General features: G+C 30.8%; 39 protein-coding genes, 2 tRNA genes and 2 rRNA genes (2 of these 43 only partly in view). 14 read left to right on the top strand and 29 right to left on the bottom strand.

Translation table 11 applies throughout. The annotated features are described in order from the left end of the window. Window positions 1-178, bottom strand: partial view of a TlpA disulfide reductase family protein gene (locus BLT70_RS12470; protein ID WP_091894886.1) — the start only. Its footprint begins 317 nt before the window's first position; only the first 178 of its 495 coding nucleotides appear in the window; the start codon lies at window positions 176-178; the stop codon falls past the left edge of the window. An 84-nt stretch (window positions 179-262) separates the two neighbouring features. Between BLT70_RS12470 and pyrF the strand changes: the two genes are divergently transcribed. Further along, window positions 263-1,078 carry an orotidine-5'-phosphate decarboxylase gene (pyrF, locus tag BLT70_RS12465; protein ID WP_091894884.1) on the top strand — a complete coding sequence of 272 codons (816 nt, stop codon included), beginning with the start codon at window positions 263-265 and terminating at the stop codon, window positions 1,076-1,078. A gap of 4 nt (window positions 1,079-1,082) precedes the next feature. Next, window positions 1,083-1,865, top strand: a complete 783-nt coding sequence (locus BLT70_RS12460; RefSeq protein ID WP_091894883.1) for an ABC transporter substrate-binding protein — start codon at window positions 1,083-1,085, stop codon at window positions 1,863-1,865. A 551-nt stretch (window positions 1,866-2,416) separates the two neighbouring features. Here BLT70_RS12460 and BLT70_RS12455 read toward each other — a convergent pair. From BLT70_RS12455 to BLT70_RS12430, 7 genes are all read right to left on the bottom strand, one after another. Continuing rightward, window positions 2,417-4,042: a family 16 glycosylhydrolase gene (locus BLT70_RS12455; RefSeq protein ID WP_091894881.1), complete on the bottom strand. Its 1,626-nt coding sequence runs from the start codon at window positions 4,040-4,042 to the stop codon at window positions 2,417-2,419. A 152-nt stretch (window positions 4,043-4,194) separates the two neighbouring features. Further along, window positions 4,195-4,899, bottom strand: coding sequence for a DUF4197 domain-containing protein (locus BLT70_RS12450; protein WP_091894879.1), 705 nt, complete (start codon window positions 4,897-4,899; stop codon window positions 4,195-4,197). Between the two features lie 55 nt (window positions 4,900-4,954). Further along, window positions 4,955-5,119 (bottom strand): DUF5522 domain-containing protein, encoded by a 165-nt coding sequence (locus BLT70_RS17250; RefSeq protein ID WP_172824415.1) that lies wholly within the window; start codon window positions 5,117-5,119, stop codon window positions 4,955-4,957. A 38-nt stretch (window positions 5,120-5,157) separates the two neighbouring features. Then, a complete protein-coding gene (locus BLT70_RS12445) occupies window positions 5,158-7,005 on the bottom strand; it encodes a Xaa-Pro dipeptidyl-peptidase (RefSeq protein WP_091894877.1) in 1,848 nt (615 codons plus the stop codon). A 16-nt stretch (window positions 7,006-7,021) separates the two neighbouring features. Continuing rightward, window positions 7,022-8,944: a CocE/NonD family hydrolase gene (locus BLT70_RS12440; RefSeq protein WP_091894875.1), complete on the bottom strand. Its 1,923-nt coding sequence runs from the start codon at window positions 8,942-8,944 to the stop codon at window positions 7,022-7,024. A gap of 137 nt (window positions 8,945-9,081) precedes the next feature. Beyond that, window positions 9,082-11,643 (bottom strand): chondroitinase-B domain-containing protein, encoded by a 2,562-nt coding sequence (locus BLT70_RS12435; protein ID WP_091894873.1) that lies wholly within the window; start codon window positions 11,641-11,643, stop codon window positions 9,082-9,084. 375 nt (window positions 11,644-12,018) lie between these two features. Next, the gene (locus tag BLT70_RS12430; protein ID WP_091894871.1) at window positions 12,019-13,233 is read right to left on the bottom strand and encodes a porin family protein; all 1,215 of its coding nucleotides are present in this window, start codon (window positions 13,231-13,233) and stop codon (window positions 12,019-12,021) included. A gap of 133 nt (window positions 13,234-13,366) precedes the next feature. On the opposite strand from BLT70_RS12430, the gene BLT70_RS12425 reads away from it, so the two are divergent. Beyond that, window positions 13,367-15,328, top strand: a complete 1,962-nt coding sequence (locus BLT70_RS12425; protein ID WP_091894869.1) for a YgiQ family radical SAM protein — start codon at window positions 13,367-13,369, stop codon at window positions 15,326-15,328. Between the two features lie 42 nt (window positions 15,329-15,370). On the opposite strand, the gene BLT70_RS12420 is transcribed toward BLT70_RS12425, so the two are convergent. The 8 genes from BLT70_RS12420 to BLT70_RS12385 form a co-directional block, all read right to left on the bottom strand. After that, window positions 15,371-16,558 (bottom strand): NAD(P)-dependent oxidoreductase, encoded by a 1,188-nt coding sequence (locus tag BLT70_RS12420; RefSeq protein ID WP_091894866.1) that lies wholly within the window; start codon window positions 16,556-16,558, stop codon window positions 15,371-15,373. 130 nt (window positions 16,559-16,688) lie between these two features. Beyond that, window positions 16,689-18,134: an NAD(P)/FAD-dependent oxidoreductase gene (locus tag BLT70_RS12415; RefSeq protein WP_091894864.1), complete on the bottom strand. Its 1,446-nt coding sequence runs from the start codon at window positions 18,132-18,134 to the stop codon at window positions 16,689-16,691. Then, complete coding sequence (locus BLT70_RS12410; protein ID WP_091894862.1) at window positions 18,134-18,955, bottom strand: class I SAM-dependent methyltransferase; 822 nt, start codon at window positions 18,953-18,955, stop codon at window positions 18,134-18,136. Before BLT70_RS12410 ends, BLT70_RS12415 begins: the two co-directional genes overlap by 1 nt. Window positions 18,956-18,988: 33 nt before the next feature. Next, complete coding sequence (locus tag BLT70_RS12405) at window positions 18,989-19,879, bottom strand: dienelactone hydrolase family protein (RefSeq protein WP_091894860.1); 891 nt, start codon at window positions 19,877-19,879, stop codon at window positions 18,989-18,991. 66 nt (window positions 19,880-19,945) lie between these two features. Continuing rightward, window positions 19,946-20,491, bottom strand: coding sequence for a sigma-70 family RNA polymerase sigma factor (locus tag BLT70_RS12400; protein ID WP_091894858.1), 546 nt, complete (start codon window positions 20,489-20,491; stop codon window positions 19,946-19,948). 270 nt (window positions 20,492-20,761) lie between these two features. Further along, complete coding sequence (locus BLT70_RS12395) at window positions 20,762-21,097, bottom strand: DUF3703 domain-containing protein (RefSeq protein WP_091894857.1); 336 nt, start codon at window positions 21,095-21,097, stop codon at window positions 20,762-20,764. Between the two features lie 42 nt (window positions 21,098-21,139). Next, on the bottom strand, window positions 21,140-21,667 hold the full coding sequence (locus BLT70_RS12390) for a hypothetical protein (protein ID WP_091894855.1): 528 nt from the start codon (window positions 21,665-21,667) through the stop codon (window positions 21,140-21,142). Between the two features lie 84 nt (window positions 21,668-21,751). Then, complete coding sequence (locus BLT70_RS12385; RefSeq protein WP_091894853.1) at window positions 21,752-25,261, bottom strand: methylmalonyl-CoA mutase family protein; 3,510 nt, start codon at window positions 25,259-25,261, stop codon at window positions 21,752-21,754. A 134-nt stretch (window positions 25,262-25,395) separates the two neighbouring features. Here BLT70_RS12385 and BLT70_RS12380 point away from each other — a divergent pair, with 134 nt between their 5' ends. Beyond that, window positions 25,396-27,384, top strand: a complete 1,989-nt coding sequence (locus tag BLT70_RS12380; RefSeq protein WP_091894851.1) for a urocanate hydratase — start codon at window positions 25,396-25,398, stop codon at window positions 27,382-27,384. A gap of 12 nt (window positions 27,385-27,396) precedes the next feature. Further along, window positions 27,397-27,939: a DUF4136 domain-containing protein gene (locus BLT70_RS12375; RefSeq protein ID WP_091894849.1), complete on the top strand. Its 543-nt coding sequence runs from the start codon at window positions 27,397-27,399 to the stop codon at window positions 27,937-27,939. A 77-nt stretch (window positions 27,940-28,016) separates the two neighbouring features. On the opposite strand, the gene BLT70_RS12370 is transcribed toward BLT70_RS12375, so the two are convergent. Continuing rightward, on the bottom strand, window positions 28,017-29,039 hold the full coding sequence (locus tag BLT70_RS12370; RefSeq protein ID WP_091894847.1) for a glutamine synthetase beta-grasp domain-containing protein: 1,023 nt from the start codon (window positions 29,037-29,039) through the stop codon (window positions 28,017-28,019). A 169-nt stretch (window positions 29,040-29,208) separates the two neighbouring features. Between BLT70_RS12370 and BLT70_RS12365 the strand changes: the two genes are divergently transcribed. The 4 genes from BLT70_RS12365 to BLT70_RS12350 all read left to right on the top strand — a co-directional run bounded on the left by BLT70_RS12365 (window position 29,209) and on the right by BLT70_RS12350 (window position 37,159). Then, the gene (locus tag BLT70_RS12365; protein WP_091894845.1) at window positions 29,209-31,392 is read left to right on the top strand and encodes a glutamine synthetase III; all 2,184 of its coding nucleotides are present in this window, start codon (window positions 29,209-29,211) and stop codon (window positions 31,390-31,392) included. Between the two features lie 308 nt (window positions 31,393-31,700). Continuing rightward, window positions 31,701-32,894 carry an AIR synthase related protein gene (locus tag BLT70_RS12360; protein WP_091894843.1) on the top strand — a complete coding sequence of 398 codons (1,194 nt, stop codon included), beginning with the start codon at window positions 31,701-31,703 and terminating at the stop codon, window positions 32,892-32,894. Between the two features lie 185 nt (window positions 32,895-33,079). Next, window positions 33,080-35,629: an adenosylcobalamin-dependent ribonucleoside-diphosphate reductase gene (locus BLT70_RS12355; RefSeq protein WP_091894841.1), complete on the top strand. Its 2,550-nt coding sequence runs from the start codon at window positions 33,080-33,082 to the stop codon at window positions 35,627-35,629. A gap of 219 nt (window positions 35,630-35,848) precedes the next feature. Next, a complete protein-coding gene (locus BLT70_RS12350) occupies window positions 35,849-37,159 on the top strand; it encodes an ATP-binding protein (protein ID WP_091894839.1) in 1,311 nt (436 codons plus the stop codon). A 359-nt stretch (window positions 37,160-37,518) separates the two neighbouring features. Here the strand turns inward: BLT70_RS12350 and BLT70_RS12345 are convergent, their stop codons facing one another. Further along, window positions 37,519-37,953 carry a DUF6265 family protein gene (locus BLT70_RS12345; protein ID WP_157691905.1) on the bottom strand — a complete coding sequence of 145 codons (435 nt, stop codon included), beginning with the start codon at window positions 37,951-37,953 and terminating at the stop codon, window positions 37,519-37,521. 71 nt (window positions 37,954-38,024) lie between these two features. Between BLT70_RS12345 and prfA the strand changes: the two genes are divergently transcribed. After that, window positions 38,025-39,101 (top strand): peptide chain release factor 1, encoded by a 1,077-nt coding sequence (gene prfA / locus BLT70_RS12340; RefSeq protein ID WP_091894835.1) that lies wholly within the window; start codon window positions 38,025-38,027, stop codon window positions 39,099-39,101. 305 nt (window positions 39,102-39,406) lie between these two features. Here the strand turns inward: prfA and BLT70_RS12335 are convergent, their stop codons facing one another. From BLT70_RS12335 to thrS, 11 genes are all read right to left on the bottom strand, one after another. After that, complete coding sequence (locus BLT70_RS12335) at window positions 39,407-41,812, bottom strand: glycoside hydrolase family 31 protein (protein ID WP_091894833.1); 2,406 nt, start codon at window positions 41,810-41,812, stop codon at window positions 39,407-39,409. Between the two features lie 241 nt (window positions 41,813-42,053). Beyond that, window positions 42,054-43,961 (bottom strand): 1,4-alpha-glucan branching protein GlgB, encoded by a 1,908-nt coding sequence (glgB, locus tag BLT70_RS12330; RefSeq protein ID WP_091894831.1) that lies wholly within the window; start codon window positions 43,959-43,961, stop codon window positions 42,054-42,056. A gap of 4 nt (window positions 43,962-43,965) precedes the next feature. Beyond that, complete coding sequence (locus BLT70_RS12325; protein ID WP_091894829.1) at window positions 43,966-45,594, bottom strand: trehalose synthase; 1,629 nt, start codon at window positions 45,592-45,594, stop codon at window positions 43,966-43,968. A gap of 3 nt (window positions 45,595-45,597) precedes the next feature. Beyond that, complete coding sequence (locus BLT70_RS12320; protein ID WP_091894827.1) at window positions 45,598-47,535, bottom strand: alpha-1,4-glucan--maltose-1-phosphate maltosyltransferase; 1,938 nt, start codon at window positions 47,533-47,535, stop codon at window positions 45,598-45,600. A 40-nt stretch (window positions 47,536-47,575) separates the two neighbouring features. Beyond that, a complete protein-coding gene (locus tag BLT70_RS12315; protein ID WP_091894825.1) occupies window positions 47,576-48,844 on the bottom strand; it encodes a glucose-1-phosphate adenylyltransferase in 1,269 nt (422 codons plus the stop codon). A gap of 4 nt (window positions 48,845-48,848) precedes the next feature. Beyond that, complete coding sequence (gene glgA, locus BLT70_RS12310; protein ID WP_091894823.1) at window positions 48,849-50,054, bottom strand: glycogen synthase; 1,206 nt, start codon at window positions 50,052-50,054, stop codon at window positions 48,849-48,851. Window positions 50,055-50,263: 209 nt separating this feature from the next. Beyond that, window positions 50,264-50,845 (bottom strand): hypothetical protein, encoded by a 582-nt coding sequence (locus BLT70_RS12305; RefSeq protein ID WP_091894822.1) that lies wholly within the window; start codon window positions 50,843-50,845, stop codon window positions 50,264-50,266. Window positions 50,846-50,931: 86 nt separating this feature from the next. Beyond that, window positions 50,932-51,276, bottom strand: coding sequence for a 50S ribosomal protein L20 (gene rplT / locus BLT70_RS12300; protein WP_068450935.1), 345 nt, complete (start codon window positions 51,274-51,276; stop codon window positions 50,932-50,934). A gap of 93 nt (window positions 51,277-51,369) precedes the next feature. Further along, the gene (gene rpmI, locus BLT70_RS12295; RefSeq protein WP_091894820.1) at window positions 51,370-51,564 is read right to left on the bottom strand and encodes a 50S ribosomal protein L35; all 195 of its coding nucleotides are present in this window, start codon (window positions 51,562-51,564) and stop codon (window positions 51,370-51,372) included. Between the two features lie 120 nt (window positions 51,565-51,684). After that, window positions 51,685-52,203: a translation initiation factor IF-3 gene (infC, locus tag BLT70_RS12290; protein ID WP_091894818.1), complete on the bottom strand. Its 519-nt coding sequence runs from the start codon at window positions 52,201-52,203 to the stop codon at window positions 51,685-51,687. A gap of 108 nt (window positions 52,204-52,311) precedes the next feature. Beyond that, a complete protein-coding gene (gene thrS, locus BLT70_RS12285; protein ID WP_091894816.1) occupies window positions 52,312-54,252 on the bottom strand; it encodes a threonine--tRNA ligase in 1,941 nt (646 codons plus the stop codon). 1,310 nt (window positions 54,253-55,562) lie between these two features. Here thrS and BLT70_RS12280 point away from each other — a divergent pair. The 4 genes from BLT70_RS12280 to BLT70_RS12265 form a co-directional block, all read left to right on the top strand. After that, window positions 55,563-57,080 (top strand): 16S ribosomal RNA (locus BLT70_RS12280). 81 nt (window positions 57,081-57,161) lie between these two features. After that, window positions 57,162-57,235, top strand: a tRNA-Ile gene (locus tag BLT70_RS12275). A gap of 80 nt (window positions 57,236-57,315) precedes the next feature. After that, a tRNA-Ala gene (locus tag BLT70_RS12270) sits at window positions 57,316-57,389 on the top strand. A 235-nt stretch (window positions 57,390-57,624) separates the two neighbouring features. Continuing rightward, window positions 57,625-57,671, top strand: a 23S ribosomal RNA gene (locus BLT70_RS12265) (it continues 2,832 nt past the right edge of the window). The 16S and 23S rRNA genes sit together here with 2 tRNA genes alongside, the layout of an rRNA operon.

Here is a 57,671-nt window from a genome sequence, read left to right as displayed (position 1 = left end):
CCCAAACATCTATCAAGATTTTTTTGCCTTTATGTGCTTCTAAAACTTCTCTTAAAGTAATTTTAGAGTTGTCTAAACCTACCAACATTTCTAGATTTGCTTCTTCAGAAAATTGTGTTGGTTTTTCTGAATTACAGCTTACAAAAACGATTAAAAGTATAAAAATTATTTTTTTCATGTAAAATTTGTCTATTAAAAAAGCAATAACTTACAAACGCTAAAAGTTAAAAATAGTACTTTTGTTTAACAATAAGTAAAAGTAATGACAACAGAAGAACTTGTATCACAAATAAATCAAAAAAAATCCTTTTTATGTATTGGATTAGATGTTGATTTAAATAAAATTCCTGTACATTTATTAACTTTAGAAGATCCTATTTTCGAGTTTAATAAAGCAATTATTGATGCAACACATCATTTATGTGTAGCATATAAACCAAATACTGCTTTTTATGAAGCTTATGGATTAAAAGGTTGGCAGGCGTTAGAAAAAACAATTTCTTACATCAATAAAAAATATCCAGAAATTTTTACAATTGCAGATGCTAAAAGAGGAGATATTGGTAATACATCAACCATGTATGCAAAAGCTTTTTTTGATGATTTAGCCTTTGATTCTGTTACTGTTGCGCCTTATATGGGAAAAGATTCTATAGAACCTTTTTTAGCCTTTAAAAACAAACACACAATTATGTTAGCGTTAACTTCTAACGAAGGTGCTTTTGATTTTCAAACTAAAAAAATGGGTGAAAAAGAATTGTATAAACAGGTTTTAGAAACTTCTAAAAACTGGAAAAACGCAGAAAACTTAATGTATGTTGTTGGCGCTACAAAAGCAGAATATTTTAAAGAAATTAGAAAAATTGTTCCTACTTCTTTTTTATTAGTTCCTGGTGTTGGCGCACAAGGTGGTAATTTACAAGATGTTTGTAAATATGGTTTATCAGAAAATATAGGACTTTTAATTAATTCTTCTCGCGGAATAATTTACGCTTCAAATACTTCTGATTTTGCTCAAGTTGCTGCTATAAAAGCACAAGAATTACAACAAGAAATGGCAGCTATTTTAAATCTATAATTTAATGCAGGTTCAAGATCAAATCGGCAGAATTCTCGAGTTTGAAAAAACACCCAAACGCATTGTTTGTCTTGTGCCAAGTTTAACGGAATTATTGGTAGATTTAGGTTTGGAAGATTCAATTGTAGGGCTCACAAAATTCTGTATTCATCCTATGGATTTAAAACAAACCAAAACAATTGTTGGAGGTACAAAAAGCATTCATGCTGAAAAAATTAAAGCTTTAGAGCCAGATATAATTCTTTGTAACAAAGAAGAAAATAGTAAAGAAATTGTAGAAATCTGCTCAAAAATTGCACCAACACATGTTTCTGATATTTTTACTATTGATGATAATCTAGAGCTTATAAAACAATATGGAAAGCTGTTTTCTGTTGAAAAAAAAGCCTTAGATATTTGTATAGAAATTAATCTTAAACTTACAGACTTTAATCAATTCATTAAAAATAAAGGAACAAAAAAAGTAGTGTATTTTATTTGGAAAGATCCTTGGATGGCAGCAGGAAACACTACTTTTATCAATCATTTATTACAATTAAATAAGTTTGATAATATATATCAAAACAAAGAACGTTATCCTGAAGTTAATTTAGAAGAAATGAAATTAAACAACCAGCTTGATTTTATTTTATTATCTTCAGAACCATTTCCTTTTGGCAAAGATCATATCTTAGAAATAGAAAAATTCACTTCTAAAGCTAAGGCAATTCTTGTTGATGGAGAAATGTTTTCTTGGACTGGAAGTAGATTGTTAAAAGCATTCGATTATTTTAAAAGTCTTCATTAAAAAAAGGATTTTTTTTAATGTAAGTTAGTGCTGCAACATAGATGCTTGATAAAAGCGGAAACTTACATTTTCATTTTTGCAAAGCTTTTACTATTTAATAAAGTTAAAAAATAACTTTTTAATTTTGATTTTCTTCTAAAATTAATTCAGCAATAGCATGTCTTCCTAGGTTAAAAAGTTTTGTTTAAAAAAAAGCAACAAGTAGTTTTATACCTTAAAATTTAAAGAAATAAAAAGGCAATACTATTTTAAAGGTATCTTTTCTGAAGAATTTAAAACAATTAATTTTAGTCTAAATAACTAATTTGATTCAATTTTTCATTCAGTTTCATAGCTTTAAACGCGGCTAAATCACTAATTGCTTCGTCTACAAATCTATAATTATTAGACTTTTCAATGAGTTCCATGTGCCTTTTTTGCAGGTGTTTTTTAAAACGGCTAAGATGATTCTTGTTATTCATAATTATTTTTGGGGGATTATTTTAGTAAATATAACGAAAATTTGTATTCAAAAAACAATCACCCATAAAAATATTAATCAAAAACAATCTTTAATTTTTAACGATTTTAATAAACTTAGATTTAGATTTAGTTTCAATTTTTAACAAGTAAACTCCTTTTTTTAAGAAAGAAAAATCATGTGTTTGAGTTGCTGAATTTTGATTAAAGGTATATAATTTTTTACCAGTAATATTGTATAGATTAACGTTTGAAACACCTTCTAAATTTGGCATTTTAATAGTTAATTTATCATTTACAGGATTTGGATACACTCTTACATCAGTTAAATTATCAATATCAAAAACCGAAGCTGTCGCTTCTTGATAAACTCTTACATAATCTATTTCCATAGCACTTTCTGTAAAATTAGAAGCAATGTTTGGTAAAATAGCTACATTAAATAATAAATATTGTGGCGCATCATAAGGCCAGTTTTCTATATTTTTATTTTCTGGATTATAAGTGTAATGCACAATATTATCAACACTAAAAATCATTTTATTTGCATTCCATTCTAAAGAATACACATGAAATTCTGAAGATGCATTTTGAATTACTTGACCGCCTTTATTTACAGTTCCGCCAAAACTAGATCTGTTATGTAAAGCGCTTTGTACAAAATTTTGGTTTTCTCCCCAATGTTCAATAATATCTACTTCGCCACAATCTGGCCAACCTGTTGTACCAAAATTTTCTGCCCAATAACCACCAGTTTCAGTTATATTTTGTCCTAGCATCCAAAGTGCAGGAAAAGTACCAGCGCCAAAAGGCATTTTAGCTTTTATTTCTATTTTACCATACGTAAAAGCAAATTTAGAATTTAGCCTTGCGGATGTATAATTTTTAGTTACTCCGTTTTTTGAATAGGTTTCTTTTTTCGCTAAAATTTTAAGAGTTCCATTACTAACATACGAATTATCTATTCTGTCTGTATAATGCTGAATTTCTCCATTTGCCCAACTCTGTCCATTTATAATGGGTATTATTTGTTTAAACCAATTTTCTGTATTTAAATTTCCATTTCCATCAAACTCATCAGACCAAACTAAATGATTAAAAACAGGATCTGGGCCAGAATTGTCGTTATTATTATCATTTAGAGTACCATCATATAAAAAATCATCAATATAAGCTGTAACATTACTGTTATTGTTTTCATCATTAATCTGAATTAAAACTCTATTAAAATCTTTTCTATCAATTGGCTTTGCAGAGGTTTCATTTAAATTGATGTAAGTATCATTTGCAAAATCGAAAGTGATAGTTTGCCATTGATTTAAAACGATCGTTTTAATAATTTCTGATTGTGTAGACCAAGGTGCACTAATTTTTCCGTCTTGTAATTTTAAGGATATTTGATTTTTCTCAGAACCTGTAATGCTAGAAGATGGCACATAAATTTTTACAGAAAAAGTATGGTTTGTTGATAAATCAAAATTTACCGGAACATCAAAACGAACATTTGCATATTGACCTCCTTTATCTATATATTTTAAAACAGTATTAGAAGTATTGATTCCTGTTTTAAAAGGATTTGAAAAATTAGTATTCAAACCACAATCATCACCAAACCAAGTTGAAATAGTTCCATCGCCTTCAAAATCATCAACAACATTTTGTTGAGAAAAAATTGATGTCAAAAAAGTAATTGCAAGTAGAGTAAATAAATTCCGCATGTTTTTGTGATTAAGTTGAATTCACAAAGGTAGGTTCTCATAACAGCTATCATATAATAAAGAACCCATACAAAACCTATACAAACTAAAAAAAAGCCTCACTATTATGTAAATAGTGAGGCTTTAAGTGTTGTAAATTAATTATGTGTCTATTAATCTTGCAATGCGAAAACTTGCTTTAATAAAGCAGAAGTTCTTAAACCAGCTTGTTCTCTAATACCTTTTTCTTCAATTTCTATCATTGTAAAAACACCTTTTAAAGCTTGGTTGGTAACATAGCCAGTTAAATCTGGATCAACTTTATTTACAAAAGGAATTGAGTTGTATTTTGTAATTAAATTAGCCCAAACCTTGTCTGCACCAACTTTAGAAAAAGAATCGTTTATTACTGGACTAAAACTACTATATAAACTTTCTGAAGTTTTAGTTTGTAAATAGCTAGTTGCTGCATTTTGTTCGCCTAACAAAATATTTTTAGCATCATCAAAAGTCATTTCTTTAACAGCATTTACAAAAATAGGAGTTGCCGTTTTTACAGCATCTTCTGCAGCTCTGTTTAAAACTTTAATTCCTTCATCAGCTAAATTACCTAAACCAAGTTTACGTAAACCATTATCTACAGCTTGTAATTCTTCTGGTAATAAAATTTTAACTAAATCATTTTTATAAAAACCATCTTGCGATGTTAACTTAGAAACTTGATTTTCAATACCTTTGTCTAAAGCTTCTTTTAAACCGTTACCAATTTGTTCTTGCGTTAAACCACCACCATTTGGCAATTGTTTAATTACATTTTGCAATTCTGCACAACCTACAAACTGAATTGCAATTACTAAAACTAAAATTCTTTTTATCATTTATCTCTATTTAGATTCTTTTACTTTGAAACATTTTTTGTTAAAAAGTCACTATTTATTTAAAACTATCTGTTTTTTTATCATATCCAAAAGGACAATGTTTACAACCACTTTTGCAACAATATCCTCTTTTTAGATGATATTTTTCGGTAAAAACTTTATAACCTTGTTCGTTAAGATAATAATCGTCTTTTTCTAGTGGTATTCTTGTGTTAAACATTTTGCAAAATTAAACTTTTAATAGCTATTTGCTAAAGACTAATCAAATATCTTTTGTACATTATTCACAGATTTTTTAAAAGCATCCTCGCCACCAACAACTGGAATTGTTATTTTTGTTCCTTCTAAATCAATCGTTAATTCAGTTCCTGGTTTTGGTAATAAAGTATAGTTATTATCACTAGAAAAAATCATCAATCCTATTTGTTGTCCTTTTTTAATGATTTGATCATCAGGTTGTAAATCAAAAGTCATTTCATAAAATTTTCCAGGTTTTAAAGGAGTACTTTTAGATAAAGATGTATTGTTTTGTAAATCTGCCCAACCACGAGTTATAATATTATCTGTAATTTTTGCTCTTCTACCTTCGGTCCAAGGTAAAGAAACTAAATACACAGATAAATTTACAGCAGCTTTAGAACTTGCTGCTTTTAGAGTAATTGAGGCTAAACCAGAAATATGAAGATCTTCTTTTAAAACCGGAGTAACATATAATAAACGATGATTTGTATAATCTGCTTGCGCTAACATTTCTGATGAAAAGGAATAATTATCTACCAAGGTTTCTTCTCCCTTAGATTTTGATTTATCAGTTGATAAATTTCCAGCTTTTGGCGCGCCAGCTTCTAAATATAAGGTAACCGGTTTTGCATCAGGATTAGGGTAGTTTTTATAAGCAGTTGGTGCATTGGTTTTGTCATCTTCTCTAACAATCCACGCTTTTGCATCATTTTCTACGCCATTATCAATGCCATGTAAAAAATGTGTAAACCAACGATTCATCATTGTTATTGGTGGTGGTCCTCCATGTCCATTTTGATGATAATAAATTTGAGTGGGCAAGCCCATTTCTGATGCTTTCTTATAAATTCTGTAACTATGTTCTGGCATTACGTTCCAATCATTAAAACCATGAGACATTAATAATGCAGCTTTCATAGGTTTCATATCATTTAAATAATCACGTCCAGCCCAAAAATCATTATAATCTCCTGTCATTCTATCCATTCCGTTAGCCATTTCAGTGTCTCTAATAATTTTATTATTACGAGCTCGGTTCTCTTCTTTTCCACTGTGAATAAAATCGTATAAAACATCAATGTCTTCGCCTAAATAACCTCCTGGAGAGCGCACTAAACCGTTTGAACGATAATAATGATAATAAGAAGTATTTGGTGCAACAGGTATAATTGCTTCTAAACCTTTAACGCCAGTTGTTGCTGCCGCTAAAGGAATTGTACCGTTGTAAGAAGTTCCTGTCATTCCCACTTTTCCTGTAGCCCAAAATGCAGTTATAGTTTCATTTCCTTCTCTAGAAGTAAACCCTTTTGCACGACCGTTTAACCAATCGATAACTGTTTTCGGCGCTAAAGATTCATTATCTCCACCAACAGTTGGCGCTCCGTCTGATAAACCTGTTCCTGGTGATGAAGAATGTACTACAATATAACCTCTAGGAACCCAAGTTTTAACTTGCGAATTTGAAATAATTGGACGTACGCCTCTTCTTTGAACTTCAACATGTGTTCTTGGTTTTTCTTTTGCACCAATTTCGTGTTTTACTTCCCAAAATAAACCAGGAGCATTTCCTGCTACTCCTGCATAATAGGGGCTAGATTCATAAACTACCGGTAATTTTAAACCTTCAGTTTCTGTTTGTGCTGGTCTGGTTACATCTACGTGCATTCTGTCTAATTTTCCATCTCCGTCAGAATCAAAAGTTGTTTCTACCCATAAATCTGTACGAATCCATTTTTCAGGATCGTTAAAGGCTTCTACAATTTGAGCCTCTCCATCTTTAAAAACGGGTACTGCTTTTTCTTGTGCATTTATAGAAAATGCAATTAGAAATAAAATTAAAAATTGAAATTTGATTTTACTTGTCATGTTTAAATTTATTGAATTATTTTAATACTGAGAATTCGATGCTAGAATCTGTGAAAACTGTATGCGTTTGTGTTTTAAAATCTTTTTCGTCTGCTTTGTAAATATTATTAACATACGTTTGCGGATTTAAATCTATTAAAGGAAACCAAGTGCTTTGTACCTGAATTTGCACTTTATGACCTTTTTTAAACGTATGAAAAACATCTTGTAGTTTAATATTTACAGCTGTTTTTTTGTTAGGAGTAAAAGGTTCTGGGTTTTCAAAACTGTTTCTAAAACGACCACGTAAAACTTCGCTTCTAACCATTAAATGATAGTTGCTCATTTTTAAATGGTCTTGTAACTTGTCATTATTTTCTTTAGTATCTAAAGGATGAACATCAATTACTTTTACAATCCAATCTGCTGCAGTTCCTGTTGTTGCTACTTTTAATTTTGCTAAAATATCTCCTGCCAATGTAAAATCTTCGGATAGAATTTCTGTTTCAAAAACCAACACATCAGGTCTTCTTGCAGCAAAACGCTGATCGTCTGTCATGTATTTTCTTGGCGTAAAAACGGTTTTAATGTCTTCTGAGTACGGAACAGGATGTTTTATATCGCTAATAAATTTAATTTCTGATATTGATTTTTTAGTAGCTGTTAATTCTTGATCTTCTGATAAAAACCAATCTTGTTTCATTACATTTTTAGGAGGCCAAGAATTAAAAGATTTCCATTCTTTTTTACCAGAATCATAAACGTAAGCTTCTGGTAAACCAGAATTTTTATCTCCATTTCCTTTTAAGAAATGATTAAAGAATTTTGTTTCAATTTCTTTCTGGAATTTTAACGAAATAGAATCTCCAAAATAATAATTACCAACGTCATTCTTAACTCTAGAACTTGCCCATTTTCCATGATCCCAAGGGCCAAAAACCAAGGTGTTGTAATTGTCTTTTCCATTTTTTTCTATTCCTTTATAGGTTTCTAAAGGTCCGTATAAATCTTCTGCATCAAATTCTCCACCTACAATCATCGTTGCTACTGTTGATGGAACTTTATCCATATGCTGAATAATTCCCTTGCTTTGCCAAACAGAATCATAATTAGGATGCTCAACAATTTCTTTCCAGAAAAAATCGTCAATTTTATCTTTTGACGCTGTTGAGTTTACATCTAATTTATCATATTGAAAAAATTCGTTTAAGTTTTTTAAAGGACCTTTATCTAAGAAAAATTGATATTGATCTTGTGAAACCATTTTTGGAAAAGAATACCAAGAAGTATCCGTTGGTGTGTCTTTGTAGGTTCCAAATAAAGAAATTGCTCTAAAATAACTTAGTAAAAATGCGCCATTATGATGAAAATCATCAAAGAAAAAATCGCCAATACAAGCTTGAGGTGAAGCTGCTTTTAAAGCTGGGTGTGCATCAATTGCAGAAATTGTTGCATAATGACCAGGATACGAAATTCCCCAAGTACCAACATTTCCATTATTGTTTTCTACGTTTTTTACTAACCAATCTATAGTGTCGTATGTATCAGAAACTTCATCAGATTGATTTTCTTTTTTATTTGGAATGTATGCGCGCATGTTATCATAAACGCCTTCGCTCATCCAACGACCACGAACATCTTGATACACCACAATGTTGCCTTCTTTCATTAAATGAACATTTGGGCCAATTTTGGATTTCATTTTTCCTTCACCATAAGGCGCAGAACTATAAGGGGTTCTTTGCATTAAAATAGGATATGTTGTGCTTTTATCTTTTGGAGTGTAGATAGTTGTGTGGAGTTTAACTCCATCTCTCATAGTAATATCAACTTCTTTTTTGGTGTAGTTGTCAATTACATAGGTGTCTTTTTTTTCTTCCTTTTTTGATTTTTGATTACAGCCTATAAAAAAAGTAAAAGAAAAGGCTACAATAAGGATTCTAAAAATTTGTTTTTTCATGGTAAGATTTGCTGAATTTGAAAAGTAAATTTACAAAACTTAACATAAAATGTATTTCTTAGGATGTTAAATTACACAATTGCACTATTATTCAACCTAAATTTTTCTTTAGAATCCTTATTTTTTGCCTTAGAGTTTTATTTAATAATTACAGTTTTTGATGTTTTAGAATTATTGTTATCAGAAATTAATACAAAATATGCTCCTTTTGCAAGTTTAGAAACATCCATATTTATTTCTGATTTTTGAGTGTCTATTTTAGTTTCAAAAACCTTTTTTCCATTAACGCTAAAGATTTGAACTTGACTTATATTTCTTTTGCTAATTTTAATATTTAGTTGACTGTTTGTAGGATTTGGATACAGCGTAATTTCATCAGCTAAATCTGTATTATTTACAGCTAACGTTTTTGTTTTATAAAATTCTATTTCTGTAATTGTATTCCAATTACTAGGTCTAGCTGGTTGGCCGTAACCAACAATTTTTACATATTTTGTATCTGTTGCAACAGTAGGAAACATAAAGCCTTTAAAAGTTCCATCAGAATTGCTAACTAAATTATCGTTAGTAGCATAAGCATTAATAAAATCTGCTGCATCTGTACCTGTTTTAGAAACCCAAATTTGAAATTCGTATGTTTTGCCGTTTGTTGCAGCAAAATCTACCAATTGTAAATCAAATGTACCTCCTAAATCATAAATAATTTCTCCTGGGACACCTTCACCAGACCATTGTGTATCAAAATCTTTATCTAAACTATGTTCAGCTATATTGTTTTTATCTTTATCGGCATCTATTTCTTCTGCAAAAACGTAATTAACAACAACATGATCGTTTTCTGAAGCATCATTGATAAGAGTTAAGTTTGACTTTGGATCTGCTGCTGATTGTGTAATATTTAGAAATCTAGTTAAATCTCCACCAGTTATAGTTACTTTACCTGTACGTTCTGTATATTCTGTATTTGCAGAAACGGTAACATCAAAAGAGCCATTGTTAGAACCTGAAACTGGTGAAATAGTAATCCATGAACTATCGGTAGAAGTAGACCAATCTACATTTGCTGTAACGGTAATTGTTTGTGTTCCTTCTATAGCATCAAAATTAGAAATTGTAGAAAGGTATAAGCTTTCTAAATTTTCGTCTGTTTCATAAGCATTTGGTCCAACATTAGTAGGTTTTAAAGGCATGTATCTTTTTGATTCTGTACTAAAATGATCTGCTCCAGGATTACTTAATATAGGTCTAGATTGTCCCTCAATATCAAAATCTATATTTTCTGAATTCACTCCGCTTAAATAAGTTGGAGAAGAATCTGTAGTTTTCCAAATTGTATAATCATTATAGCTTTCAGAAACTATGTACGGATTTTCTTCTTTAACCATAGATGCTGTAAAAGAAGTAGTTGTTGCATCTGCAATGGTAGTTGCTGTGCCTGTTGGATTAAACAAATTACTTTCCCAAGTAATATTATTTCCTTGATCATTTCCATCAATAATAGCAACCAAAGAATTTTCTGATCCGGTAATTAAATTATTTGCAATAGTAACATCTTTTAAATCTTTGCTATAACTACCGTTATTATCAAAACCAATTTCTATTCCGTGGCTATTATCAACCAAAGTATTATATGCAATTAAAACATTATCAGCTCTAAAATGTTTAGTTAAATTAGAGTTTCCTTCTTCTGCATCTCCAAGTGTTAGTGTAATAGGAGCGTCCCATTTTGTACCATTTAAACCTTGCATATAATTGTTGATAATTACATGATCTTTTCCGTAAATTCTAATTCCGCCAGTATAAAGAGTTGCGCCATCTGGTGAAGTTCCAATAGCTTTATCGCCACCAAAAAAGTAGTTACCTTCTACACGATTTCTATTTCCGTGTCTTAAAGACAAAGTTCCATAACTTTTTAAGAAAGTATTGTGTCTTATAATATTATCGCTAGATTTTATAGAAACAATTTCTGGATCACCATCACATTCCTCAAATAAATTAAACTCTACAGTTGTAAAACCACTAGATGCAGACATTTCGCTCCAACCAACTCTTATTGATTCTTGTTCATTTACAGCTCTTGGACTATTGTTTTTAAAATAGTTATGATCAATTCTGTCATATTGAGATTGATAAGCTACATCTGTACTTTCATCTGTGCTACCATCAACAGTAATATAATGACCAGGTGTATTTTTATTTTGAAAAATATTATGATCTATTCTATTATGATGACTTGGGTATGTAAATGGATATGTTTTATCGTCCCAAACACCACCAATATAAACCCATTTTATAGATTCTGTAGTAGCTAATTCAAAAACATTTCTGCTAATTCTAATATTATTACAGCCTTCTAATTTTACTAAAGTATTGTCTCCGTTAGCATCAATTACAAAACCTTCTATGGTTATAAAAGCCGATTTTTTAAGTCTAAAAGCCGATTCGCCTGTTAAAGTTACACCACCAACAGTTTCTGCTTTTACAATAATAGGGTTTTCTTCTGTAGCTACTTTTTCGAAAGAAACTTCAAAATCATTATAAGATCCATTTGCAACTATAAAAGTACCTCCGTTTGTAGCATCATTAACTGCGTCTGCAAGATCATCTGCATCATTGTAGGTTTGAGCTATTAATGATGAAGATGCAAGTAATAAAATTAAAAAACTAAAAGCCTTTAATTTAGAATAATGTTTTTTCATAAGTTTTAGTATTTATTGGTTTACCAAATTGGTAAACCAAATATAGTATTTTTTATTTAATTATTTTTTAGAGAATTGTAAATAATTTTATGTGCTGTTTTTTATTATTATAAATGATAATTAAGTAACATTTATAACCTTATGTTCTCATAACACTTTGTATTTGTAAGAAATAGGTTTATATATTTTTTTTATTCTATCTTTTTGGATATTGACATAATACGAGAAATCTTTCCTGATTTTGATATCAGAAAAGATTCCTTGATTGTTTGAAATGAAAAAAATATTTCTATTGAGAGCTCAATTTAGTTAAAAGCAATTTCTATAGATTTAGATGAAGCTACTCATTTAGTAATAACAAATCTTTAAAAAAAGCTAAAATATTTTATATGCGAAAAGTAAACTTAAACCGCCATAATTTGCTTGCCAACTTAAGAAATCTGACATAATATTTCTATCTATACGATATCTGAGTTCAAAACTATATTCATCATTTAATAAATAACCAAAACCTAAGGCTGCATTTGGTGTAAGTCCTTTCACTTCCAAATTATAAAGATTGTCATTCCTATTTGTTGCCTTCAGTGAACTCGAGATTGGTTTTGAAAAAACGATAAATATATTGGCAAATAATTTAGATTCTTTATTTTTTAAGGAGAAATAATATCTAGGACCAAATGTTAAATCAATAGATGTATAGTCTGCTTTTACATCTAATGTTCCTCCACTAAAGGTAGAAGACTCTAAAATAATATCAGATTCATAACTATTATAGGTTGGTTCAAAAAGGAATGACCATTTATTATTATTAAAAGGGAAGATATATTCAAATTCAGAACCTAAACTATATCCTAATTTATACCCATAATCAGAGTTCAAATTGGAGTTAGGTTTATTATTTGCAATCAAATTAGAATAGGTTAGGCCTCCTTTAACATAGAAATTAAATTTACCCTTTCTTTTTTTTGAAATAGTATTGATAAAACTTGGATTTACACATGTATTATACTTAATAAATAAATTAGTAAGGCTTTTTGCCGTGTAATCTAGTCTTAAAAAATCCTTCTCAGAAATAGTGTTGCAAGTTAATTTATTTAGAAGTGTTTGTTTATACTTATTATTAATTCCAACATCAGTTTGAGAATTACCAATTAAAAATTTCTTGTAAATAAGTTGAGAAATTCCAGAATTTTCTTTTTGATAAAAGTATTTATATAAATTAGAACCAGTATAAGAATAAAGCATTGCTTTACCATCAACTAAAACTTTAAGAAATATTTTCTCTGTTACAAAATTCGGATTTCTTTCTTTACCAATAAGGTTTAAGCTTAAACTAGATTTTTCTATATCTCCTTCAAAAAACACATATTTTGATGAATTATAAACTTTAAATTCGTTTATATTATCATAATTACCAATAAAAATATTTTCAGAGCCAGAAATTTTATATTCAATTTCAGATGGATTATTTTTCCAGTCTAAATCTTTAATAAGACATTCAGTTTTTTTGTTAGACTTATCAATAATATATCCTTTTTTAAAAAGGTCTTGAGAGTTAAGGGATAAGCACAGAAAAGTGCATACTAGCATAAGGGATTTTAGTATCATATTTTTTTTGGCATAAATGTATAAGAGTTTATCAGTTTTTTTATATAAATTATTTTAAAATTTAAAGTAAATCAATACTATTTTGTAAATTAAAATTCTTGTATTTTTGCAAAATATGGAAGGCACAAAAAAACATCAATTAACAGACTGGTTACCAACTACAAACAAAGAAGTTAAAATTCGTGGTTGGGAAGAACTAGACGTGATTTTGTTTAGTGGAGACGCTTATGTAGATCATCCATCATTTGGACCTGCAGTAATTGGTAGAATTTTAGAGAGTTATGGCTTAAAAGTTGCAATCGTGCCACAGCCAAGTGTAAATGATAATTTACAAGATTTTGAAAAATTAGGAAAACCTCGTTTGTTTTTTGGTGTTACAGGTGGTTGTATGGATCCGATGGTTTCTAATTATACGGCAAGTAAAAAACGCCGAGATAAAGATGCTTATACACCAAATGGCGATAAAGGTTTTAGACCAGATTATGCAACTTCTGTGTATTCTAAAATATTAAAAGAAAAGTTTCCTGATATTCCTGTTTTAATTGGTGGTATTGAAGCTTCTTTAAGACGTGTAACACATTATGATTATTGGTCTGATAAATTATTACCTTCTATTTTAGAAACTTCTAAAGCAGATATGTTGGTTTACGGAATGGGAGAACAGCCATTGCGTGAAATTGTAGAATTATTGCAAAAAGGGGTTCCGTTTTCTAGTTTAAAAAACATTAAACAAACGGCTGTTTTAATTGATGAAAAGAAAGAAAAATTACCTGTAGTAAACGATTGGGAAGATGTAACGATAAATTCTCATAAGGCTTGTTTGGCTGATAAAAAAACATTTGCATCAAACTTTAAAGTGATTGAGCAAGAATCGAATAAATTAAAAGCCCGTAGAATTTTACAAGATATTAATGGGAAAACTTTGGTGATAAATCCGCCTTGCCCAACAATGACCGAGACAGAAATTGATGCTTCTTTCGATTTGCCTTTTACACGTTTACCGCATCCAAAATATAATAAGCGTGGACCAATCCCTGCGTTTGAAATGATTAAATTTTCTATCAACATTCACCGAGGATGTTTTGGAGGTTGTAGTTTTTGTACAATTTCTGCACATCAAGGTAAATTTATTGCAAGTAGAAGTCAGGAATCTGTTTTAAAAGAAATAGATAAAGTGGCAAATATGCCAGATTTTAAAGGTTATTTATCTGATATTGGTGGGCCTTCTGCAAATATGTATCAGATGAAAGGAAAAGTACAATCTATTTGCGATAAATGTGTTGCGCCAAGTTGTATTTCTCCTGTAATTTGTTCTAATTTAGATACTTCTCACAAACCTTTAACGGAATTATATCAAGCGGTTGATAAACATCCGAAGATTAAAAAATCGTTTATTGGAAGTGGAATTCGTCATGATATGTTAGTGCCTGAGTTTAATAAAAACGCAGATCCAAAAGAATTAGATGCATACACAGAAGAGGTAATGACCAAACATATTTCTGGGAGATTAAAAGTTGCACCAGAACATACTTCTGATCCGGTTTTAAAATTGATGCGTAAACCGTCTTTTAAATATTTTCACATGTTTAAAGAGCGTTTTGACAGAATCAATATCAAGAAAAAATTAAACCTACAATTGATTCCATATTTTATTTCTAGCCATCCAGCAAGTGAAGTAGAAGATATGGCAAATTTGGCTGCAGAAACCAAAGATATGGGCTTTCAGTTAGAACAAGTTCAGGGTTTTACACCAACGCCAATGACTGTTGCAACTGTGATTTATTATTCTGGTTATCATCCATATACATTAAAACCGACCAAAACTCCTAAGACTAAAAAGGAGCGTGAAGATCAACATAAATTTTTCTTTTGGTATAAAAAAGAAAATAAAGATTGGATTAGAAATACCTTAAATAAAGTTGGAAGACAAGATTTGTTAAACGTTTTATTACCAGAAAATAATTCTTGGAAAAAGAACAAACAAGCAAAAGGAACTAAGAATACTTTTGATGACGCCGTTCCTTTTAATAGAAGAAAGAAAAAGGTAAGTAGAGCTAAAAGTAAAAAGAGGAGGTAAGCTAACTTTTTAAATAATTATTGCTTATAAGTTTGATGAAATTTAGTTCGTTTTGTTTAAATGATTTGCTAAATGTACACCCATACTTGCACAAGCTTGTAATAAATATCCACCAGTTGGAGCATCCCAATTTAACATTTCGCCAATACAAAATTGATTGGGTATTTTTTTAAGTTCAAAATTCTCGGAAATTGCGGTTAAATCAATTCCGCCAACTGTAGAAATTGCTTCGTCAATTGGTGCTGTATTTATTATTTCTAATGGAAATTTTTTGATGTTTTTTACTAATGATTCTGTATTTAAATATGACTCTTTAGAAAGATAGGTTTTTAATAAATTGATTTGAGCTTCACTAAGTTTAAGCTCTTTCTTTAAGATTTGAGTTGTGTTTTTATAAATAGTATTTTTTATTTTAGAATGAATATTTTCTAAAGTTAACGAGGGTTTAAAATCAATGAAAATAGTTGCCGTTCCATTTGTATTCAATTGTTCTCTAATCTGTGGACTCAAGCCATAAATGGCATTTCCTTCTAATCCAAATTTAGTAATAACAGCTTCTCCTTTCTGTATAACTTTATTGCAATAAATAGCAATATTTTTTAAAGGAGTTCCTTCGTGTTGTTTAATAAACTCAGGTTTCCAATCAATTTGATAACCACAGTTTGATGCCTGAAATGGTTTTGTTTTAATTCCTTTTTCAGAAAAAATATCTAACCAACTTCCATCAGAACCCGTAATTTTCCAACTTCCTCCTCCTAAAGAAAAAACGGTATAATCTGTTTGAATTGATGTATTATTAATAATAGGATTAGTAGCATCATCCCAATCAGAAAAAGTTTGTTCATAGTTTATAATAACACCTTTTTCTTTAAGATGTTTTAGAATTGCATTCTGCACTTCTATTGGTTTAATTCCTTCTTTTGGATACACTCTTTTACTGCTTCCTGTAAATGTTGGAATTCCTATTAGATCAAGCCAGTTTCTAAAATCAGTATTGGTGAAATTCAGTAAAGATTCGTCTAAAAAACCGTCTGATGTGTAGCGTTTTATAAGTTTTTCAACCGATTCTGAATGTGTTAAGTTAAAACCGCCTTTACCTGCAACTAAAAATTTACGTCCACAAGTTTTGTTTTTCTCATAGATTGTAATTTTAAATTTTTTTGCATCTAAAAAAGCAGCCAATAAAAAAGCAGATGGTCCACCACCAATAATTGCAACTTGTTTTTTCATAAAACAAAAATAGTTGTTGTTAGTAGGTTTGAAACGTTTTTATTAAAATTTATTATTTCTAATAATAAATAATTACTTTAAACAAAAGGAAATAATTACAAATCGTTTCAACTAAATATTTGGTATTTAATTATTTTCGATGTTTTCCTCTAGGGCCATTTCCTTCTTTAAGTACCATTTCCGAATGTAATAATTTTGCAGCTTCTGCAGAACCTTTTACTTTAGAAGCACTTCGTTTTATCATTTCAGATTCAAAATCGGATAATACTTTTTTGATCAAACCAACATCTTTGAAAAGAGAGGAAGAATTGTAGTTTTTTGTAATTGTTCTAGCCAAGCTTAACGCATCTAATAAAGCTTGATTTGCGCCTTGACCTTTAAACGGGCTCATTGGGTGAGCTGCATCTCCAATCAGTGTAACTTTAGTTCCTTTTTCTAGTAATTCAGGTTTTAGTAATTCTCTGTCATAAACAGGATATCCAGAAATTTGTGATTCTTTTGTTGCAGCAACAATTTGAGGAATAGGGTTGTGCCATTGCGTTCTTTTGCAAGCTGCTGCTTTTAGTGCTTTTGCGCCCAAAGTGTTTAAGGCTTTAGCTTCTTTTTCTGATAACGGAAAACTAAGTTGCCACATAATAGAATCAGCATCGTAAGGCATCATATAGATTCGTTCATTGCCATTTGCAGTTTGAAAAACGGTTTCAGAATCTAAAAGTGGACTTTCGATATTTGTAAGATTTTTTAAAGGACAAATTCCTAATATTACAATACAGTCGAGGTAACGTAAAGGGTTTTTTTCATCACCAATTAATAACTTTCTTACGGTACTTCGAATTCCATCTGCACCAATAACAATATCTGCTTTTTCGTTTAGTATTTTATCTTTTACTTGAAATTTTAGCGAAACATTTTTTTCTTCTGATTCTTCAAAACTTAATAATTGATGTCCCCATTTTAAAGATTTATGTTCACCCAATTGTTCTAATAAAGCCAAACGCAATGACTGTCTAGCAATGTGAATATTTGTGTGTTTTGCTGCTGCTTTTTTGCCTGATCTTCCCCATTTTCTAATTCCCCATTCTCCAATAATAGTTCCATCAGTAGTGTGAACCACGTGTCTAGTTGAGGTGATTCCTTTGTCCAAAGAGAGAATTCCTAAACTTGCCATAGCTTTACTTGCTTGTTGTAAAGTAAGTCCGTAACCTTGAGATCGAGCATCAAAATTGATGTCGCGTTCATACAATGTAAAAGGAATTCCTCGATGTAAACAAGCTACAGCTAATGCTACTCCGCCAATTCCGCCACCAATAATGGCAACATGTGGATATTTTTCGTTGTTTACAATTGGTTTATAATTAGATTGAATTAAACCAGTTCCTTTACAATTTGCACAAGCTTGTAAAACTCCTTTAGGTTTAATGGGTGCAGCTATTTTACCATTTGATTTTTCAAAGAATTCGAATTCCTTCTGATACGCTAATCGTATATTTTTTCGAACGCTCTTTCTCTTTTTGCCAATTCCTTTACAGGTTGAGCAAACATTCCAATACTTTTCTTTGTTGGTTACATTTTCCACTATTTCTTAACGGCAATCATCATGTGTGGACTAAATGGCAACAAGTATTCGTCATTCTGAGTTAAAGTTTGCAACGCTTTTAAAGTCTTTGATTTTCTTTTATCCAACATATTTGCAAAGTATTCATTGTCTAGCCAAATCATTCCTTCAACAGCAAAAAGATTGATAAAGTGTAGGTTTTGCTCTAAAAACTCTGCTTTTAATCCTGCTGGTTTGTGATAAAAAGCATCCGCTAACAAAAAAGGAAAGTCTTTTGGTGCATTATGAATTCCCGATGTTAACTCTGCTTTGCACATATCAAAAAATGAATTTGCATGAATCATTCCATTCATCAAGCCAACCACAGTAGAAGCAGTTGCATTAATTGCGAAGCCTAAAATAATTCCGCCTTTTTTAAGTACTCTTTTAGCTTCTAAAATAGTAGCAACTCTATCTTCTCTTTTTTGAAGATGATATAAAGGTCCGTGTAAAATAATTAAATCGGCAGTTTCATTTTTAAAAGGCAATGTTTTAGCTTCACCAATAGCAACAGAAAACGGATTCTTTAATTTATTGGCTCTTTTTTCTGCGAGTTTTATGTGCTTTAAAACAGGTTCAATTAAATGAACAACATGTCCTTTTTTTGCTAACCATTCAGAGTATTTCCCTGTTCCGCCACCAACATCAATAATTGTACTATTTGGATTAGAAATATGAGGTTCTATAAGTTCTTTAATACGTTCGAATTCAAAAATCCCCATACCTTTTTCAAGTCGGGTTTCTTCTGAAGCTTTGTTGTAAAAATCGTCTAATTCTTTGCTGATAAGTGTTTTCTTTTTCACCTTAAATATTTAAAAGGATAAAAGTACTTAAAATTATTCTTTTAAATGTTTATTAAAAAAAGCAAGTGTTCTTTCCCAAGATAAATCTGCAGCAGTTTCATCATACCTTGGCGTTGTATTATTATGAAAACCATGATTTACATCAGCATAAAAATAGGCTTCATGCTCAATATTATTTTCTTTTAAAACTTTTTCAAATTCAGGCCAACCAGCATTTACTCTTTTGTCTAAATCTGCATATTGCAATAACAAAGGCGCTTTAATTTTGGCAGCATCTTCTTTTTCTGGCTGTCTTCCATAATACGGAACTGCACCAGCTAAATCTGGCAATCTTACAGCCATCATATTAGAAATCCATCCACCAAAACAAAAACCGACAACAGCTACTTTTCCGTTACAATTTTTATGAGATTTTAAATAATTATATCCGGCAATAAAATCTTCTAGCATTTCACTTTGACTTCTTTTCTTCTGCATTGCTCTTCCGTCATCATCATTACCAGGATAACCGCCCATTGGCGATAATGCATCTGGAGCCAAAGAAATAAAACCTTCTAAAGCAACTCTTCTATTAACATCTTCTATATAAGGGTTTAAGCCTCTGTTTTCATGAACAACAATAATTCCAGGTACTTTTTCGGTAGTATTTTTTAAGATAGATAATAAACCTTTCATTTTAAGGCCTCCTTTTGGAGAATCGTAACTTATAGTTTCTGATTTTAGTCTTGGATCGTTAGATTTTACTACAATAGAATCTTTATAATTAGGAGAAATAAAACTTAATAAAGCAGGCAATGTAATTGCGCCAACTGCGTATAAAGATAGTTTTTTAAGAAATGTTTTTCTATCTATTTTATTATGTGCGTAATCATCATATAAATCAAATACTTCTTGACTAATGTCTTCTTTTTTAAGTGTTTTCATTTTGCTGATTTTTTTTGTATAATTTATTATATCAGCTAAGTTAATAAAAAAAAATACAACTATTTGTTAATTATAATTACAAACTTTGCAGTCTTCTTTTTCTTGAATTTCACCAACAAGGTTTCCTTCTTCATTTACGGTAAATCCGCAACAATCCATAAATCCTTGTGCAATTAATTTTCTTGCACGCTGAATTTGAGATTTAGTAGTTGATAAAGTTTGATGTAATTGATCTGCAACTTCTTGTTGTTTTAATCCTTTTATATCAGATAAAAACAAAGGATCTCTATATAATTTAGGTAAGTGTTTTAAGATGCCTCTTAAGCAATCTTTTTCTGTGTGCGAGTTTTCTATTATTTCTGTTTCAGCTTCAAAATTAGCAATTTCAAAAGTTTTATTTGTAGATTTCCAGTAGTCTAAAATTGAATTTCTTGCCACCGTAAAACACCAAGATTTTAATTTAGTAATGTCTTTTAAAGTATGTAGTTTTGTGTGGATTTTAATAAATGTATCTTGTAAAATATCGTCAGCAATAGTAACATCTTTTACTTTGCTGATGATAAATCTTTTTAAATCTTCAGAATAGGTTGTCCAAACTTGATTTGTGGTCATGATAATTATTTATATTTCGAAAAATTGAATTTATTTCAGTTTCTCTTAATGTCTGTTTAAGCGCAATCGAGAATTAAAATCTTTCGACGGCGCTTAAGAAGGCAATTAGTTAACAATTACAATTGTTACAAGAACAATTTTCGCAAGTACAATTTTTACAATATCCGGTTTTGCAACCTTCACAATTACAACTACAATTATTATTTTTCATGATATTATTTTTTAATGTTCATATAATAGACTTCACATTATTTAAAAAGATGCATTAAACTAAAAATATTTTTTCAATTCTTTTCTAATTGGCATTTTTTTGATGGGAGAAACATTTGTTCCACCAGTATTTCCTTTTGGAACCCACACTAAAGTAAATAATATTGATGCAATAATTCTAAATAATTGACCTATGATTTCTTTTCTGTTTTTTGATTTTATCGCAAAAAGAAGCATCCAATAATGACTAACTGTATGTCTAACTACATGTTTTTGTCCAAGAATGTGTGTGTTTTCAAAATGATAAAAAGCATTTTTAAAATTATTCTTTTTTAATGCTGATTTTCCTAATTTTAAGTGACGATAAAAGGTTTTTTTTAAAAGTTGATTGTCCATTTTTATTTTTAAAATAGACACTATTCAACTTAAAAAGATGCATTATTTAGATCTTTCTCCTACAAAATGGTCAGATTTTACTTTAAACAACACGTTAAAAGTAGTTAAACTTCCATAAATTCTGGTGATGTATTGTTGCAAATCAATTTTATCTTGATCTACTAGGGTTTTGCTGGCATTTATTTTTTGTTCCATTACTCTAATTCTGTCTCTAACCATCACAATTTTATGAAAAAAAGTATCAATTGGTATTTCTTTATCAGCAAGATTAGAATCAGCAGGCCTTAAAATTAGGGTTCCTTTTTTCCAACGATCTGCAATAGGCGAAATTTGGGTAACATCGCTCCATTTTTGTAAAATTGTTTTTAGTGATTTTTCAACCTCATAAAAACTAATTGTATCAACTTCGTCTTCTACAGCTTCAATTACTTCAAAATCGCTATCAATATCTATGGTTTCTAAGCCGTCTTTTATAAAAGTTACCCAATAATGTTTGCTGGTTACATTTGTAACAACACCTAACCCAAATTCTGAATGATTAATTCTAGAGCCAATTCCTAATATATTCATGTGTTTTTATTTTTAATTTAAAGATAAAAAAAATCCGCATAAAGTGTGCGGATTTATATTTTATCTAAAGCCGTGCGTTTTCTTCTACATATTCCTTCTATATTGTCCACCAACTTTAAACAAAGCATCTGTAATTTGTCCTAAAGAACAAACTTTAGTAGCTTCCATTAGCTTATCAAATAAATTTTCATTCTGAATTGCAGCTTCTTGTAAAATTGTAATTTGTTGTTCAACTTTCTTTGGATTTATTTTGTTTAATAGCTCTTTCGTTTTAATTTGATGTAGCTTTTCTTCATCAGTTGCACGAATAATTTCTGCAGGCTGAACAGTTGGTGATCCTTTAGAACTTAAAAAAGTATTTACACCAATAATAGGGAAATCTCCATTGTGTTTTAAAGTTTCGTAATACAAACTTTCTTCTTGTATTTTAGAACGTTGATACATGGTTTCCATAGCGCCTAAAACACCTCCACGTTCTGTAATTCTATCAAACTCTTCTAGAACAGCAGCTTCAACCAAATCTGTTAATTCCTCGATAATAAAAGCACCTTGAATCGGGTTTTCATTCTTCGTTAAACCTAATTCTTTATTAATGATTAACTGAATCGCCATGGCTCTTCTTACAGATTCTTCTGTAGGAGTTGTAATGGCTTCATCGTAGGCATTTGTGTGTAAAGAATTACAATTATCGTTAATTGCATATAAAGCTTGAAGTGTAGTTCTAATATCGTTAAAGTCGATTTCTTGCGCGTGTAAAGAACGTCCAGAAGTCTGAATATGATATTTTAACATTTGAGCTCTAGAATTTGCTCCGTATTTATTCTTCATTGCTTTTGCCCAAATTTTGCGAGCAACTCTTCCTATTACAGAATATTCTGGATCAATTCCGTTAGAAAAGAAAAATGATAAGTTTGGACCAAATTTATTAATGTCCATTCCGCGACTTAAATAATACTCAACATAGGTAAATCCGTTAGATAACGTTAATGCTAATTGTGTAATTGGGTTAGCGCCAGCTTCTGCAATATGATATCCAGAAATAGAAACCGAATAAAAGTTACGTACTTGTTTTTCGATAAAATATTCTTGCACATCACCCATTAACCGAAGTGCAAATTCTGTAGAAAAGATGCAGGTATTTTGCGCTTGATCTTCTTTTAATATATCGGCTTGTACAGTTCCTCTAACTTGCGCTAAAGTGTCTGTTTTTATTTGTTGATAAACATCCGAAGGTAAAACCAAATCACCGGTTAAACCTAAAAGTAGTAAACCTAAACCATTATTCCCTTCTGGTAATTCTCCTTGATATTTTGGTCTTTTTAATCCTTTTAAATCATAAACTTCTGTAAAAGTAGCTTCTACTTGACCTTCTAATTGATGTTCTTTAATATATTTCTCACAATTCTGATCTATGGCAGCATTCATAAAAAAACCGAGCAACATTGGTGCAGGTCCATTAATCGTCATAGAAACTGATGTCATATGATGACTTAAATCAAAACCAGAATATAATTTCTTAGCATCATCTAAGCAACAAATTGAAACGCCTGCATTACCAATTTTACCATAAATATCTGGTCTTTTACCAGGATCATTTCCGTATAAAGTAACAGAATCAAAAGCAGTAGAAAGTCTCTTGGCATCCATCCCTAAACTCACATAATGAAAACGTCTGTTGGTTCTTTCTGGGCCACCTTCACCAGCAAACATTCTTGTTGGGTCTTCTCCAGTTCTTTTAAAAGGATATAATCCTGCAGTGTAAGGGAATTTTCCAGGCACATTTTCTTGTAAATTCCAGCGTAATAAATCTCCCCAAGCTTTATATTTTGGTAGGGCAACTTTAGGAATTTGAATATTAGAAAGAGACTCGGAATGTGTTTCGATATTTATTTCTTTATCGCGAACTTTAAAAGTATAAATAGGATTTTTATATTTGTTTACCTTTTCTTGCCAGTTTAAAATGATTTCCCAGTTGTATGGATTTAAATTCATTTTAACTTTTTCGAATTGAGCTAGTAAAAGTTTTACAAATTCTTTGTCTTCTCGAGCGCAGTCGAGAGAAAGTATCTCATCATTATCCAGTCCAGTTTTAGTTAGTGAAGAGGTCTCGACTGCGCTCGACCAGACATTATCACCTAAAGATAAAATCGTTTGATAAATTCCATATAATTTCTGAGCAACTTTAACTTGTTCTTCAACTTTTTTATTATAATCTCTATTATCATCTGCAATTTCAGATAAATATCGAACTCTTTTTGGTGGAATTACAAAGATTTTTTCAGACATTTCTTTGGTGATTTTCATGTTTGATTTTAAATCAGTTCCAGTTTTTTCAACTAATTTATCCATAATACTTTTGTACAAAGTATTCATTCCAGGATCGTTAAATTGAGATGCAATTGTTCCAAAAACAGGTAAATCATCTTGATTAATATGCCACAAATTATTATTACGCATATATTGTTTTTTTACATCTCTTACTGCATCTAAAGCACCTCTTTTATCAAACTTATTAATAGCAACTAAGTCCGCAAAATCTAACATGTCAATTTTTTCTAACTGAGTTGCTGCTCCAAATTCTGGCGTCATTACATATAAAGAAGTATCAGAATGTTCTATAATTTCTGTATCAGATTGCCCAATACCAGAAGTTTCTAAAATAATCAAATCGAATTCGGCAGCTTTTAAAACTTCAATAGCTTCGTTTACATGTTTAGATAAAGCCAAATTAGATTGACGAGTAGCCAAAGAGCGCATGTAAACACGAGAATCGTTTATAGAATTCATTCTAATTCTATCACCTAAAAGTGCACCACCTGTTTTTCTTTTTGATGGATCAACAGAAATTAAACCGATTGTTTTTTCAGGAAAGTCTATTAAAAAACGACGAACTAATTCATCAACTAATGAAGATTTTCCTGCGCCACCAGTTCCTGTAATTCCTAAAACAGGAGTTCCTCCCAACCTTTCCGAAGGGGAGGAGTTCCAATCTTTATTGAAAATTTTGTTGAAATCTGTATGGTTATTTTCTGCTAGCGAAATTAATCTTGCTATTGTATTAACATTTTTATTTTTTAAATTTTCTAAAACCTTTTCACTTCCTAATTCGAGCAACCAATCTCCATCTTCATTGCAAACTTTTTCAGCAGAGTGTGGGGGATTAAGGGAGGCTTTCACTAAATCATTAATCATTCCTTGTAAGCCAAGTTCTCTACCATCATCAGGAGAATAAATTCTGGTAATTCCATACCCCATCAAATTTTTAATTTCTTCCGGAAGAATTACGCCACCACCACCAGCAAAAATCTTGATATGTCCAGTGCCTTTCTCTTGTAATAAATCATACATATATTTAAAATACTCATTATGTCCTCCTTGATAAGAAGTCATTGCAATGGCATTTACATCTTCTTGAATGGCGCAGTTTACCACTTCTTCAACACTTCTATCATGACCAAGATGAATAACTTCTACGCCTGTAGATTGAATAATTCTACGCATAATATTAATAGAAGCATCATGTCCATCAAAAAGAGAAGCAGCGGTTACGATACGTACTTTATGTTGAGGTTTGTAAGGTGTAATTTGTTTCATTCGTAATATATGTTAATTTTTAGGTTTGCAATTTACGAAAATCTTAAAAAAAACCGTAAATCTTTATTGTTTTTAAAATTTGATTTCTAAAAAAGAAATATATTTGTAAAACTATCACTTTTTAAACTTTTGAGATGACTTTTCAAGAACAAATTAAACAAGGAATTCCAGCTATATTACCTCCAAAAAAAGCGTATGATGTAGCTATAAATCATGCGCCAAAAAGAAAAGATATTTTATCTGCGGATGAAAAGAAGCTAGCTTTAAGAAATGCTTTGCGTTATTTTGATGAAAGACATCACCCAGAATTAATAACTGAATTTTTAGAAGAGTTAGAAAAATATGGTCGAATTTATATGTATCGTTTTAGACCAACTTATAAAATGTATGCTAGAGATATTGCAGAATATCCAGGGAAATCTGAACAAGCAAAAGCAATTATGTTAATGATTCAGAATAATTTGGATTACGCAGTTGCACAGCATCCACACGAATTAATTACTTATGGAGGAAATGGCGCAGTTTTTCAGAATTGGGCTCAATATCTTTTAACGATGCAATATTTATCAGAAATGACAAACAAGCAAACGTTAACCATGTATTCTGGTCATCCAATGGGATTATTTCCATCCAACAAGAATGCGCCAAGAGTTGTGGTAACCAACGGAATGGTAATTCCTAATTACTCAAAACCAGATGATTTAGAGAAAATGAATGCGTTGGGAGTTTCTCAATACGGACAAATGACAGCCGGAAGTTATATGTATATTGGTCCGCAAGGAATTGTACACGGAACAACAATTACTGTTTTAAATGGATTTAGAAAAATTAAAAAACAGCCAAAAGGAAGTTTATTTGTAACTTCTGGTTTAGGCGGAATGTCTGGCGCGCAACCAAAAGCAGGGACTATTGCAGGTTGTGTTACAGTTTGTGCAGAAGTGAATCCGAAAATTGCGCAAGTTCGTTTAGATCAAGGTTGGATTGATGAAAAAATTACTGATTTAGATAAATTAGTTGCCAAAGTGAAATCAGCAAAAGAAAACAAAGAAACAGTTTCTATCGCTTATTTGGGAAACATTGTTGATGTTTGGGAAAAGTTTGATGTTGAGAATATTCATATAGATTTAGGTTCAGATCAAACTTCATTACACAATCCTTGGGCTGGAGGTTATTATCCTGTTGATATTTCTTTTGAAGATGCTAATAAAATGATGGCAGAAAATTCTAAGTTGTTTAAAGAAAAAGTTCAAGAAACATTAAGAAGACATGTAAAAGCAATTAATAAACACACTGCAAAAGGAACTTATTTCTTTGATTATGGAAATGCTTTTTTATTAGAAGCGAGCAGAGCAGGAGCAGCTATTATGGCAGAAAATAATATCGATTTTAAATATCCAAGTTACGTTCAAGATATTATGGGACCCATGTGTTTCGATTATGGTTTTGGTCCATTTAGATGGGTTTGTACTTCTGGAAAACCTGAAGATTTAGCTAAAACTGATGTAATTGCCTGTAAAGTTTTAGAAAAAATAAAAAAGAATTCACCAGAAGAAATTCAGCAACAAATGACTGATAATATTCAGTGGATAAAAGGCGCGCAAGAAAATAAATTGGTAGTTGGTTCGCAAGCAAGAATTTTATATGCAGATGCAGAAGGAAGAATTAAAATAGCAAAAGCATTTAACAAAGCAATTAAAAAAGGAAAAATTGGCTCTATTGTTTTAGGTAGAGATCATCATGATGTTTCAGGAACAGATTCACCTTATAGAGAAACATCTAATATTTATGATGGATCTAAATTTACGGCAGATATGGCTATTCATAATGTAATTGGCGATAGTTTTAGAGGTGCAACTTGGGTTTCTATTCATAATGGAGGTGGCGTTGGTTGGGGGGAAGTAATTAACGGTGGATTTGGCATGCTTCTTGATGGTTCTAAGTCAGCATCAAAACGTTTAGAATCAATGCTTTTTTGGGATGTAAACAATGGAATTTCTAGAAGAAGTTGGGCAAGAAGCAAACAAGCTGTTTTTGCAATTAAAAGAGCTATGAAAGTTAAAAAAGACCTTCAGGTTACGCTTCCTAATGTTGTAGATGATGCTTTAATAGATTCATTAACTTAAAAACTAATCATTATGAAAAAAAGTTTTTTTTTATTACTAAGTATCGTTGTGTTATACTCTTGTAATACTGTAAAAGTTGTTACTGATTATGACTCAAAGGTAGATTTTGTAAGCTATAAAACATTTGCTTTTTATAAGCCTGGAATTGATAAAGCAGAAATTTCTGATTTAGATAAAAAACGTGTTTTAAGAGCAGTAGAATCAGAATTATTAGCAAAAGGATTTACAAAATCTGAATCCCCTGATTTTTTAGTGAGCTTTTTTACAAAATCTAGACAGAAAGTAAATGTAAATCAAAATAACAATTTTGGTTACGGTTTTGGTTGGGGTTGGAGTCCATGGATGTATAGTGGTATGAATAATAATATTAATGTTAGCCAGTATACAGAAGGTACTTTGTTTATAGATTTTATTGATAAAGAGAAAAAAGAATTAGTTTGGCAAGGAGTTGGTACTGGAGCTTTAAAAATTGAGAATAGAGAAAAAAAAGAAGCTAGAATTAACGAATTTGTAAAAGAAATTATTTCTAGATTTCCGCCAGAAGAAAACAAATAATTAAAAATTTTTAAGCATAAAAAAACTCCGAAATTATTAATAATTTCGGAGTTTTCTATATTATAATTTTAAACTAATTAAATCTTAGCAGATTTTACAGTTTTAATAATTCTTCCTGCAATCTTGTATGGGTCACCATTAGAAGCTGGTCTTCTATCTTCTAACCAACCTTTCCAGCCTTTTTCAACTGCAATAATTGGAATTCTAATTGAAGCACCTCTATCAGAAACTCCCCAAGAGAAATCAGTAATCGCAGCAGTTTCGTGTAAACCAGTTAAACGTTGATCGTTAAACTCACCATAAACAGCAATATGTTCTTTTACAACAGGTCTAAATGCTTCACAAATTTTACCATAAATTTCTTCAGAACCACAAGTTCTTAAGACTTCATTAGAAAAGTTTGCGTGCATACCAGAACCATTCCAGTCCATATCTTTACCTAATGGTTTTGGATGATAATCAATGTAATAACCATATTGTTCTGTTAATCTATCTAATAAATAACGAGCAATCCAAATTTCATCACCTGCTTTTTTAGCGCCTTTTGCAAACAATTGGAATTCCCATTGTCCAGAAGCAACTTCTTGATTAATACCTTCAAAATTTAATCCAGCATCAATACATAAATCAGCATGTTTTTCTACTAAAAGTCTACCATGAGTATTTTTACCCCCAACAGAACAGTAGTACATACCTTGTGGAGCTGGGTAACCACCAATAGGGAAACCTAATGGTAACTGAGTTTTAGTGTCCATGATAAAGTATTCTTGTTCAAAACCAAACCAGAAATCATTATCATCATCATCAATAGTAGCTCTACCATTAGAAACGTGTGGAGTTCCATCTGCGTTTAAAACTTCTGTCATTACTAAATAACCATTTATTCTTGCAGGATCTGGATAGATAGCAACTGGTTTAAGTAAACAGTCAGAAGCGCCACCTGAAGCTTGTCTAGTAGATGATCCGTCAAAAGACCACATTCCAAGTTCTTCGATAGTTCCTTGAAAATTGTCATGTTCTTCAACTTTGGTTTTACTTCTCATGTTCTGAGTTGGAAAATATCCATCTAACCAAATGTATTCTAATTTAATTTTTGCCATAGTAAATAATTGTATATGTGATGTTAACACTACAAAAATGAATTATTTTGATAAGATATCAAAAAAAATAGGGGTAAATTTTATAAAATGAACTAAAAATAATTTTATCCCTAATTTTTATAGGGTATATTTGTTTAAAGAATAAAATATACTAGTTAAAAATCATATTATGTCAACAGTTAGATTTGCTGCATTACAGGAAACATTAAATAGAGACGCTTTAAAAATCGTCGAAAATGAAAAAAGATCTGCGTTATTTGGTAATAATGTTTTTAACAAATATGCTATGCAACAGTATCTTACAAGAGCTGCTTACGAAAGTGTAATGAATGCCATAGAAAAAGGAACTAAAATAGATAGAAAAATTGCAGATCAAGTTGCTGTAAGTATGAAAGATTGGGCAATTTCTAAAGGTGCAACTCATTATACACATTGGTTTCAGCCATTAACAGGCGCAACAGCAGAAAAGCACGATGCTTTTTTTGAATCTATTAATGGCGGTTTAGCGATGGAGAAATTTGATGGAGAACAATTAGTTCAACAAGAGCCAGATGCGTCAAGTTTTCCAAATGGAGGAATCAGAAATACTTTTGAGGCAAGAGGTTATACGGCTTGGGATCCAACATCACCTGCTTTTATTTATGAAACAACTTTGTGTATTCCTACAATTTTTGTGGCTTATACAGGTGAAGCTTTAGATAATAAAACTCCTTTATTAAGAGCTTTGCAGGCTGTTGATATTCATGCAGCTGCAGTTTGCAAATATTTTGATAAAAATGCATCAAAAGTATATGCAACTTTAGGTTGGGAGCAAGAATATTTTTTAATTGATGATGCATTGGCACTTTCTAGACCAGATATTTTGTTGACAGGTAGAACTTTATTAGGGCATTCGCCAGCAAAAGGTCAGCAATTAGATGATCATTATTTTGGAAGTATTCCTGCTAGAGCTATGAGCTTTATGCAAGATTTAGAGCAAGAATGTATGTTGTTGGGTATTCCTTTAAAAACCAGACATAATGAAGTTGCTCCAAATCAATTTGAATTAGCGACTATTTATGAAGAAGTTAATTTGGCTGTAGATCATAATTCTTTGTTGATGGATGTGATGCAAAAACTAGCTAGACGTCATAGATTTAAAGTTTTATTTCATGAAAAGCCATTTGCAGGAATCAATGGTTCTGCAAAACACAATAATTGGTCTTTATCTACTGCTGATGGAATAAATTTATTAAGTCCGGGGAAAACACCAATGAAAAATTTACAATTCTTAACCTTTTTTATAAATACAATTAAAGCGGTTTACGAATATGAAGAATTGTTAAGAGCGTCAATTGCATCAGAAAGTAATGATCGTAGATTGGGTTCTAGTGAAGCGCCATCAGCAATTATGTCTGTGTTTATTGGTAGTCAATTATCAAATGTTTTAGATGAGTTAGAAAACGTAACAAAAGGGAAGTTGTCTCCTCAAGAAAAAACGGATTTAAAACTGAATATTATTGGTAAAATTCCTGAAATTTTACTAGATAATACAGATAGAAATAGAACATCGCCTTTTGCATTTACAGGAAATAAATTCGAATTTAGAGCAGTAGGATCTTGGGTAAATTGTGCAAAACCAATGACTGTTTTAAATACGATTGTTGCCAAACAATTAAAAGAATTTAAAATAGAAGTTGATCATTTAATTGATACTAAAAATTTAAAAAAGGATGAAGCGGTTTTTAATGTTTTAAGAGAGTATATTAAAGAATCTAAAAAAATTCGTTTCGAAGGGGATAGTTATGGAGAGCCTTGGGAAAAAGAAGCAAAAAAACGCGGATTAAGTAATAATAAAACAACACCAGAGGCTTTAAAAGTAAAAATTTCTAAAAAAGCAATTGATTTGTTTGAGGAAATGGATGTAATGAATAAAGTAGAGCTTGAGGCTCGTTTTGAAATTGCTATTGAAGAATATACAAAACGATTGCAAATAGAAAGCAGGGTTTTGGGCGATATTGCAAGGAATCATGTAGTTCCTACGGCTATTATTTATCAGAATACATTGCTAGAAAATACTAAAAATTTAAAAGAAATTTTTGGAGAAGCATATAAAAATATCGCACAAGAACAGATTGAATTAATTATGACTATCTCAAATCATATTACAGAAATCAATGCTTTAAGTATTAAAATGGTAGATGAACGCCGAAAAGCAAATAAATTTACGGGCATAAAATCAGCAGAAATGTATTGCAATGATGTAAAACCGTTTTTTGAGCAAATACGCTACAATTGCGATAAATTAGAAACCATGGTTGATGATAATCTTTGGCCATTAACTAAATATAGAGAGTTATTATTTACAATATAATTTGTAATTTTTTATTTGGGCGCTTTTACAGGCTTTCGCTACTCGCTTCCCGCAAAAAAAAATGCGGGAGAGCTCAAACAGACCGCTCAATCCTTAGCGCAGATTGCAAGACTAAAAAGGAAGTGCTTCAAATTTATCAATAGATATTTACAGATCTGACGGGGTTTAAAACTTGTCCGGTCTTTTTTTTGTTAAAATCGCAGCATTCTTTGCGTTATAGTTCCTGTCTTTGCTTTTAAATATTCGTACAGATTTCTATCGTTTTTTTTTAATCAAAAGACTAAATTTGCAACTCACAACACAACAATATGAGTCAAGAAGTTTCTAAAAGATACGCACAAAGAGGTGTTTCTGCATCCAAAGAAGATGTTCACAATGCAATAAAGAATATAGACAAAGGTTTGTTTCCAAAAGCATTCTGTAAAATTGTGCCAGATTATTTAACAAATGATGATGATTATTGTTTAATAATGCACGCAGATGGGGCAGGTACAAAATCTTCTTTAGCGTACATGTATTGGAAAGAAACTGGCGATATTTCTGTTTGGAAAGGCATTGCGCAAGATGCATTAATCATGAATATTGATGATTTATTATGTGTTGGTGCTACCGATAATATTATGCTTTCTTCAACTATTGGAAGAAACAAAAGTAAAATTCCTGGTGAAGTTTTATCAGCAATTATAAACGGAACAGAAGAATTAATCGAAGACTTAAAAGGTTTTGGAGTTACCATTCATTCAACCGGAGGAGAAACAGCAGATGTTGGCGATTTAGTGCGTACAATTATTGTAGATTCTACCGTAACTGCAAGAATGAAACGCTCTGAAGTTATTGATAACGCAAACATAAAAGTTGGTGATGTAATTGTTGGTCTAGAATCTTTTGGACAAGCAAGTTACGAAACTGAATATAATGGAGGAATGGGTTCTAACGGATTAACATCTGCAAGACACGATGTTTTTCATAAATATTTAGCAACTAAATATCCAGAGAGTTTTGATGCTGCGGTTCCAGAAGATTTAGTGTATTCTGGAAATGTGAAGCTAACAGATAAAGTTGAAAACTCACCAATTGATGCAGGTAAATTAGTATTGTCTCCAACAAGAACGTATGCGCCAATAATTAAAAAAATCTTATCAGAATTTAATTCAGATAAAGTTCACGGAATGATTCATTGTTCTGGTGGTGCACAAACAAAAATTTTACATTTTGTAGACAATTTACATATTGTAAAAGATAATATGTTTCCAATTCCGCCTTTGTTTAAATTGATACAAGAACAATCAAAAACAGATTGGAAAGAAATGTATCAAGTTTTTAATTGCGGACATAGAATGGAAGTGTATGTTTCGCCAGAAATTGCAGAAGACATTATTAAGATTTCTAAATCTTTTAATGTGGATGCAAAAATTGTTGGTCGTGTAGAATCTTTAGCTCCTGATGCTCATCAGAGTAAGAAATTAACTATAAAAAGTGAGTTCGGAATTTTTGAATATTAAAGCAAATTATTTTTATTAAAATTAAATTATTTGTTAACTTTTTAGTGTTGATAAGTTTTTAGTTGTTTGATTTGTAGTTTGTTATCGTTTTTTATTGAAAACTTTATGATAATTATCATCTTTTAGGTTGTACATTTGTGGGATATTTATTCCTCGAAGAAACAATTTAATTACCTAAAAATATAATGAAATCTCATACTGTACTTACCCCTAAAAAAATATATTCTAGAGATAAAGCTTTAGAAGCTGCATTAAAATATTTTAAAGGCGATGAATTAGCTGCATCTGTGTGGCTAAATAAATACGCTTTAAAAGATTCTGCTGATAATATTTATGAAAGCACTCCTGATCAAATGCACCAAAGAATTGCATCAGAAATTGCTAGAATAGAAAAAAAATATGCAAATCCTTTAACAGAAGAAGAAATTTTTGAAGTTATAAAAAACTTCAAATATATCGTTCCTCAAGGAAGTCCAATGGCAGGAATTGGTAACCCTTTTCAAATTGCTTCTTTATCTAATTGTTTTGTAATTGGTAATAATGGCGAATCTGATTCTTATGGAGGAATCATGAAAATAGACCAAGAACAAGTTCAGTTAATGAAACGTAGAGGTGGTGTTGGTCACGATTTGTCACACATTCGTCCAAAAGGTTCTCCGGTAAAAAATTCAGCATTAACATCTACAGGAATTGTTCCTTTTATGGAGCGTTATTCAAACTCAACAAGAGAGGTTGCACAAGATGGTAGAAGAGGTGCTTTAATGTTGTCTGTTTCTATTAATCATCCAGATGCAGAAGATTTTATTGATGCTAAATTAGAGCAAGGTAAAGTTACTGGAGCAAATGTTTCTGTAAGAATTGATGATGCGTTTATGAAAGCTGTAAAGGATAATCTAAAATACACGCAAAAATATCCAACATTTAGCAAAAATCCTGTTTACACAAAAGAGGTAGAAGCAACAAAAATTTGGAATAAAATTGTTCATAATGCATGGAAATCTGCAGAACCTGGAATTTTATTTTGGGATACAGTCATTAATGAATCTGTGCCAGATTGTTATGCAGATTTAGGCTACAAAACGGTTTCTACAAATCCGTGTGGCGAGATTCCTTTATGTCCTTATGATTCTTGTCGTTTATTGGCAATAAACTTGTTTTCATACGTAGAAAATCCATTTACAAAAAAAGCAGAATTTAATTTCGAATTATTTAAAAAGCATATTGTAATTGCTCAAAGAATGATGGATGATATTATTGATTTAGAGCTAGAAAAAATTGATGGAATTTTAGCTAAAATTGATGCAGATCCAGAAGAAGATGATGTAAAAGCAACCGAAAGAAATCTGTGGTTAAACATCAGACAAAAAGCATACGAAGGTAGAAGAACAGGTATTGGTATTACTGCAGAAGGAGATATGTTAGCTGCTTTAAATATTCGTTACGGTAGTGAAGAAGGAAATACTTTTTCTACAAAAGTGCATAAAGTCTTAGGTATTGAAACGTATAGAGCATCTGTAGGTTTAGCAAAAGAAAGAGGTGCGTTCTCTATTTTTGATGCAAACAGAGAAAAAGACAATCCGTTTATTTTAAGAATAAAAGAAGCAGATAGTAAACTGTATTACCAAATGTTAGAACATGGACGTAGAAATATTGCTTTACTAACAATTGCACCAACAGGAACTACGAGTTTAATGACGCAAACTTCTTCTGGTATTGAGCCTGTTTTTATGCCAGTTTATAAACGAAGAAAAAAAGTAAACCCTAATGATAAAGGAATTCGAGTAGATTTTGTTGATGAGGTTGGAGATTCTTGGGAAGAATATGTTGTTTTTCATCATCGTTTTAAACAATGGATGGATGTAAATGGTATAGATTCTACAAAAAACTTTAGTCAAGAAGAAATAGATGATTTAGTAAAAAAATCTCCATATTACAAAGCAACTTCTAATGATATTGATTGGAATAGCAAAGTAGAAATGCAAGGAGCAATTCAAAAATGGGTAGATCATTCTATAAGTGTTACTGTAAATTTACCAAACGATGCAACAGAAGAATTAGTTGGCGAATTGTATTTAAAAGCTTGGCAAGTTGGTTGTAAGGGAGTAACTGTTTATAGAGATGGTTCTCGTTCTGGTGTTTTAATTTCTGCAGATGAAAAGAAAGATAATAAACCTACAACTTCTAATTTTTCTAAAAAACGTCCTCAAATTTTAGAGGCAGATGTTGTGCGTTTTCAAAATCAAAAAGAAAAATGGATTGCATTTGTTGGTTTAGTTGATGATAGACCTTACGAAATTTTTACAGGATTAACAGATGATGAAGACGGAATTTTAATTCCGCGTTGGGTAGAAAAAGGATTAATTATTAAAAATAGAAACGAAGACGGTTCTTCTCGATACGATTTTCAATATCAAAACAAACGAGGCTATAAAACTACAATTGAAGGATTGAGCCATAAATTTAATCCAGAATTTTGGAATTATGCAAAACTAATTTCAGGAACTATTCGCCATGGAATGCCAATTGATAAAATTGTAGAATTAATACAAAGTTTGCAATTCGATTCAGAGTCTATAAGTACTTGGAAAAATGGAGTGCAACGTGCCTTAAAACGTTATGTTGAAGATGGTACAGCTGTAAAAGGTCACACTTGTGGTAACTGCAATTCTGTAAACTTAATTTATCAAGAAGGATGTTTAACTTGCAAAGATTGTGGGTCTTCTAAATGTGGATAAATTTTAATTAAGAATTAAAAAAAACTCCAAATCTTTTTATGTTTGGAGTTTTTTTAGTTGGCAATATTATTTTTACGATGTTCAAAAAATAAAAAGAAAACATCATTTTGAGTATAATTTAATAAAAAAAAATAATTGTATATTAGTAGGTAAAATTCAATTGTATTAATAAAAAAGCTATATAAGATTTACTATAAACGTATTTTTAAGAAAAAGAAAATGAAAAAAAATGAATTTATTGAAAAAGAAAAGAAAGATTTTGAGCAACTTGAAAAAGATAAGATTATTGAACGGCAATTACGTTTTCAAGACCTTTTAATTAGTATTTCTACAAAATATATAAACTCAGATTTATCAAATACAGACAGTCTTGTTGGTAAATCTTTAAAGCAAATAGGAGAGTTTGTAGAAGCAGACAGAAGTTATATTTTTTCTTATGATTTTATGAGTAATACAACGAGTAATACTTATGAATGGTGTGCAGAAGGTGTAGAAGCAGAGATTAATAATTTACAAAATTTACCACTTAATTTTATTACACATTGGTTAGATGCTCATAAAAAAGGTGATCCTTTTTATGTAGAAGATGTAAGTCTTTTGCCAAAAGACGGTGAGTTTGGTTTACGTGCGGTTTTAGAACCACAAGGAATTAAAAGCCTGATAACAATACCAATGATTAAAAACAAAGAATTAATTGGTTTTATTGGTTTTGATTCGGTTAAAAAAATTAATAAATATTCTGAAAACGAAAAAGATATTCTATTTGTTTTTGCCAATATGCTTGTAAATGTTATTCAAAGAAAAGAACACGAAGAACTAATAAAAAATCAAGAAGAAAAAAAAGAAGAATTATTATATAATTTATCAATTCAAAATGAAGAATTAAATGAATATGCTCATGCTGTTTCTCATGATTTAAAAGCTCCTCTGGTAAATATTCATACATTAATAGATTGGTTTTTAGAAGATAATAAAGAAGCATTAGATCAAAATTTTTCTAATCTTTTGCAAGAAATATTATTTGATGTAGAAAAAATGGATTTCTTAATTAAAGGAATTTTAGATTATTCAAGTATTGATAAAATAGAGTCCGAAGATAGATTAGTAGATTTTAATTTAATTGTTGACGAGGTTTTAAAAGATGTTTTGGTACCTTACAATATAAAAATTAAGATTCAAGAAAATCTACCAAGTTTATATGGAAATGTTTGGAGGTTTAAACAAGTATTTTTAAACTTAATTGAAAATGCTATAAAATATAATGATAAAGAAATCGGAACTATTGAAGTTGGGGTAACTGAAAAGAACAATCATTTTGAATTTTATGTAAAAGATAACGGTGTTGGAATTAATTCTGATTATTTTGATCAGATATTTAAAGTGTTTACCAAGCTAGAAAGCAGTTCTTCGTCTTCAGGAATAGGATTATCTATTGTAAAAAAAATCATTAAATATTATAAAGGTACTATTTGGATAGAAAGTAAAGAAGGTATTGGAACCACGTTTTATTTTACGATATTAAAGCAATAATTCTCCTTCTGTATTTCTTCTATTAAATAGTAGAAAGGTTTAATGATTTTCTAGAAACTAAATATAATAACTTTTTTGTTAAGTAAAACAATGAGTTTTAATACATTTTCTTTTTTTATTTCCTGATTTATAAATGGTCAAAGTAGCAATCACACTCCAAAGTAAATTTGTTACAAATGGAGGAATTGCGATATAGTAATAACAGTTTAGTAAATCTCGATATGTAAAAATGAATTAGCGAAAATATATGAATTTTGTTGTTTACAAGCTTATTGTCAAGTCTATTGATTTAGCGAGTTTTAATTTGTTATATCAGACACTAAGGAATTTAGCATTTTAAAATTTAGAATTAAGTCAAATTATTTTGCTTTCTCAAAAACAAAATCAATTCTAAAATCATCTGCAGATATAATTGCTTTTAATTGCTTGTCTTCTATATAGTATTTTATTTTTTTTGGAAACTCATTTTCTGGGTTTTCACAAACAAAAGAAGTGTCGGTTTGTTCTGTAAATTTAAATAGCGTTGGTGTTTTATTTACATCTTCAACCTTTAAATATAAGGTGTCTTTTATGGTAACGATACTTAATATTTCTTGAAAAGTTGTTTTTTGTTCTTGTTTTGTATAACCAATTCCTGTTAAATTTGTATTCCAAGTTTCATACGTTTGGTTGCCTTCTTTATCATTTAAGCGAACCCAATTACCTATTAGAAATAATGGTTTATCAAGTTTTTCTGTTTTATTATTACAAGAAACCATTAGAAAAAAACAAAAAGAAAAGAGTAGTAATCTCATAAAATATTTTTTGGTTTCTTCAAAGATACCTATAAAAATTGTAAATTCGCAGTCCAAGAAAAGTGTAGAAGATGTTAGATAAATTAAGAATTGTTAAACAACGTTATGATGAGGTTTCTGATTTGATTATTCAGCCAGAGATTATCATGGATCAAAAACGTTATGCACAATTAAGTAAAGAGTATAAAGATTTAGGAAGTGTAGTTAAGAAAGGTGAAGAATATCAATCTTTATTAAGTAATATAGAAGAAGCAAAAGAAATTATTGCTGATGGTTCTGATGCTGAAATGACAGAAATGGCTAAGATGGAAATTGAAGAAGCCAATATTAGAATTCCGCAATTAGAAGAAGAAATTAAGTTTTTATTAATACCAAAAGATCCAGAAGATTCTAAAAATGCAGTTGTAGAATTGCGAGCAGGAACTGGAGGAGATGAAGCAAGTATTTTTGCTGGAGATTTATTTAGAATGTATACTAAATATTGTGAAAGTAAAGGTTGGAAAGTTTCTACTGTAGATTATTCTGAAGGAACAAATGGAGGTTTTAAGGAAATTCAGTTTGAAGTAAACGGAGCAGATGTTTATGGAACTTTAAAGTTTGAAGCTGGTGTGCATCGTGTGCAAAGAGTGCCGCAGACAGAAACGCAAGGTCGCGTGCATACTTCTGCTGCAACTTGTATGGTTTTTCCTGAAGCAGAAGAGTTTGATGTTGAGATTAATCCAAAAGATGTAAGAATTGATTTTTTCTGTTCTTCTGGTCCAGGTGGTCAATCTGTAAATACTACTTATTCTGCTGTTCGTTTAACACATATTCCAACTGGTTTAGTTGCGCAATGTCAAGATCAAAAATCACAACATAAAAATAAAGAAAAAGCATTTAAAGTGTTACGTTCTCGTTTATATGATATGGAACTAGCTAAGAAAAATGCAGAAGATGCATTAAAACGTGGTTCTATGGTTTCTTCTGGTGATAGAAGTGCGAAGATTAGAACGTATAATTATGCGCAAGGTAGAGTTACAGATCATAGAATTGGTTTGTCTTTATATGATTTACCCAATATTTTGAATGGAGATATTCAAAAAATTATTGATGAGTTAATGCTTGCAGAAAACACAGAAAAATTAAAAACTTTAAGTGATGGGTTTTAATTGCTTGTAACTTTTTATATAAATCAAAAAACCTCAAAATTTTATTTTGAGGTTTTTTATGAACTAATATTTGGGGAATATTTGGGGGGAATTTGATGAATGTATTTAAAATGTATCATCTAATTAAATAAAACAAATAATTAAATTAATGTTTGGGGGAATACATTAATTATACTTCAAATTTAGAAAAGATTAGAGTACTATACAATACCCATTTCTAGGGAAATTTTCGCCTCCTCAAAAACAGGGAGGAGCCTCCCCATTTCTGGGGAGGCTCCTCTTAATCTTATTCTTTTATTTTAGAACTATTTTCCTAATAAATGTAACTCTGTAAACTCTTTATCTACAGTAATAGATTGAAATTCGCCAGTATTAGATTTATTTACTTCTACTACAACATTGTCAATTTGAACAGAAGCAATTGTGAAAGGTAAATTATGCAAAACAATATTGAAATTTTTATAGTCTGCATCAAACTTACCTTGTTTATGTTGTTGTAAGATAAATTCGTTCTTTTTTCCTGTTACTTTAAAAGTGCGTAAACTATATCTTCCTTTTTTATAATCATAACCGTCATGAGCGTCATCGTATAATTTAGAAACTTCTTTACCTTCTTTGTAATATACATCTAAAGTAATTTCGTTAAATTTCTTTTCACCAACATATTGTTGTACAGGATATTTAGGTATTACAGCGCCTTCTTTAATATAGATTGGCATACTATCTATGTCTGCATCTACCCACATTTCTCTTCCTCCGTCAACAACTTCATTGGTCCAGAAGTTATACCATTTACCTCTAGGAATGTACATTCTTCTTCCTTTAGCATTTGGTTCCTGTATTGGGCAAACTAATATTTGTTCTCCATATACAAATTCATCACTTCTATAATGCGTTGCGGTATCTTCTTGATCATATAAAACGAGTGATTTTAAAATTGGTGTACCTTCGTTAATATATTTCCAAAATGCAGTATATAAATAAGGTAGTAATTGGTATCTTAATTCTACAAATTTTCTAACAATATCTGTAACTTCTTCACCAAAAACCCACGGTTCTTGATCTCCATGATCTCCAGAAGAATGCACTCTACAAAATGCATGAAAGACTCCTAACTGTATCCAACGGGCAAATAATTCTCCTTGTGGTTGTTCTGCAAATCCACCAATATCAGATCCTGCAAAAGAGAAACCAGACATTGCCATTCTTTGAGCTTGATAGTTAGCGATTGCTAAATGTTCCCAAGTTGCAACATTATCTCCCATCCAAGTAGATGTATACCTTTGTGCACCAGAATATGCAGATCTTGTAATTACAAAAGGTCTTTTAGGATAAGAATATTTTTTTAAACCATGATATGTAGCACGCGCCATTTGAGTTCCATATATATTGTGAGCTTTTCTATGAGAACAAGGATTTCCATCATAATCATGACGAACATCATCTGGAAAAGATTTATTAGGTACATCCATCACTGCAGGTTCGTTCATGTCATTCCAAACACCTTTTACACCAATATCTTCAATTAATTCTTGAAATAAGCCAGACCACCACTCTCTAACTTCTGGTTTTGTATAATCTGGAAAATAACATTCTCCAGGCCAAACTTTACCTTTCATATATGGTCCATCTGCACGTTTACAGAAATAATCTTTATCTAAAGCTTCTTTAAAAACATCGTATTCTAAATCAATTTTAATTCCTGGATCTATTATTACAACAGTTTTAAAACCATCTTCTTCTAGTTCTTTTACCATTCTTTTAGGATCTGGAAAATAATTTTTATCCCAAGTAAAACAACGGAAACCATCCATATAATCGATATCTAAATAGATAGCATCACAAGGTATTTTTAAATCTCTAAATGTTTTTGTAACCTCTTTTACATTTGCTTCTGGGTAATAGCTCCATTTACATTGATGAAATCCTAAAGCCCATAAAGGAGGTAAAGCATGAGGTTTACCAGTTAAATCTGTATAGTTCTTGACTACTTCTTCCATTTGAGGTCCGTAGATAAAATAGTAATTCATTTCACCTCCTTGTGCCCAAAAACTTGTTACATTTCTTCTTTCGTTTGCAAAATCGAAATGTGATTTAAAAGTATTATCAAAGAAAATACCATAAGATTTATTGTCTTGAATTGATGTATAAAAGGGTATTGCTTTATAAATTGGATCTGTGTTTTTACCAAACGCATAAGAATCTGTTGCCCAGTTTTCAAAACGTTTTCCTTTTAAATTTACATTAACAGGTTTGTCTCCCAATCCGTAATAACTTTCAGATTTCTGACAAATCTTACTCATTTTTACTATATCTCCTCCGTATTCGTAACTTTCTTCCCAGTGAAAACCAATTTCATCTTCATTAATTAATTTTAAATCAATAGCATCAAATAAGCTTACTTGTAAACTTAGCTTTTCTATTTTACAGATTAATTTTGAAGTTGTAATAATGTAATGCGTAGTATCTTCTGTAACTGTTAAAAAGTTATAACCTCTAGATGCATGTATAGTTACACCATAAGAAAAATCTTTTTCAAATTTTCCTGTAGTAGAATATCTAAACCTAATTACACTATCTCTAACAACCGTTACTTGTAAAACAACATTGTTTTCTGTTGTAAAAGATAATGTATCTACATCTTTTTTATAATTTATTATTTTTGATGGAAATAAATTTCCTTTTTGTTCTAATTCTGTATTGACAATCATAAATATTTATTTTTTGACTTGTAAAAAGTGTAAAATAGGGGTTTGATTCTATTTTTTACGATAATATTAATCTGCAAATGTATACTTTTAGCTAAATAATAGTTGGTTATAATTAAAGCATTTTATCAGTTTTTAATATAATTTTCGATGTTATAAAAAATCTATTGAATTTTTAGAGATGTAAAAAAAAAACCACCTTTTTTTAAGAATATAACATCTTAAAAAGGTGGTTTTTAGTTTTTTACTTAAACTTAAAAGCTAACATACCTAATGGAGGTAAGTTTAATTCAAGAGAGTTTTTCCTATTATTCCATTCTTTTACTTCTGAGTTTAAATTTTTATTATTAAAACTTCCTGTACCATTATATTTTGAATTATCACTATTAAAAACTTCTTTTAAAGTTCCTGCTTTTGGCAGACCAATTCTGTAGTTTTCTCTAGGAACCGGAGTTAAATTTAAAATAATAATTACATTATCATTTTCATTATTTCCTTTTCTAAGATATGATAAAACAGAATTTTGATGATCTCCATGATCTATCCACTCAAAACCTTCATGTGTAAATTGTTTTTGATGTAAAGCAGGCTCTTTTTTGTACAACCTATTTAAATCTCTAACTAAAGCTTGTGCACCTTTATGAACATCGTATTGTAATAAATGCCAATCTAAACTGCCATTAAAATTCCATTCGCTTGTTTGCCCAAATTCACCTCCTTGAAATAATAATTTTGTTCCAGGATGTGTATACATTAAACTATACATTAATCTTAAATTAGCAAATTTCTGCCATTCATCTCCAGGCATTTTTTCTAAAATAGATTTTTTTCCATATACAACTTCATCATGAGAAAGAGGAAGCATAAAGTTTTCTGTAAACGCGTAATTTAAACTAAATGTTAAATCGTTTTGATGATGTTTTCTATAGATTGGTTCTTTTGCAAAATAATCTAATGTATCATGCATCCAACCCATCATCCATTTCATACCAAAACCTAAACCGCCATCATAAATTGGTCTAGAAACTTTTGGAAATGAAGTTGATTCTTCTGCAATTGTTTGTACATCAGGAAAAGCTTCATACACTGCTGTATTCATTTCTTTAATAAAATCAATAGCTTCTAAATATTCTCTACCACCAAACATATTTGGTTCCCATTCGCCTTCTTCTCTAGAATAATCTAAAAATAACATAGATGCAACTGCATCTACTCTTAAACCATCTGCATGATATTGGTCTAACCAAAATATAGCATTACTAATTAAGAAAGCTTTTATTTCGTTTCTTCCGTAATTAAAAATTAAACTTTTCCAATCTTGATGATATCCTTTTCTTCTATCTGGATGTTCATATAAATGAGAACCATCAAAATATCCTAAACCATGATCATCCGAAGGAAAATGTGAAGGAACCCAGTCTAATAGAACTCCAATTCCTTTTTCGTGAAATTTATCAACTAAAAATTTAAATTCATCAGGATAACCAAAACGAGAAGTTGGTGCAAAATATCCTGTTAATTGATATCCCCAACTTGGATCATAAGGATATTCCATAATTGGCATAAATTCTACGTGTGTAAAATTCATGTCGGCAACATAATTTACCAATTCGTCTGCTAATTCTACATAACTTAAAAAACGATTTTCTTCAATTTGTTTTTTCCAAGAACCTAAATGAACTTCATAAACAGAAAAAGGCGCATCTAACGCATTATTTTTCTTTCTTTCTTTCATCCATTTTTTGTCTTTCCAAGCATAATCATCTTCCCAAACTACAGAGGCTGTTTTTGGTGGATGTTCACATCTTCGTGCAAAAGGATCTGCTTTTTCTGTAATAACATCATTATTAGAATTCTGAATTTTATATTTGTAAATACTACCTTTTTTTACGCCTGGTATAAATCCTTCCCAAATTCCACTTCCGTCCCAACGTACATTTAAATGATGTTCGCCTTCTAACCAGAAATTAAAATCGCCAGTAACAGAAACAGATTTTGCACTTGGAGCCCAAACAGCAAAATAGGTTCCTTCTTCGCCATCTAAAGTTATAAGATGCGAACCAAATTTTTCGTATAATCTATAATGTTTTCCAGCTTTAAATAAATTAATATCAAATTCTGTAAAAAGACTGTGTACTTTTGTTTTTGTCATAATTTTATGAGTTCAATATGTTTGCAATACCTTTTAATGGAATAATAGTCCATTTTGGTCTTGAGTTAAGTTCGTATCCTAATTCGTAAATTGCTTTTTCTAATAAGCAATATTTTAATAAAAATATTCTTTCGTTTCTATAACCTATATGTAGGTTTGCATTTTTTGTGGTTTCTATATAGGTGTCTAAAAAGATAGAAACCATGTACTTGTATAACAATTCTCCATACTTAAAAAGTTCTTCTTGAGTTTTTTTATACTCATTTTGATGATTAAATATTGTTGAATAAATTGCGTAATGAAAAGATCTAAATAAACCTGCAACATCTTTTAATGGTGGTTGTTTTACTTTACGATCTCTAATGGTACTTTCTGGTTCGCCTTCGAAATCTAAAATACAAAAATCATCATCTTGCACTAAAACTTGACCTAAATGATAATCGCCATGAATTCTAATTCTTTCTCCTTTTAGTTTTGTCCAATCAAAATTTACTAAGCGTTTTCTAATTTCATTTTTTCTTTCTAAAAATTCTTTTGCAAGTTGTAAAGAATCTCCTTCTAATTTATGTAAATTATTTTCAGCAAGATGTAATCTATTTTGAAATTGATAGGTTAATCGGTTTTTTAACCAAACAGTATAATCGCCATTAAAACGAGTAGGTGTAAATGAAGTATCTGCAAATTCAGATCCTAAAGCAATATGCATTTCAGCTGTTCTTTGTGCTAATTTTTTTACTTTGGATAGTAGGTTGAGTCCAATCCAATCTATAATTTGAGGCGGAACTTCAGAAATCTTAACGCGCTTAAACATTTCTACATCTGGTAAATTTTTATAAGAAATGTTTTTAGAATCTATTGTTTGATAGATCTTATGAATTTCCTTTAAAAAATATTCCCAAGCATCACCGTTATTTGGAACTAATTTTTGCATTAAACCAATAGTAACATTGATATTATCAGAATCTATAATATTGATGCTTCCTAAATAAAGAGGTGTGTGTTTAAACTCTTTTGTGTTTGATAAAAAACGACTCATTTCATAGTCAGGATTTTTATCAGTATAAATTCTTCTAAAAAATTTTAAGATAAAAGCGTCATTATAAATGATAGAAGTATTGCTTTGTTCAACACCCATTAATCTTGATGATTTATATGTTGGGAAATTGAACCCTTCTGTTTTATGATATTGAACAGGAGTTTTATCAACAGGTAAAGCAGAACTTATTCTTTCATAAGCTACTTTTCTAAAGCCTTCAATATGCATTGCATCTACAATATAACCAGTTGTATTTTTTAGCTTAATTGGTAATATTCTATTTTCTTTAGAAATGCTTTCATCAGCAACAAATGCAATTGGTAAAAAATAGTGATGATAAAATGCTTCTACAAAATTGACTTCTAGAATTAAACCAAAATAGATTTCACCATCTTGCTGAATTTTAAAATATTCACTTAATTCAATGTATTTTAATTGGCTAGATTTACCACCAAACCAACGTTGTTTTTGTATGTATTCTTCTAAAACATCTGATAAGAAAACAGCTACAAAATCTTTATCAGCTATAATTTCTTCCCAATTATTTGAAGATGAAAAAATAGTAGATTCAGAAATTGTAATTGTTTCTTGTATCATATATTATTTATTAATTTTAAAAATATGAAATGGTAATGTTGCATGCAATTGCACATAATTTCTTTCATTATACCAGTTGTAAGAATTTCTTGTAACCAAATCTACAACTTCAACTTTATGACCATGAGGAATACCCAAATCTTGAAGCGGTAATTGTACAGAGCCAGTTTGTGCATTATAAGCATCTAAACTAATGACTGTTAAAGTTTCATTTGTTCTGTCTTGATTCCATTTATAGAAAGCAATTAATTGGTCATTTCCAGTTTCTAAAAACTTAATATTATTTGTTTGTTGATAGGATTCGTTTTCTTTTCTAATGTTGTTAATTACAGAAATTAACGTAGTTACTTTATTTTCTTTAAACCAATCGTAATGACAAAGTTGAAATTTTTCTGACATGTAATATTCCTCTTTTCCAGCAATTGGAGTATCAATCATTTGTTCAAAAACAGGACCATAAATACCAATATTAGAAGACAACGTTGCCGCTAAAGCATAGCGTTGTAAATATTTAGCTTCTGGTGCACCTTGTAAATGATACGGATTAATATCTGGCGTGTTAGGCCAAAAATTTGGTCTCATATATTCTTTTTGATCTGTTTGAGTCAATTCGTTCATATACTCAATTAATTCGTGTTTAGAATCTCGCCAAGTAAAATAAGTATAGGATTGTGTATATCCTTGTTTTGCCAATTGATGCATTATTTTTGGTCTTGTAAAAGCTTCTGCCAAAAACAAAACATCTGGATGTTTTTTCTTCACTTCAGTAATAATCCAACCCCAAAAATAGTAAGGTTTTGTATGCGGATTATCAACTCTAAAAACGTTAATTCCACAATCAATCCAATAAAATAAAGTGTCTAAACATTCTTTCCAAAGATTTTTATAGTCTTTACTTTCCCAATAAATTGGTAATATATCTTGGTATTTTTTAGGCGGATTTTCTGCATATTGTACCGTTCCGTCTGGTCTCCATTTAAACCAATCTGGATGTTCTGTAACCCAAGGATGATCTGGTGCTGCTTGTAAAGCGTAATCCATTGCAACTTCAATACCTAATTCTTTTGCTTTAGCAACTAAATGTTTAAAATCGTCTAAAGAACCTAATTCTGGATGAATATCTTTATGACCTCCATATTTAGAACCAATTCCCCAAGTAGAACCAACATCTCCATCTTGTGCAACTGTAGTATTATTTTTCCCTTTTCTATTTACTTCACCAATTGGATGAATAGGAGGGAAGTACAAAGTATCAAAACCCATTTGTGCAACTCTTGGCAACAACCTGTGACAATCGTTAAAAGTACCATGTTTGCCTTCTTGTTCTGATGCAGAACGTGGAAAAAATTCGTACCAAGTAGAAAATCTAGCTTTTATACGATCTACATAAACTTTATATTCTGGAGATGTTTGTATTAAAGTTTTCTTCGGATTATTTTTAAGAATTATTGTTAATCTTTTAGAAACTGCTTCTTTAATTGCTTCTGCATAGGTATCTGAATTTTTGAAAATAAAGATTAAGTAAAGTAAGTATTCTTTATCATTAGCATTAACATCGTCTATAATTGCAAACAAAAGTTCTGCGCCTTCTAAAAGTTCTGAGTTTACATGCTGATAATCGTCAATTTTTCTTTCAATACCGTGTTGCCAGTTTAAAGCATAATCTACCCAACCTTCAACTTTATATGAATAAAAACCTTGTTTTTCTGTTATAAAATGTGCTATATATTGATCGTTAGAAGTGGCTTGCATTCTAGTATCTGTCCACTTTTTTTCTGATTCGTGCTTATATAATAAATTTGCTTGAAGTACATCATGCCCATCTACTAAAACGTCTGCAGTTACATTTACAATTTCGTTTACAACACGTTTTATAAATACTGTTCCTTGGTTTAATTGTGGAGCAATATTTTCTATTACAATTCTACTTTGATTTTGCATTAAGTTAGTTTCGTTTTAAATAAAGAAAGTAAAAATATTTTTAACCGATATTAGTTCCTTTAAGTATGGTTGCATCTTTTTTAATAACAACTATTCCATCTTTTACAAAATAGGTGTCGGTTTCTGTGTTTTCAATATGTTGGCCTCCATTAATTCTAACATCATCACCAATTCTACAGTTTTTATCTACAATACAGTTATGGATGTAGCAACGGTCACCAATTCCCATCATAATGTCAATATGATTTTTTGCTACTTCATCTAAAGATTCATAAGAATCATTTCCCATCATATATGTGTTAGATATTAATGAGTTCTTACCAATTCTAGAACGAATACCAATAACAGATCTTTCAATTTTTTCGGCATGAATTATACAACCATCTCCAATAACAGCTTTATTTAAAATAGAGCCAGCAATTTTAGAGGTTGGCAATATTCTAGGTCTTGTATATACGTGTTTATCATTGTCATATAAATTAAATTGAGGAACGTCGTCTGTAAGCCCTAAATTTGCTTCAAAGAATGAATCTATGTTTCCTATGTCTGTCCAATATCCTTCATATTGATAACTTAATGTTTTATGAGTGTTTATTGCTTGTGGTATAATTTCTTTACCAAAATCATTAGTATCAGGATTACTCATTAAATCAACCAATAATTTACGATTAAAGATGTAGATACCCATAGAAGCCAAATAATTTCTACCTTGAGATTTCATTTGATCTCCAACATCTGATGTCCAATCTGGTAATAATTCAGGAGCTGGTTTTTCTATAAAAGAAGTAATTATATTTTCATCATTCGTTTTTAATAATCCAAATTCGGTTGCATCTTTTGCATCAACAGGATATGTTGCAATAGAAATTTCTGCTCCACTTTCTTCATGCTTTTTAATCATATCATTAAAATCCATTTGATATAATTGGTCGCCAGAAAGAATTAGTGCGTATTCAAAATCGTTTTCTAAAAAGTGATGCATACTTTGTCTTACCGCATCTGCAGTTCCTTGAAACCATTTATCGCTATTAATTGTTTGTTCTGCAGCTAATACATCAACAAAAGCAGAGCTAAAAAAACTAAAATGATACGTGTTTTTAATATGTGCATTTAAAGAAGCAGAATTAAATTGAGTTAATACATACATTCTTTTTATATCAGAATTTATACAATTAGAAATAGGTATATCAACTAATCTATATTTACCAGCAATTGGTACTGCAGGTTTAGATCTATCTTTTGTTAATGGGTATAATCTTGATCCTTGTCCACCTCCTAAAATAATTCCTAATACTTTATTATTTATCATTTGATTATTTTTTTAATGTTTTATATAATTCCTCTACTTGTTTTGCAATTGATATCCAATCAAAATAATCTTCAACTCTTTTTCTTCCTTTCGTAGCCATAGATTTTCTTAGTTCTGGATTTTTAATTAATTTATTTACACCATCTGCTAAATCTCTAGCAAATTTATCTGGATCTACAGGTTCAAATGGGGCAGATATTTGTTGTTCAACGGGAATTAAAAGACCAGTTTCTCCATGTACAACAACTTCTTTTATACCGCCAACAGCACTCGCAACAACTGCAGTATCACAAGCCATAGCTTCGATATTTATAATGCCAAAAGGTTCATAAATAGAAGGGCAACAAAATACATCTGCATGAGAATATAGTTGGATAATTTCTTTTTTGGTGACCATTTTATCAATCCAGATTACATCTTTACGAGTTTTTTTAACTTCATTAACAGCATCTTCCATTTCTTTGCCAATCTCTTTAGTGTCTGGTGCACCTGCACAAAGTACAATTTGAGTCTCTGGATCTATATATTTTATGGCATTAACTAAATGAATAATTCCTTTTTGTCTTGTAATTCTACCTACAAAAAGTACGTAAGGTTTTGTTTTATCAACATTATAAGTCTGTAAAGTATCAGTCTCTGTGGTAGTAATATATTCTTGAAGATTGATTCCATTATAGATTACTTTTACTTTTTTTTCATCAACATTAAAATATTTTAAAACATCTTCTTTAGTTTCTTCGGATACAGCAATTAATGCGTCTGCCATTTCAATTGCCGTTTTTTCTATCCAAGAAGAAGCGTCATAACCACGTCCTAATTGTTCTCTTTTCCAGGGTCTTAATGGTTCTAAAGAATGGGTTGTAATAACTAAGGGAACTCCGTAACAGAGTTTAGCAATAATACCTGCAAAATGTGCATACCAAGTATGGCAATGCACAATATCTGCATCGATTACATCTGCATTCATATGCAAACCAGTACTTAGTGTTTGTAAGACTGCTTTTAGTTTGTCATCTGCATTTTCAAAAACAGGATTATCATAAGGAAAACCTTTAACAGTTAGAGTTCTGTCTTTAGAATCTTGATCTCCAAAACATCTAACCTCAACATTCATTAATTTAGATAGTTCTTCGGCAAGGTATTCTACATGAACACCAGCACCGCCATATACATATGGAGGAAATTCTCTAGTATAAAAAAGGGTTTTCATAAGTAATTTTGTAGTTTAATAGGTTAGTTAATTTTAAACCATTAAGGTATAAAATAAGGAGTAAACCAACAAAATAAAAAAGGAAGTTTTTTCTTATGAAAATATAATTATCAGTTTGATAATTAAAATGAATGAAATGAGACAAACGATATTGATAAATCAGTATTATTTGTTTTTTGAGAAAAATATTGTAATAAAAAAGCTATAAATTAAACATTTCTGTGTTTATTGATTTCGTCTTGTAATTGTCTGCGTAATTTTTGTTCTCTTTCTAAAGATTTTTTTCTATGACTATCAAATTCTTGCTCTACATCTTGTAGGTTGTTTTGAGCTTCATTTGTTAAAATATTACTTTTAGAAAATTTGAAAACAAAAAAGCCTAACCCTAAAGCTAATAATATAATTATAGTCCATAATATTAAGTTATAAGTAATCTTGTTTAAATGCATACCAAACAAAGAAACTGAATTTTCTTTTTGTAATGCATTGTCTAATTCTAACTTTGTTTTTTTAAGAGATGCGTTTAGTTGTTCTACATTATCTCTTTCTGTTTTTAATAAATTTTCCTTTTCAGAAATAAGTTCTTTAGAGCTTTTTAAAGAATCTAAAACATTCGATTTTAAATTTTGATATTTATCTCTATCAATAACTTTATATGTTTGATAGGTTGTAGATATTCTATAGATTTTGTCAAACTGTCCTTTTATAGAGTTGTCTTCTTCTGTAGTTTCTTGTGCAAAAGCAATAAAAGAAATAGTTAAAAAAAGGAAGAGTAATAATTTAGATCTCATTTTTGTGCTTTTAGTATAAAGTGTAAATTTAAGAAAAAAACCCAAACAAAAATGTTTGGGTTTTTAATATAAGCAAGTATTATTATTTATTTAATTTTCTCTACAACTGCCTTAAAAGCGTCTGGGTTGTTTACAGCTAAATCTGCTAAAACCTTACGGTTTAATTCAATTTGATTAGCTTTCACTTTCCCCATAAACTGAGAGTAAGACATTCCGTGTAAACGAGCTGCTGCGTTAATACGCACAATCCATAAAGAACGAAAGTTTCTCTTATTGTTTTTACGGTCACGGTAAGCATAAAGCATTCCTTTTTCAACCGCATTTTTTGCTACTGTATAAACGTTTTTTCTACGTCCGAAGTAACCTTTTGCTGCCTTCAAGATTTTTTTTCTTCTTTTTCTTGAGGCTACTGAATTTACTGATCTTGGCATAATTTCAATGATTTTTGTAGTTGGCGATTCATTTAAGAATACTTTTTATTTTGCCAAACTCCATGGTTAATAATTAAATTCCCTTTAACTTTATTATAAAGTTAATTGTTGTTTGATGTTTGCAACATCAGACTTATGTACTAAAGTATCATGAGTCAATTTAAGCTTACGTTTCTTAGATTTCTTTGTTAAGATATGACTCTTAAACGCGTGCTTTCTTTTAATTTTTCCAGAACCAGTAACTTTAAAACGTTTTTTGGCGCTAGATTTGGTTTTCATTTTAGGCATTTCTCCTTCGTTTTTATCTTGCTTATTATCTTTAATTATAAAGTAGAAAGTTTACAAAGCTTAAAGTTATGTTTTTACAAAATTTTTATACTCTAAGAACTTATATACTTTAAGAATTTTTTATTTTAATTTCTTTGGAGCTATAAACATAATCATACGTTTACCTTCCAATTTTGGTAATTGTTCAACTTTACCATACTCTTCCAATTCTTGGGCTAATTTTAAAAGTAAAATTTGTCCTTGCTCTTTAAAGATAATAGATCTTCCTTTAAAGAAAACAAATGCTTTTAACTTTGCGCCTTCTTGTAAGAATTTAAGAGCATGTTTTTTCTTAAATTCATAGTCATGCTCATCCGTTTGCGGTCCAAAACGTATTTCTTTTATGGTAACTTTTGTAGCCTTAGATTTTAATACCTTTTCGCGCTTCTTCTGTTCATACAAGAATTTCTTGTAATCAATAATTTTACAAACAGGTGGTTTAGCTTTTGGAGAAATTTCTACCAAATCTAATTCCTGTTCTTTGGCTAAATCTTTCGCTTTCGCTAAAGGATAAACACCAACTTCAACATTATCGCCCACAAGACGAACTTCGTCAACATATTTTATTTTTTCATTAATTCTATGTTGATCTTCTTTGATTACTCTTAATGGTCTTCTCGACCTACTTCTACGTATTGCTATGACCTATAAATTTAAATTTAACATTTAGTTGTGTTACCAACCTTCTTTTTATTTCTTGTTGATGAATTAAAACTTCACCAAAGTACTTTCTATTTCTTTTTTCACTAAAGATACAAATTCTTCTATTGTAAATGTACCTAAATCGCCTTCTCCATGTTTTCTTACAGAAACTGTGCCATCTTCTTCTTCTTTTTCACCTACAATTAGCATATACGGAATTTTACTTATTTCTGCATCTCTAATTTTTCTTCCTGTTTTCTCATTTCGATCATCTACGAGGGCGCGAATTTCGGAATTTTCTAACGATTCTAAAACTTTTTCTGAATATTTTTGATATTTATCACTGATAGGCAATAAGATAACCTGATCTGGTATTAGCCAAAGAGGGAAGTTTCCTCCCGTGTGCTCTAGTAATACTGCAATAAAACGCTCCATAGATCCAAATGGTGCTCTATGAATCATTACTGGTCTGTGTAGTTGATTATCTGCTCCTTTATAAGTTAAGTCAAAACGTTTTGGTAAATTATAGTCAACTTGTATGGTTCCAAGTTGCCAACTTCTTCCTAAAGCATCCTTAACCATAAAGTCTAATTTAGGTCCATAAAAAGCAGCTTCACCTTCTTCGATAACAAAATCTAAACCTTTATCAGTGGCTGCACTAATAATTGCGTTTTCAGCAATTTCCCATGTATCAGCATCACCTATGTATTTATCTGGATTACTTTTATCTCTAACAGAAACTTGAGCTGTAAAATCTTCAAAACCTAATGAACCGAAAACATATAAAACTAAATCTATAACATCTTTAAATTCTTGATCTAATTGTTCTGGTGTACAGAAAATATGAGCATCATCTTGTGTAAAACCTCTAACACGCGTTAACCCGTGTAACTCTCCACTTTGTTCGTATCTATAAACAGTACCAAACTCTGCAAAACGTTTTGGTAAATCTTTATAAGAGTGTGGTTTAAAATTATAAACTTCACAATGGTGTGGGCAGTTCATAGGTTTTAATAAAAACTCTTCATCCATTTTAGGAGTTTTTATTGGTTGAAAACTATCTTCTCCATATTTAGCATAATGTCCAGAAGTAACATAAAGTTCTTTTTGTCCAATATGTGGTGTAATTACCATTTCGTAGCCAGCTTTTTTCTGAGCTTTTTTTAAGAAATTTTCTAAACGTTCTCTTAAAGCAGCTCCTTTTGGTAACCATAATGGTAAACCTGCACCAACTTTTGATGAAAAAGTAAATAACTCTAATTCTTTACCAAGTTTTCTGTGATCACGTTTTTTAGCTTCTTCTAATAATTCTAAATATTCAGTTAGCATCTTTTGCTTAGGGAAAGTAATTCCGTAAACTCGAGTTAATTGATTGTTGTTCTCATCACCTCTCCAGTACGCACCTGCAACATTCATTATTTTTACAGCCTTTATTATTCCTGTATTAGGGATGTGGCCTCCTCTACATAAATCAGTAAAGTTGCTATGATCACAAAAAGTAATTTCACCATCTGTTAAGTTTTCAATCAACTCAACTTTATATTCATTATTTTCTCCTTTATAGAATGATAATGCATCTTCTTTAGAAACTGATCGTAAAGAGAATTCATGTTTTCCACGAGCAATCTCTAAAAATTTCTTCTCAATTGCAGGAAAATCTTTATCAGAAATAACATCTTCTCCTAAGTCAATATCATAATAAAAACCATTTTCAATAGCGGGCCCAATTGTTAATTTTGCTTTCGGATAAAAACTTAAAATAGCTTCTGCTAAAACGTGTGCAGAAGAATGCCAGAATGCTTTTTTACCACCATTATCATTAAATGTATATAAAATTAATGAACCATCCGTGGTTAATGGAGTAGTGGTTTCAACGGTTATGTCGTTAAAATTTGCTGATATTACATTTCTAGCAAACCCTTCACTAATGCTTTTTGCAACATCCATCGGAGTACTGTTTACAGCAAACTCCTTAATACTTCCGTCAGGTAAAGTAATTTTAATCATTAATTATATAATTTTTGAGGATGCAAAGATATTAGAAAACAATTTTTCACACAATATATATAGGTACTTATTAATTAATTATGTTTCTTTTTTTTGTGTGTTCCCTTTTTGTAGTTTATAAGGAATGTTTTAGAATTAAATAATAAGTACGGATTTTAACGAACAAAAAGGTATTCTCATAAAAAAGGTCGGGCTTTGCATTATATCTTTTTATGCTAAATATAAAAGGTATTATTTTTTCACTAAAATTCAGGTAATAATATAGGTATTGGGTATTAATATACTGATAAAAAGGATGCCATTTCAATCCCTAACACAGTTGAATTAGAATTTAGAAGTCTGCTTTAAGCATTTATATAATGTATAAAGAAGTTTTTTTTAACGTTTATTTCCAATTAGAACGAGCAAGATTACTTTTTTTAAAAAAAATAAAATGACAATTTTAAGTTTTCAGAGAGTTGTAACTGACGATTTTTCTATTTATTAATTCCAAACACTCCTTTTTTTCTAACTGTTTATCTAGATAAAAAAAAGAATTCGAGATAAAGAATCATTTTTTTAAGAAGAATGAATAATTAAAAGGTCTGTATTTATTAAGATTCTAGTTGCTAAAAAGAGGTGGAGTAAAGAGTATTATTAGGAGTTCATCAAAAACAATCGAAAAAACTCAAAAAAGATTAAAAATAATTCTGAAGATAACCCTTTAAAAACAACCTATTTAAGAAGCTTAACTAAATAAAAAACAAAAAAGGTTTAAAAAATTGTTGTGGGATTAGAAATGAGTTGTATATTTGCACCCGCTAACGGAAATATGAGTAGGTTGGTAAGTTCATTGAGTTGTTGTTTAGGAGTTGTTTAATTGGCTTATAATCTAATATTAAAGGTATGGATTTTATTAAAAATAAAGTTTCATTTTTATTAGGTTTATAATTAAAAAACGTTGTATTTTTGCAGTCCGAATTTTTCGGTAATAAAGTTCAGTTTTTTAGGGGTTAAAAAATAAAAACAAAAAATTTTATTTTTTTTCTTGTCAGTTTAAATATAGTTTATATATTTGCAGCCGCTAACAAATACAGCAAAAAAGTTCAGAGAGATTTTGGAATGATTTAGAGATTAAGTCAACTAGTTCGAGTCTAGTGTTTCTGCAAATTAGGATTTACAACGATTGTTTAAAAGCATGAGTGCGATACCCTAAAAGTTCATTGAAAATATTGAAATTGACAGCGTAAACAAAGAGTAGAATAACCATGTTTAGATTTATTTTAGACAAAAATTCTTTTGAAACTTATTCATTAACATATTAAAAATATACAATGAAGAGTTTGATCCTGGCTCAGGATGAACGCTAGCGGCAGGCCTAACACATGCAAGTCGAGGGGTAACATTGTGCTTGCACAGATGACGACCGGCGCACGGGTGCGTAACGCGTATAGAACCTACCTTTTACAGGGGGATAGCCTTTAGAAATGAAGATTAATATCCCATAGTATTGATACTTGGCATCAAGTTTTAATTAAAGATTTATCGGTAAAAGATGGCTATGCGTTCTATTAGTTAGTTGGTAAGGTAACGGCTTACCAAGACTTCGATAGATAGGGGTCCTGAGAGGGAGATCCCCCACACTGGTACTGAGACACGGACCAGACTCCTACGGGAGGCAGCAGTGAGGAATATTGGGCAATGGAGGAGACTCTGACCCAGCCATGCCGCGTGCAGGAAGACTGCCCTATGGGTTGTAAACTGCTTTTATACAGGAAGAAACACTAGTACGTGTACTAGCTTGACGGTACTGTAAGAATAAGGACCGGCTAACTCCGTGCCAGCAGCCGCGGTAATACGGAGGGTCCGAGCGTTATCCGGAATCATTGGGTTTAAAGGGTCCGCAGGCGGTCAATTAAGTCAGAGGTGAAATCCCATAGCTTAACTATGGAACTGCCTTTGATACTGGTTGACTTGAGTCATATGGAAGTAGATAGAATGTGTAGTGTAGCGGTGAAATGCATAGAGATTACACAGAATACCGATTGCGAAGGCAGTCTACTACGTATGTACTGACGCTCATGGACGAAAGCGTGGGGAGCGAACAGGATTAGATACCCTGGTAGTCCACGCCGTAAACGATGGATACTAGTTGTTGGGCATTAGCTCAGTGACTAAGCGAAAGTGATAAGTATCCCACCTGGGGAGTACGGTCGCAAGACTCAAACTCAAAGGAATTGACGGGGGCCCGCACAAGCGGTGGAGCATGTGGTTTAATTCGATGATACGCGAGGAACCTTACCAGGGCTTAAATGTAGTATGACAGGACTAGAGATAGTTTTTTCTTCGGACATATTACAAGGTGCTGCATGGTTGTCGTCAGCTCGTGCCGTGAGGTGTCAGGTTAAGTCCTATAACGAGCGCAACCCCTGTCGTTAGTTGCCATCAAGTAAAGTTGGGGACTCTAACGAGACTGCCGGTGCAAACCGCGAGGAAGGTGGGGATGACGTCAAATCATCACGGCCCTTACGTCCTGGGCCACACACGTGCTACAATGGTATGGACAATGAGCAGCCATCTGGCAACAGAGAGCAAATCTATAAACCATATCACAGTTCGGATCGGAGTCTGCAACTCGACTCCGTGAAGCTGGAATCGCTAGTAATCGGATATCAGCCATGATCCGGTGAATACGTTCCCGGGCCTTGTACACACCGCCCGTCAAGCCATGGAAGCTGGGGGTGCCTGAAGTCGGTCACCGCAAGGAGCCGCCTAGGGTAAAACTGGTAACTAGGGCTAAGTCGTAACAAGGTAGCCGTACCGGAAGGTGCGGCTGGAACACCTCCTTTCTAGAGAAAGATGGTGAGTTACAAAAGGGAAGTTTTACTCTTTGCTGTTAATTTTAAAATACAAGAAATATTAAGCTATTTAGTCTCGTAGCTCAGCTGGTTAGAGCGCTACACTGATAATGTAGAGGTCGGCAGTTCGAGTCTGCCCGGGACTACAATTTTAATATTTTAAGGAAATTCTGGAAGTTAGAGGATTCTACATTCATAATTTAGAATTTATTCTGAATTTCATAATGGGGGATTAGCTCAGCTGGCTAGAGCGCTTGCCTTGCACGCAAGAGGTCATCGGTTCGACTCCGATATTCTCCACTAGGCAATGCCTGGAGATAATTTATATTATCTCTAGTGTATTGAAGGCAGATTGTTGCTGAGAGTTTAAAAACTTGTCAGTGGCGACTCGCCACAAAGTTCATTGACATATTGGTAAAATGATATCGTAAGAATCAAATAGATAGAGAACGATTAGAGTAATCTAATCAAAAATTTTTTTATAAAAATATAAAAGAGTTCATTATAGTATGGAAACATACTGTAGCAAAAAGTACAATAAGTTAAGTAAGGGCGTATGGCGGATGCCTAGGCTCTCAGAGA

This window comes from Polaribacter sp. KT25b (assembly GCF_900105145.1).
In the GTDB taxonomy this organism is placed as follows: Bacteria; Bacteroidota; Bacteroidia; order Flavobacteriales; family Flavobacteriaceae; genus Polaribacter.
This window is presented reverse-complemented; position numbering and strand designations above follow the sequence as displayed.

What these genes read in the sequence shown, in the direction of transcription:
- BLT70_RS12350 (WP_091894839.1), top strand. Translation starts at nt 35,849, where the DNA reads ATGAAAAAAAATGAATTTATTGAAAAAGAAAAGAAAGATTTTGAGCAA.
- BLT70_RS12440 (WP_091894875.1), bottom strand. Translation starts at nt 8,944, where the DNA reads ATGAAAAAACAAATTTTTAGAATCCTTATTGTAGCCTTTTCTTTTACT.
- BLT70_RS17250 (WP_172824415.1), bottom strand. Translation starts at nt 5,119, where the DNA reads ATGTTTAACACAAGAATACCACTAGAAAAAGACGATTATTATCTTAAC.
- BLT70_RS12425 (WP_091894869.1), top strand. Translation starts at nt 13,367, where the DNA reads ATGGAAGGCACAAAAAAACATCAATTAACAGACTGGTTACCAACTACA.
- BLT70_RS12325 (WP_091894829.1), bottom strand. Translation starts at nt 45,594, where the DNA reads ATGATACAAGAAACAATTACAATTTCTGAATCTACTATTTTTTCATCT.
- glgB (WP_091894831.1), bottom strand. Translation starts at nt 43,961, where the DNA reads ATGACAAAAACAAAAGTACACAGTCTTTTTACAGAATTTGATATTAAT.
- glgA (WP_091894823.1), bottom strand. Translation starts at nt 50,054, where the DNA reads ATGAAAACCCTTTTTTATACTAGAGAATTTCCTCCATATGTATATGGC.
- BLT70_RS12370 (WP_091894847.1), bottom strand. Translation starts at nt 29,039, where the DNA reads ATGGCAAAAATTAAATTAGAATACATTTGGTTAGATGGATATTTTCCA.
- BLT70_RS12305 (WP_091894822.1), bottom strand. Translation starts at nt 50,845, where the DNA reads ATGAGATCTAAATTATTACTCTTCCTTTTTTTAACTATTTCTTTTATT.
- BLT70_RS12450 (WP_091894879.1), bottom strand. Translation starts at nt 4,899, where the DNA reads ATGATAAAAAGAATTTTAGTTTTAGTAATTGCAATTCAGTTTGTAGGT.
- thrS (WP_091894816.1), bottom strand. Translation starts at nt 54,252, where the DNA reads ATGATTAAAATTACTTTACCTGACGGAAGTATTAAGGAGTTTGCTGTA.
- BLT70_RS12405 (WP_091894860.1), bottom strand. Translation starts at nt 19,879, where the DNA reads ATGAAAACACTTAAAAAAGAAGACATTAGTCAAGAAGTATTTGATTTA.
- rplT (WP_068450935.1), bottom strand. Translation starts at nt 51,276, where the DNA reads ATGCCAAGATCAGTAAATTCAGTAGCCTCAAGAAAAAGAAGAAAAAAA.
- BLT70_RS12460 (WP_091894883.1), top strand. Translation starts at nt 1,083, where the DNA reads ATGCAGGTTCAAGATCAAATCGGCAGAATTCTCGAGTTTGAAAAAACA.
- pyrF (WP_091894884.1), top strand. Translation starts at nt 263, where the DNA reads ATGACAACAGAAGAACTTGTATCACAAATAAATCAAAAAAAATCCTTT.
- BLT70_RS12315 (WP_091894825.1), bottom strand. Translation starts at nt 48,844, where the DNA reads ATGATAAATAATAAAGTATTAGGAATTATTTTAGGAGGTGGACAAGGA.
- BLT70_RS12390 (WP_091894855.1), bottom strand. Translation starts at nt 21,667, where the DNA reads ATGAATATATTAGGAATTGGCTCTAGAATTAATCATTCAGAATTTGGG.
- BLT70_RS12360 (WP_091894843.1), top strand. Translation starts at nt 31,701, where the DNA reads ATGAGTCAAGAAGTTTCTAAAAGATACGCACAAAGAGGTGTTTCTGCA.
- BLT70_RS12445 (WP_091894877.1), bottom strand. Translation starts at nt 7,005, where the DNA reads ATGACAAGTAAAATCAAATTTCAATTTTTAATTTTATTTCTAATTGCA.
- BLT70_RS12320 (WP_091894827.1), bottom strand. Translation starts at nt 47,535, where the DNA reads ATGCAAAATCAAAGTAGAATTGTAATAGAAAATATTGCTCCACAATTA.
- prfA (WP_091894835.1), top strand. Translation starts at nt 38,025, where the DNA reads ATGTTAGATAAATTAAGAATTGTTAAACAACGTTATGATGAGGTTTCT.
- BLT70_RS12400 (WP_091894858.1), bottom strand. Translation starts at nt 20,491, where the DNA reads ATGACCACAAATCAAGTTTGGACAACCTATTCTGAAGATTTAAAAAGA.
- BLT70_RS12375 (WP_091894849.1), top strand. Translation starts at nt 27,397, where the DNA reads ATGAAAAAAAGTTTTTTTTTATTACTAAGTATCGTTGTGTTATACTCT.
- BLT70_RS12420 (WP_091894866.1), bottom strand. Translation starts at nt 16,558, where the DNA reads ATGAAAAAACAAGTTGCAATTATTGGTGGTGGACCATCTGCTTTTTTA.
- BLT70_RS12380 (WP_091894851.1), top strand. Translation starts at nt 25,396, where the DNA reads ATGACTTTTCAAGAACAAATTAAACAAGGAATTCCAGCTATATTACCT.
- BLT70_RS12345 (WP_157691905.1), bottom strand. Translation starts at nt 37,953, where the DNA reads ATGAGATTACTACTCTTTTCTTTTTGTTTTTTTCTAATGGTTTCTTGT.
- BLT70_RS12430 (WP_091894871.1), bottom strand. Translation starts at nt 13,233, where the DNA reads ATGCTAGTATGCACTTTTCTGTGCTTATCCCTTAACTCTCAAGACCTT.
- BLT70_RS12335 (WP_091894833.1), bottom strand. Translation starts at nt 41,812, where the DNA reads ATGATTGTCAATACAGAATTAGAACAAAAAGGAAATTTATTTCCATCA.
- BLT70_RS12435 (WP_091894873.1), bottom strand. Translation starts at nt 11,643, where the DNA reads ATGAAAAAACATTATTCTAAATTAAAGGCTTTTAGTTTTTTAATTTTA.
- BLT70_RS12455 (WP_091894881.1), bottom strand. Translation starts at nt 4,042, where the DNA reads ATGCGGAATTTATTTACTCTACTTGCAATTACTTTTTTGACATCAATT.
- rpmI (WP_091894820.1), bottom strand. Translation starts at nt 51,564, where the DNA reads ATGCCTAAAATGAAAACCAAATCTAGCGCCAAAAAACGTTTTAAAGTT.
- BLT70_RS12385 (WP_091894853.1), bottom strand. Translation starts at nt 25,261, where the DNA reads ATGAAACAAATTACACCTTACAAACCTCAACATAAAGTACGTATCGTA.
- BLT70_RS12365 (WP_091894845.1), top strand. Translation starts at nt 29,209, where the DNA reads ATGTCAACAGTTAGATTTGCTGCATTACAGGAAACATTAAATAGAGAC.
- BLT70_RS12395 (WP_091894857.1), bottom strand. Translation starts at nt 21,097, where the DNA reads ATGGACAATCAACTTTTAAAAAAAACCTTTTATCGTCACTTAAAATTA.
- BLT70_RS12355 (WP_091894841.1), top strand. Translation starts at nt 33,080, where the DNA reads ATGAAATCTCATACTGTACTTACCCCTAAAAAAATATATTCTAGAGAT.